Origin of the sequence: Dubosiella newyorkensis (assembly GCF_001945605.1) — a bacterium.
GTDB lineage: Bacteria > Bacillota_I > Bacilli_A > Erysipelotrichales > Erysipelotrichaceae > Dubosiella > Dubosiella newyorkensis.
Genome location: NZ_MPKA01000056.1, coordinates 1 through 57,671, shown reverse-complemented (window position 1 = coordinate 57,671; position 57,671 = coordinate 1). Strand labels below are relative to the sequence as shown.

The following is a 57,671-nucleotide window of genomic DNA, read 5'->3' as shown; positions in this document are numbered from 1 at the left end:
CGGCAGGGTTGTTGGCTACTAGCAGAATGCCGTGGAAGCCGTTGGCCTTTAATGATTCGCAAACCCCTTTTGTGATATTTGCGTTGATCTTTACAAGTTCTAGACGCGATTGACCAGGTTTTTGAGCTGCGCCCGCAGTCAATACGCAAACGTCTGTATCGGCGGCGTCTTCCTCATAAGATCCGGCTTTGATCTTCATTTTACTGTTCGCATAGACAAGTCCATCATTCAAGTCCATTGCTTCGCCTTCCGCTTTGTCGGTATTCACATCCACGAGAACCATTTCATCGATTCCGCGTTCGTTGAGCATCGTATAGGCAAATGACATCCCAACAAATCCAGTTCCTATGAGCATGATCTTTCTTTTTTTAATTTTTTCTTGCTCCATTTTAAGATTTTCCTCCTATAATTTATCTCAATTATAAACGTTTTTAACTATCGGCACAACAATTAAGGCGCTTTCAACCGGAAGAAAGGAGAGTATATCTTTATTGGCTATTGGAAGAGAGCGTGATTTCGGTCTCGATTTCTTTTCCATCGCGAACGACAGTGATCGGAACACGATCGCCGATCTTTAAAGAACGTAATTCTTTTTTAACTTCGCTTGTTGAAGAGACGTCTTTTCCGTTGAAACGGATGATTTGATCGTTGACCTTTAATCCTGCCTGGTCGGCCGCTCCTCCATCAATGATTTGAACGATATATACACCATCGTTATATTTGGAATTTCCATATAAAGAAGTGTCCGTATAATCATATAGGCTGACATTCAATGCAGGCCGATTGGTTACAGTGCCATTGCGGACAAGTTCATCCAAGATCTCGACCGCATCGCTGATCGGGATCGCAAATCCTAAGCCTTCAATGCCGGCGCTGCTTTGTTTGGCATTGACAATGCCGATCAAATTTCCTGCTTCATCGAATAAGCCACCACCAGAATTTCCTGGGTTGATTGCCGCATCCGTTTGAAGAAGAGTCATGGTTTCGTTTTCAATGGTGATTTCTCGGTTCAGCGCGGAAATGATTCCAGTTGTCACCGTTCCTCCTAGCGAACCTAATGGATTACCGATCGCGATCGCGATATCGCCGACTTTAAGCTCGTTAGAGTTTCCAAAGGTCGCAGCTGGAAGATCGTTGGCTTCGATCTTGATGACGGCAAGGTCTGTTTGCGCATCCCGTCCGATGAGCTTGGCGTCGTATTCGCTGCCATCGACTGTTTTGACTGTGATCGTGCTTGCACCTTCAATGACGTGGTTGTTTGTGATGATATATCCATCGGAAGTCATGATAACGCCGCTTCCTGCGCCTTGTTGAACATATTGTTGGAAAGGATTGCTGCCACTGGATGCGATTTCGGTGGTGATTTCTACAACGGTCGGCCGGCATTGGTCGACTACGCTGCTCACGTTGACAGCTTCAATATTGGTGCGATTCTGCGTTTTACTCGTATTTGCCTGCGATTTTGAAGAATCGGAAGATGTCGTTGTATTTTGCTTCGATGCGAGCGTATATGCGGCGTATCCTCCACCGATCCCGGCTGCTCCAGAACATAAAATCGTACATAATGCTAATGCTATCCATTTTCCGGATCCTGATTTCTTTTTTTGAAATTCAGGAGGTCTTGATGCTTGATTCATAGTGTCCTCCAATCTAAGTTTCGATATTTATAATAGTAGCACATTCTTAAATTTAGTTTAAAATGGAGCACTTTTTTTCAAAAAACGGGTCAATTTATCTTTTTCTTTCTAAGGATCATAAAAAGATGATATACTTGATTCGAAGTAAGCGTTGAATTAGGAGGTTTACATATGGCAGAAGTAAAGAAAACAGTAAGCGAAAAAGACGCTGCTGCTGTTAAAAAAACAACAAGCGTTGCGAAGAAAAAGGAACCAACGACAAATGAAACATCGTCAGGAAAGAAAGCAAAAGCGGCTCCAAAAAAAGCTGCGAAAAAAGCAGGAACGAGCGTTACAAATAAAACAACAGAGAAAAAGACGGTTAAGAAGGCAAGTGCTGCAGCTGATCAAAAACCAGTTGCTCCAAAGGCTGCTGAGCCAGCAGTCAAAGCCGCTGCCAAAGAACCAGCCGTCCAATCCAATACTCAGCCAAAAGGAAGCGATGCAGCAGTTAAGACTGTATCGGCTGCAGCAGAGCCAACTCAAGAAGCGAGCGTAAAAAAAGCGACTCCGAAAAAGCCGGCGGCTAAAAAATCTGCTCCTAAAAAGACTTCAACAAAGAAATCTGCCGTTTCTAAAAAGGAAGAAATTAAGAAAGAAGAACCAGCAAAAGCGGAAGAAAAGAAAGTAGAAGTTAAGAAAGAAGAACCGGTTAAGGCCGAAGAAAAGAAAGTAGAAGCTAAGAAAGAAGAACCAGCTAAGGCGGAAGAAAAGAAAGCCGAAGTTAAGAAGGAAGAGCCAGTTGTAGTCGAAGAACAAGCTACAGAGACGATCAGCCCAGAAGAAAAAGCGAAAGTCTATGCGGACTTCTCCTTAGATACTTTGATCGATATGGCAAGAGCGCTAGGGATCGATAAAGGATATGATGACTATAAAAACATCTTGTTGGATGAAAGCGATCTTGATAAGATCATAGCTTCTTTAAAAGAGGAAGCGAAACTTGCGGATACCTTCTTGTATGAGGATGATGGATTCGATATCGATATGATTCCTGTGCTTTTATCAAAAGTCGGCGATACGATGGAGCTGAAGGCGAGCGATTTTGATGATCTAAGCAATCGGGTAAATAAAGCGATGCAATTGGAACTGAGCGATGACGCGCTAGCGAATACTGAAGTTTACAATGAATTGTTCGATACGGTGCGTCAAGTATTGATCTTAGCGCAACGCCGCAACATCCGTTCTTTAGAAGAGATCGATCGTTATTTAAGAGCCGATGTGAAAGCTCTCGTGATCAAATTCATGGATGTCGCTTATGAAGTGCTCAAAAATTGGCAATATAAAGATGTGAAGTATTATGAAGGCTTCATCTATTCAGTATTATCTCAATTTGATGCCCTTCACGACGAACTTGGCAATCGCGCGATGATGGACGTTGCCGATCTATTGATCGTTCATGGCGATTATGGATTAGGAGACGCGAACTATCGATATATCATTCGGGAGAACGCGCTTAAAGACATGATCTATTTCCGATTCGCGAATATCTATCGAGATATCGACCGGGATAAAGCGCGCGCGATCGCGAATGAAGCTCTTCAATGGGTGGATGGGCGATATGACTATTACCCAGCGATCATCGACATTTTAGAAAATTAACAAATAAACTCCCATTTTGGGAGTTTTTTCTTGCTTTTCTTGGTTAAATATGTATAATTGCGAATATTGACTATAAACAGGAGGAATACATGAGCAATACATCAAAATTACCGGAATGGATCTTCCATTGTTTGGATCAATACGGGAACTGTGCATGTGGGAGAACGATCGTTAAAAAATTTGGGAAAGAAAAGTTTTTAGATTTATTAGAAGGGGAAGCCTATCCTTGTGAATTAGAAATCTTATCCGATCAAAAAGATAAGAGTCAATATCCTAAAGATGGAACTTACATCATCACTTTAAAAAATCGATCCATATTGTTTGAAATGGAAGAAGAGGAAGCCGAATAGAGCTTCCTCTTTTTTTACAATCTTGATTTGATTTCCGCGACAAACTCGCTCGTACTTGCCTGGCCACCCAAATCTTTTGTTAGAACTTTTCCTTCCTGGAACACTTGATCCAGCGCGTTTCGAATCTTTGAAGCGCTCTCTTCCTCGTGCAAGTCATCCAACATCATACAAGCCGAAAGAAGCAGTGCAGAAGGATTTGCTAGATTTTGTCCTGCAATATCTGGAGCGCTGCCATGAACCGCCTCATACATCGCATACGAATCCCCCCGATTGCAGCTTGGCAACAAACCTAAACCACCAATCAAACCCGAAGTAAGATCCGAAAGAATATCTCCATATAAATTTGGCATAACAAGCACATCGAATCGTTCTGGATGCATCACTAAATTCATGCAAGCAGCATCGACGATCATAGAATCCGCCTCGATTTGTGGATATGATTTGGCGATTTCTTCAAAAATCCGTAAGAACATTCCATCGCTCTTCTTTAAAATATTGGCCTTATGGATACACGTCACTTTATGCCGGCCATTTTTTAGGGCATATTCAAAAGCCTCTTTGATGATCCTCTCGCTCGCTTTCCGCGTGATTTTTTTGATTGCATGCACAGTGTCTGCATCGATTTCGATTTCTTCACCAATATATAGATCTTCCGTATTTTCGCGGAACGTTACAAGATCCACGTTTTCAAATCGCGTAGGCAATGCCGGATTTGAAAGCGCTGGACGAATATTGGCCCATAGATCATATTTTTGACGCAAAGTGACATTCAACGATTTGAATCCAGACCCGATCGGTGTCGTGATCGGCGATTTCAACAAAACTTTGTTTTTCTCAAAACTATCGAATCCTTCCTGCGGAATGAACGAACCTGTCTTTTCATAGACAGCTGCACCTACATCAAAGATCTCAAAATCCAAAGGAGCATTTGCCGCCTTTAAAATATCAAGGACCGCATCCGTAATTTCTGGTCCAATCCCATCGCCTCTAAACACTGTAATTGTTTTAGTCATTGTACGACCCCTTTCTTTCACCGACATAAATATTGGCAGGACGAATCAGCTTGCGATTTGACTGTCTATTTTCAAGATGGTGCGCGATCCAGCCAGCACACCGGGAAATAGAAAACATTGAAGTAAATAAAGAAGAATCGATCCCCAACATCCGATAAGCAAAACCAGAATAAAAATCGACGTTCGCGCAACAATCGATCCCTTTCACTCGCTTCATCGCTTTGCAAGCCGCCCTTTCAAAATGAGAAAACAATTCAAATTCATCTTCAAGACCTTTTTCGATCGCTAATTTTCGACATTCCTCTTTGATCAAGACCGCGCGCGGATCGCTCTTTGTATAGATCGCATGGCCAATACCATAAATCAATCCAGCTCGATCATAGTATTCTTTCGCAAGAAGAGAGTACGCGATCTCTTCAAGCTTTTGATCATCCCATCCGTTTTTGCACGAATGAATGAGAGCATCAAACTGCCCGCTGACTTTTTGAGCCGCGCCCCCATGACGAGGACCCTTTAAAGAACCGATCGCAGCCGAAATGCATGAATAAATATCTGTACCCGTGCTTGTGATCACAACATTGGCAAACGTTGAATTGTTTCCACCACCATGATCTGCATGAAGCATCAACAAAGTATCCATCAGACGCGCTTCCTGCAAGGTATAGTTTTCTTCATTCCGTGCAAGGACGAGAATGTTCTCCGCCAAGCCTTTATCATGAAGAGGATATTTTGTAAACAAAGTATGATGATATTGCGAAAAAACAAAGAGAGGAATACTAGCAAGGATCGAGATCCCTTTTTGCATCCGGTCCGGAAGCTCGTCATCATCAGGATTTGGATCATCGCCATACAGCTTCAAGATCTCGATCTGCAAAGCATTTAAGATGCTCTTTGTTTCATATTGCTCGTCGATCATATTCGTGTTGATCTCATCCTTGAGTATCGTTTTGAATTGAGCGAGTTCCTCTTGATCAGGAAGCCGGCCCATGATCAATAAAAAAGCGACCTGCTCATATCCATCGACCATATCACCAGACTGCATCCGGATCAAATCATCGACAGAATAGCCGCGATAAATCAACTGACCATCGATATTGTGCTTTTTGCCATGCACCATTTGGTAACCAACCACATCGCAAATCTTTGTCAAACCCACTTTGACACCCGTTCCGTTCTCGTTTCGAAGACCTTGCTTCACACGATAACGCGCATACAAAGAAGGGTCGATCTGGTTATAAGCCATGTTTTCAGTGTAGATCTGTTTCAACGTTTTCATATAATTCCTTTCATTCGTTTTCATATTATAACACATCCTCTTACATTATTTAGGAACTTTGGTATAATCAGTACGTGAGGTGAACGAATGAAAACATTAGCTCAAAAAATTTTAGACGCACACACGATCTCAGGGACATGCAAAACCGGAGAACAAATCGAAATCAAGATGGATCAAACGCTAACACAAGATGCGACAGGAACGATGGCCTACATGCAGCTAGAAGCCATGGGAGTCGATCAAGTGAAAACGGAGCTTTCCGTAAGCTATGTCGATCACAATACACTGCAAAGCGGATATATGAACGCTGATGATCATGCCTACCTTCAAAGCGTAGCCGCCAAACATGGCATCTATTTTTCGAAAGCGGGCAACGGGATCTGCCACCAGCTTCATTTAGAACGTTTCGCCAAACCAGGAAAAACATTGATCGGTTCAGATTCCCATACACCTACAGGAGGAGCGATGGCGATGATCGCGATCGGTGCCGGAGGACTCGATGTCGCCAAAGCGATGGCTGGCATTCCTTACCGGATCACGTATCCAAAAATTATAGAAGTCCGCTTAACAGGAACGCTACAGCATGGAGTATCCAGCAAAGATATCATCCTCGAATTGTTAAGAAGAGAAAGCGTGAAAGGCGGCGTTGGAAAGATCTATGAATATACAGGCGAAGGCTTAAAAAACCTAAGTGTATATCAAAGAGCGACAATCACGAATATGGGTGCGGAGCTTGGAGCGACGACTTCGATCTTTCCAAGCGATGAAAATACACGCCTCTTTTTAGCCCAGCAGCAAAGAGAAGAAGACTATCAGCCGCTAAGCGCGGATCCAGGCGCTGTGTATGATGGCTTGATCGAAATCGATCTATCGAGCTTAAAACCAGCAGCCGCTTGTCCAAATTCCCCAGACAATATTGAATCGATCGCCAATCTAGCAGGCAAAAAAGTCGACCAAGTCGCGATCGGATCATGCACGAATTCTGGCTATGAAGACTTAATGAAAGTCGCAGCGATTTTAAAAGATAAAAAAGTTGCACCGCATACTTCGTTAGTGATTTCTCCAGGATCGCGTCAAGTCATGCGCAAACTGATCAAAAATGGCGCCTTCGCGACTTTTGTCGACGCGGGAGCTCGCATTCTCGAGTGCACATGCGGACCGTGCATCGGCATGGGACAATCTCCAAAAAGCGAAGGAGTCTCCTTGCGTACATTTAACCGGAATTTCTATGGAAGAAGCGGAACTCTTTCCGCTGAAGTCTATCTCGTATCGCCCGAAACGGCAGCCGCCAGTGCGATCGCTGGCTATATCACCGATCCTACAGAAATCGAGTATGAGGATGCCTTTGAAAAAGAAGAGAGCTTTGTCGATGATTCCATGATCTATGCGCCACATCCGGATCCAGAACAAGGTGAGATCGTCATGGGACCGAATATCAAACCGCTACCAATCAATGACGCTTTGCCAAACGCATTTAAAAAACGGGTCGTGATCAAGCTGGAAGATAATATCACCACAGACCATATCGCGCCAGCTGGTGCGAAAGTGCTCCCTTATCGTTCTAATATTGAAAAGCTGTCAACATTCGTTTTTGAAAACAATAAAAAGGATTTCCATCTGGTCTGCAAGGAAAACGATGGTGGGATCATTGTCGCCGGAGAAAACTATGGGCAAGGAAGTTCACGAGAACATGCGGCGCTTGCTCCGATGTATTTAGGTGTCAAAGCGGTGATCGCGAAAAGCTTTGCCCGCATCCATCTAGCGAACTTGATCAATTTTGGCATCATTCCTTTCGTCTTCGAAAACAAAGATGACTATGATTTGATCGATGATCTCGATGATCTCGTCTTTGAAAATGTATACGATCTAGAAAAAGAGCCAAGATTTATTCTTCGCAACGCTACAAAACAAATCGAGATCCCTCTGCTCGCACAGATCAGCGAACAAGACTTCGAGCTCCTGAGGGCAGGAGGGGCCCTTAATTATGTGCGGAATCATCAATAATTATTCTTGACATTTTTTGAAAAACTAATTAATGTAAACAATATAGAAAATAAATGAAAATGCGATGAAAGGAAATAGTACAGCCCCAAAGCGAATAGAGACTTCTTGGTTGGTGGAAAAGAAGCGTGTAAAGGCTCGAACACATCCTAGAGCACTTCAGGCGAAATGAAGAGTAGTCTGAAACGGTTGCTTCCGTTACCGAGCTAGAGTATGTTAGTACTCGATAAGGTGTTTTTCGCAAGAAATGCACGAAGTAAGGTGGAACCACGCAAGTTTAGCTTTCGTCCTTTGGATGGAAGCTTTTTTTATAAAGGAGAGAAAGAAGAATGAATCAAATCCAACTTCCTGCAGGATTCAGAGATTCGATCTTAGATGAATGCCGAAAGAAGAACGAACTAAAACAAACTTTGAATGCGGTTTTCGAATCCTATGGATATGAAGAGATCCAAACGCCCGTTCTTGAGTTTTATCAAACGTATTCAAAAGCGTTCTCGAATCTTAACGACCAAGACATGTATAAGTTTTTTGATCAAGAACAAGATATCTTAACATTAAGGATCGATATGACAGTGCCGATCGCACGCGCGGTGACGACTCGATTCAAAGATGAAATGGGACCTTTCCGGCTCCGCTATTGCGCAAACGTATATAAGGTGCGTCCATCCTTGAGCGGAAAACGAAGCGAAGTCATGGATTGCGGCGTGGAATTGATCGGACTTGATCATCATGCAGACCTTGAAGTTCTCGCTTGCGCTTTAGAGGCTTTAAACGCCTTAAACTTGCCAAACTTTATGCTTGAGATCGGAACCGTGCAATTTTTCGAGTGCGCATGCCAGATCGCAGATTTAAATGAAACTGGACGCCAAACGCTAGCTGATCTTATCGACCGCAAAAGCCTTGTAGAATTGAAAGAATACTTAGATACTTTACCGATGACGAATCAGATCCGCACATTCTTTTTGAATCTGCCACTATTAGGTGGAGAAAAAGATGTTTTAGAAAAAGCTTTGTCGTTGTCGTTTGCGCCCGAACTCGAGAGCGTGGTGCTCCAAATGAAACAATTAGACGCCCAACTCACGGAATTAGGATATGGCGGTCTTTATCAATTTGATTTTGGAAAGATCCCCCATCTTGATTATTATACAGGGATCATTTTTGAAGGTTTTGTGGAAGGGGTAGGAAACAGCGTGTTGAGCGGAGGTAGATACGATAAACTGCTCCAAGTGTTTGGCAATGATCTGCCTGCTTGCGGTTTTTCATTCAAGCTCGATACGCTAGCCGAAACGATCTCTATCCCAACAAAAAAAGCCAATATCCAAGTGCTATACCCTCAAGCGCAAATCGTGGAGGCGCTCAAGATCGCTCAAAAGCTGCGTCAAAAGGGGAACGTAGAACTTCGATTAGCCAATGTAGAAACGATATATATCAAGGAGGAAGAGTAATGAGCTTATCAATGGCCTTGACCAAAGGACGCCTTGAAAAGAAAACCGTCGAAATGCTCGACGCATGCGGATATGGCACCGAAGCCCTTAAAGACAAGGGGCGGGCGCTTGTCTTCAAAGACTCAAAAAAAGATCTTGAGTACTTTCTTGTAAAAGCCAACGACTGCATCACCTATGTAGAGCATGGGGTAGCGGATGTGGGGGTCGTAGGAAAAGACACCCTCTTAGAGGGCGGTAAATATTATTATGAATTGCTCGATCTTGAAATCGGAAAATGTCGCTTCATCGTCGCTTCTTTACCAGAAAACGATCTGTTCAATAAAGTCGGACATATCAAGATCGGAACAAAATATCCCAATGTCGCCCGCAATTATTTTTTAAGTAAAGGCATGGACGTCGAAATCATCAAGATCGATGGCTCTGTCGAGCTCTCCCCGCTATTAGGATTGTGCGATGGGATCGTCGATATCATGGAAACAGGAGCCACTTTAAAAGAGAATGGCTTGATCGTTTTAGATACTGTTTGCCCGATCAGCGCGCGGCTGATCGTCAATAAAGCGAGTTTCAAGCTCAAAAGAAAAGAAGTCATGGATTTGATCCACGATCTAGAACAGGAGGTTTTAAGAAATGCTGCAGCCCTTGAATAAACAAGAACAAGCAAAACTCGTCCAATTCGTGAGTGAACGCTCTCAAGAAATCTCAGCCGATATTTTGATCAAGGCGCAAGAAATCATCGATCAAGTCAAAGAACAAAAAGACGACGCGCTTTTTGCCTTGACAAAGCGCTTCGATCAAGTTGACCTTTCTTCTTTGAAAGTCAGTGAAGAAGAACTAGATGAAGCGATCGCTCAATGCGATCCCGCCTTCAAAAAAGCGATGGAAATGGCGAAAGAGAACATCGAGTTTTATCATAAAGCCCAAAAACAGAACTCCTTTTTGCTCGAAAAAGAAGAGAAGATCTACTTGGGACAACGCGTTCTTCCTCTCGATTCAGTTGGCATCTATGTGCCAGGTGGAAGAGCCCAATATCCAAGCAGCGTCTTAATGAACACGATCCCTGCCAAAGTGGCTGGCGTAAAACGGATCGTGATGACGACCCCACCCAATGCGGAAGGGAAGATCCATCCCAATATTGCCTTTGCTGCCAAACTTGCCGGCGTGGATGAAATCTATAAATTGGGAGGCGCGCAAGCGATCGCCGCTTTAGCCTATGGAACCCAAAGTATCCTTCCTGTTGATAAGATCGTCGGCCCTGGCAACATTTTTGTGGCTGCCGCTAAAAAACTCGTATTCGGGAAAGTAGATATCGATATGATCGCAGGACCAAGCGAGATCCTTGTCATCGCGGATGGAAAGGCGGATCCAAAGTTTGTGGCCGCCGATCTTCTCTCTCAAGCAGAACATGATCCGATGGCTTGCTCAATCTTGATCACGACAAGCCCCAAGCTTGTCGATCAAGTCAATCAAGAACTAGAAAAACAAAGCGCTGTTCTTCCAAAACGTGAGATCGTAGAACAATCGCTAGCCAACCATGGACATTCGATCGTTTGCGACAGTCTTGAAGAATGCATCTCTTTATCGAATTTGATCGCTCCAGAACATCTCGAACTCATGGTCGAATCCCCGATGGAGTATTTAGGTCAAGTCAAGCATGCAGGCAGCGTATTCCTTGGCTATTATACTTGCGAGAGTGTCGGCGATTATTTTGGAGGAACGAACCATGTGCTTCCAACAAGTGGCACGGCGCGCTTCTCTTCGGCACTGGGTGTAGATAGTTTTATTAAAAAATCGAGTTATTTGCATTATTCAAAAGAGGCACTTCAAAAATATGGGGAGCAAATCGTGAAAATGGCGCAAGAAGAACAACTCGACGCCCACGCGCAAGCGATCTTAGTAAGGATGGATACATAATGGGAAGCTATTCTTATCAAAGCCATGCGCAAAAGGGTATTTTGCTCAATGCGAACGAATCCCCATACAAACCGGCGCCGGCAATTTTAAAAGAAATCCAAGAAAACATCACGACATTGGATCTGAATCGATATCCGGACAATACCTATTGGAAGCTAAGAGAAGAATACAGCAAACTGCAAGGACTGCGACCAGAACAAGTATTAGTCGGAAACGGATCCGACCAAATGCTTGGCTTGTTTATTGGAAATTTATTAGGAGAAAAGAAAATCGCTCTTAGTTTCTCGAAAGACTTCAGCATGTATGATTATTATATTTCATTATATGGAGGAGAACTCGTCAAATATCCGATCGACCCGGAAGTTCCATTCGATCTTCAAGACTGGATCCAAACGATCGAAACGATCGATCCAGACCTAATCCTCTTTTCCAATCCAAACAATCCAACGGGCTTGTTTTTAGAAAAAGAGTCGATCCAGAAAATATTGGAAGCTTTTCCAGAACGCAAGATCCTTGTCGATGAAGCGTATGTCGAATTCGCGCCAGAAAGCGCGCTTTCTTTGATCGATCGATATCCTAATTTATATGTGACCCGAACGCTTTCCAAAGCCTTTGGGCTCGCGGGCATTCGGTTAGGGTTCCTGCTTTCGGATCCAAAAAATATCGAATGGCTCCAACAAAGAAACGTACCCTATTCTGTCAATCGTCTCAGTGAATTTGTCGCGCTCAGCGCGCTAAAGCATGTTGATCAAATCGAGCCAATATTGAAAGAAATCATTGACAGGCGCGATTGCTTTTTAGAATTCGGAAAGCAGCTGCAAAAAACGACGCTCTATCCATCGCAAGCCAATTTTATTCTTTTTCGTTCAAAACAGCTTCAAGCCATCCTAAGAAAAATGAACGAAAAAGGGATCCAGATCCGCGTCTTTCCAAATGAAGATTATGCCCGGATCACGATCGGAAGCGAACAAGAAATGGAACTTGCCAAAGAAGTGTTTTTGGAAGTAGAAAGGGAAATATGAGAGAAGCGGCAATCGAAAGAAGCACAAAAGAAACAGAAGTAAGAGCGCAGATCGTCTTGGATGGAAGCTCTCAAAGCAAGATTAAGACAGGCATTGGTTTTTTTGATCATATGCTCACTTTATTCGCCTTCCATTCTGGATGCGACCTTTTCCTAGAAGCCAAAGGCGATCTCGAGGTCTGCGATCATCACACGATCGAAGATTGCGGCCTCGTTTTGGGGGATCTGATCAAAGTCGCTCTGCAGGACAAGCGAGGGATCCATCGTTATGGAAGTTTCACGATCCCTATGGATGAAACTCTCTGCTCTGTCGATCTTGACTTAAGCGGAAGACCTTATCTAGTCTATCATTGCGAAACAAAGCGGGAGATGATCGGAACATATTCCACCGAAATGACGGAAGAGTTTTTTCGGGCATTGGCGACTCGAAGTGGAATGACTTTGCATATCAATGTTCATTATGGCAATAACGACCATCATAAAATCGAAGCGATCTTCAAAGCGTTTGGACGCGCCCTAAAACAAGCGATCCAAATCGATTCCGATCAAATCGTTTCGAGCAAAGGAGTGTTAGAATGATCGGGATCATCGATTATGGAATGGGAAACTTGCACAGTGTCAAAAACGCGTGCGATCATCTGCAGATCGAAGCGCTGATTTCTAACGATAAAGACACGCTCGCCCAATGCGATCGTTTGATCTTGCCAGGCGTTGGAGCCATGAAAGATTGTATCGATACATTAAAAAAAGAAGATCTCTTCGACTGGATCAAAGAACAAGTTTTGGAGCATAAAAAACCAATATTAGGAATCTGTTTAGGGATGCAAGCTTTGTTCGAGTCCAGCGAAGAAAATGGGGGAGTCGAATGTTTTGGGTTTTTGCCCGGTAAAGTCATCTTGATGAAAGATGAACGGTTGCGGATTCCTCATATCGGCTGGAATTCGCTAGAGTGGAAACCTATGGAGGGATATACACCAATCGAACCAAGCTTTGTGTATTATGATCACTCATATTATGGCATAGGCTTTGATCCCGATGACTTAGTGGCGTACTCTCATTATGGAGATTTTATCATTCCTGGTTTCGTGAAACGGAACCATATTTATGGCACCCAATTTCATCCTGAAAAAAGCGGTGAAGTGGGATTGTCGATCTTGAAAGCATTTGGAAAGGGAGAATTATGATCATATTACCAGCAATCGACTTATTGGATGGAAAGCCTGTGCGGCTTTATCAAGGCAATTATGAAAGCCAGGTCCAGGTTTCGCCTTCAGCACAACAAAGCGCCCAATATTTTAACGATCTCGGGGCAGAATACTTACATTTAGTAGATCTGAATGGTGCGAAATATGGAGAGCGGATCCATTTTCCGTTGATCAAACGGATCGCTGACGAGACAGGAATGAAGGTAGAAGTGGGTGGTGGTATCCGCACCATGGAAGATATCGAAGCGTATTTGAATGCGGGTGTAGACCGCGTCATTTTAGGAACAGCGGCGTTAAAAGAGCCAGAAATCTTGAAGGAGGCTCTGAAACGGTATGGAGAGCGGATCGTTGTCGGGATCGATTGTAAAGATGGATTTGTCAGTGTGGCCGGATGGCTCGATGACTCGAAAGTGAATTACCTTGATTTCGCCAAACAAATGGAACAGCTTGGCGTCAAGACGATCATATTTACCGATATTTCTAAAGATGGCACGCTTTCTGGACCGAACCTGGAAATGCTCCAACAGCTCAAAGACAGTGTGAATGTGGATCTGATCGCTTCAGGAGGGATCAAAGACATCGAAGATATCAAGGCGCTCAAAAAGCTTGGCGTGCACGGAGCGATCGTCGGCAAAAGCATCTACGCCAAAACGCTCGATCTTAAGGAAGCAATCGATGTAAGCCATGGAGATAAAACATGTTGACAAAACGGATCATCCCGTGTCTTGACGTCAAAGATGGAAAAGTCGTAAAAGGAATCAATTTTGTCGGCTTGAAAGAGCTAGGTGATCCAGTTGAGCTCGCGAAAAAATATTATGAGCAGGGCGCGGATGAACTTGTGTTTTTAGATATTACCGCGACCCATGAAAAGCGGGATACGATCGTTGATCTTGTAGAACAAGTGGCTAAAACGATCTATATTCCTTTTACGGTGGGAGGCGGAATCCGTACAATCGAAGACATTCGCAAGATCCTTTTAGCTGGCGCCGATAAGGTTTCCTTGAATTCGGCAGCTGTAAAAAATCCACAGCTCATCGAAGAGGGCGCGAAAATGTTTGGAAATCAATGTATCGTCTTAGCGTTGGATGCCAAGCGACGAAAAGACGATACGGGCTGGAACGTAGTCGTGAATGGAGGAAGGATCGACACCGGCCTGGACGCGATCGAGTGGGCTAAAAAGGCAGTAGAGCTTGGGGCCGGCGAGATCTTGCTTACGAGCATGGACGCGGACGGCACGAAGCAAGGATTTGATCTTCCTTTATGTCGATCGATCCGAAACGCTGTTCCTGTTCCTGTGATCGCTTCGGGAGGCTGCGGTAAATTAGAAGACTTTTTAAAGGTCTTTGAAACGAAAAGCGCCGACGCGGCATTGGCGGCCAGCTTATTCCATTATGGAGAGCTCAAAGTGCAGGATGTAAAGGTGTATCTAGAATCGAAAGGAGTTGTCGTAAGGCCATGATCCAAGTCGATTTTAAAAAAGGAAATGGACTCGTTCCTGTCATCGTGCAAGATGTTCATACTCTTGAAGTGCTCATGCTCGCGTATATGAACGAGGCGAGCCTTCAAAAAACGCTGGAGACGAAGCTGGCGACCTATTGGTCTCGTTCAAGAAACGAATTATGGATAAAAGGAGAAACGAGTGGCCATTATCAGCATGTCAAAGAAATCTTGATCGATTGCGATCAAGATACGCTTCTTCTTAAAGTCGAGCAAGAAGGAGCGGCTTGTCATACGGGCCATAAAACTTGTTTTTATAGAAATTTAGAGGAGTAGACATGGATATTTATCAGAAGGTTTTTCAAACGATCTTAGATCGTAAAGCCAATCCGGAACAAGGAAGCTATACAGCGTATTTGTTTGAGAAAGGGAAAGAAAAAATCTTAAAGAAAGTTGGAGAAGAATGCACCGAAGTGATCATCGCTTCGTGTATGGATCAAAAAGAAGATTTGATCAACGAATATGGAGATTTGATCTATCATCTCATGGTGCTTATGGCCGAAGAAGGAATCACTTTAGAAGATATCCAGAAGGTCATGGAAAAAAGAGATCAAAAGACGCATAACCTTAAGCCGGAACGAAAACCGATCGAAAATTTATAAGCAGAGAAATCTGCTTTTTTTTGTTACGCTGTTTCGATTTTTTAAATCGAATTCTAAAGGTATAATGTAAGCGAATACAAAAGGAGGATTCGATTATGGGATTTCCAAAAAATTTTTTGTGGGGTGGAGCCGTCGCGGCCAACCAATGTGAAGGGGCTTATTTAGAGGATGGAAAAGGCTTGAGTGTTCCGGACATGCTTTTGGGAGGCGATGTCAATACACCAAGAACATTCTTGCCAAAAACGGATGAAATCGCTTTTTATCCTAGCCATGAAGCGATCGATTTCTATCATCGTTATAAGGAGGATATCGCCTTGTTCGCGGAAATGGGATTTACCGTATTCCGCCTTTCGATCAACTGGGGAAGGATTTATCCAAATGGCGATGACGAAGAACCAAATGAAGAGGGATTGGCTTTTTATGACGCCGTGTTTGACGAATGCGAAAAGCATGGTATCGAACCTCTCGTAACGCTTTGTCATTATGAGATTCCTTGGAATATCGTGACGAAATATGGAGGCTTTTCGAATCGAGAAGTGATCGATCTATTCGTCAAATACGCGAGAACGTGCTTTGAACGCTACAAGGATAAAGTAAAATATTGGCTGACATTCAATGAAATCAATATTCCTTGCATGCATGCAGGCGGGATCGGGCCTTTATATGGTCTAGGGATCATGGAAGAAGAAGATATTCAATCGGATCATCACATCCCGCTCACTGAACTTAAATACAATTTACAAAGAACGTTCGAGGGCTTGCATAATGAGTTTGTGGCGAGCGCGCTAGCGGTAAAGCTTGGTCATGAGATCAATCCTGATTTTATGATCGGAAATATGATCGCGCATGAAACGACCTATCCGCTCACTCCAAATCCAAAAGATGTATTGGCTTGCATGAACGTGGATGATCTCCACAATAATTTCTGCGGAGATGTTCAAGTTCGCGGCGAATATCCTTCGTTCATGTGGCGTTATTTTAAGGAAAATGGAATCGACACATCCTTCATTACCGAAGAAGATAAAAAGATCTTGAAAGAAGGTACGGTCGATATGTATACCTTCTCCTACTATATGACCAATTGCGTGACTGTGGATGAAAAAGCGGAAAAGATCGGCGGCAATATGTCGATGGGCGCAAAAAATCCATATTTGAAGGCGAGCGACTGGGGTTGGCAGATCGATCCAGATGGACTTCGCTATACGTTGAATGTTCTTCATGGACGCTATCCGCATACACCTTTGATGGTCGTAGAAAACGGATTTGGTGCTTTTGATGTCGTTGAAGAAGATGGATCGATCCACGACGAATACCGGATCAACTACTTCCGTCCTCACATTGAAGCGATGAGGGAAGCGATCGAAGATGGTGTACCTTTGATTGGCTATACGACATGGGGCCCGATCGATCTTGTATCGGCAGGAACAGGTCAATACGCGAAACGATATGGATTCATTTATGTGGATCGTCACGATGATGGTACAGGTGATTTCTCGAGAAGCAAGAAAGACTCCTTCGATTGGTATAAGAAAGTGATCGCTTCCAACGGAGAAGATCTGGACTAAATATTTACCAGAGTCAATTTTACCGTTTAAACGACTATGTATTCCAAAAAAGGGACACGTTCATCGGTTTTAAAGTATACTGAAAGTGCTTAAAAAGGACTAACGCTTTTTCCTGCAACTAGACTATGCTAATCCCTAGGTAGTCATAGTGCACGTTCGATCCTCTCCCAAAGGATCTCTAGCTGTAGGATCTTTGTTTTAAAGAGGGCTGAAGTGATCCAATTCAGTCCTTTTTTCGTTTTTGCTCTTTTTTTAGTGTAGAATAGAAACAAATGGAGGTTGGAAGATGGATAAAACGAGTCCGATCGGTGTGTTCGATTCAGGATTAGGCGGGATCAGTGTCCTTGCGGAAATACATAAGCAGCTTCCTCATGAAGATCTGCTCTATATTGGGGATTCGATCCACAATCCTTATGGCATAAAGAGCGAAGAAGAGCTGCTTTCTTTATGTCTTGCGATCTGTGATGAGCTCATGGAAGCAAACGTAAAGATGATCGTGATCGCATGCAATACGGCAACGAGCGCTTGTGTCAATACATTACGAAAAAAATACCCGATCGATATTGTGGGTATGGAGCCAGCCCTCAAGGTGGCTGCCGATCAAGATCCAAAGCAGTCGATCGCGGTCTGGGCGACGGACTTCACGCTGAAAGAAAAGAAATTTGCAGACTTGATGGATCGATTCAAAGATTCTCATACGATCTATAAGGTGCCTTCTCCGCAGCTTGTTCGTCTAGTGGAAGAAGATCGATTGTCGGATGAAGAAGCTGTCGATCAAGCGCTCGAGGATTCTCTAGCGCGCTCCCATCAAGCAGATTCGATCGTCCTTGGCTGCACGCATTTTGTTTTTTATAAAGAGCATCTTAAAAAGAAGCTGCCAGATACGATCAGCATTTTAGACGGAAACGAAGGAACGGCTCACCACGTCCGATATCTTCTCGAAGAAAAGGGTTTATTGAATTGTGAGGGAGGTTCGATCGAATGGCGGAACACGATGCCAGAAAAGATCGAACAGTCCAAACAGCTTTACCAAAGAATGGAGGAATCACAATGAGTAACGCTTGGAAAACATATTTACCACAACAAAAACAGGATGTTATGGATTTTAACGACATGTATATCCGTTTTATATCGAAAGGAAAGACGGAACGCCGATGTGTCGATCAAATCATTGAATTAGCCGAAGGTCTAGGCTATCGAAATATGAATGAGATCATCTACAACAAAGAATCTCTCAAGCCGCAAGATAAAGTGTATTTTAACATGATGGGAAAATCCATCGTCCTTGTTCATCTAGGAGAAGAGGATCTTGAACGAGGAATGAATATATTAGGTGCGCATATTGATTCTCCTCGATTGGATCTAAAACAGCATCCGCTCTACGAACAAGATGGACTTGCCTACTTCGATACCCATTATTATGGAGGGATCAAAAAGTATCAATGGCTTACGCTGCCTCTTGCGATGTATGGAGTGGTCGTTTTAAAAGATGGAACGAGTATCGACGTAGAAATTGGAGAACATGATTCAGACCCTGTGTTCGTGATCACCGATCTTTTGCCGCATCTTGCCTCGGATCAAATGGAGAAAAGCGCTTCAAAATTCGTAGAGGGGGATTCTCTCGATCTGATCGTCGGCTCGATCCCAGAAGATGATCAAGAAAAAGAAGCGGTAAAAAAGAATGTGTTACGCATTTTAAAAGACAGCTATGGCATTGATGAAGAAGACTTCGTATCCGCAGAGCTCGAGATCGTGCCGCAAGGGAAAGCGAGAACGTGCGGTCTGGATCGAAGCATGGTCCTAGGCTATGGACAAGACGATCGCGTATGCGCCTATACCGCTTTGATGGCTATGCTTGAACAAGAAAATCTACAACGCACGGCCGCTTTACTGTTGGTCGATAAAGAAGAGATCGGCAGTGTAGGCGCTACAGGAATGCATGGACGATTCTTTGAAAACTTTATCGCGGAGATCTTTGAAGCGATGGGGCAAGCATCCGATCTCAAGGTGCGAAGAGCTCTTCAAAATTCAGAAGCTCTCAGCAACGATGTCGTAGCCGCTCACGATCCAAATTATGCTTCTGTTTCGAGTCCGCATGAAAATATGGCTCAATTTGGACACGGGTTGTGTTTTGCGAAATATACCGGTTCAAGAGGCAAAGGAGGAAGCAATGACGCCAATCCTGAATATATTGCCAAGCTAAGAAAGATCTTTGATGAAAACGATGTGATATGGCAAACAAGCGAATTAGGAAAAGTCGATCAAGGCGGCGGGGGAACGATCGCCTACATCTTAGCCAACTACGGTATGGAAGTGATCGATTCAGGTGTTCCGCTCCAAAGCATGCATTCTCCTTTTGAATTGGCAAGCAAAGCGGATGTTTACGAAGCCAAAAAAGGCTACAGTGCTTTTTTGAAACACAATAAATAGAAAGAAGAATAGAGAAGCGATGAGTGAAACAGTAACATTAGTAGCAAGCGATCTTGATGGGACGCTGTTGAATAGTCAAAAGAAAGTGACGCCAGAAACGCGTGAAGCTCTCAAACAGTTAAAAAATCACGGAATCTTATTCGGGATCGCATCGGGAAGACCTGTCGAATCGGGGATCATTCTCGTAAAGGATTGGGGACTTGAAGACGATATTTCCTTTTTGATCGGGATGAATGGCGGAGTGATCTACGACATGCGAACGAAAGAAAAAGAACAATACCATTTGATGGATGGAGAGACGATCCTAGAAATCATGGAACACTACAAAGATATGGATGTGATCTTCCAAGTGATGGTGGGAAACGATCGTTATGTCAACAAGTCGACCGAAGAGACAAGAGCGCATGCCAAATTGTTTTGCGAAAATGAGATCTTGACCGACTTGGAAACATTCTTGAAAGGAAGAAAGGTCAATAAATTGATCTTATTTATCGATCCTTCTTATATGGACCAAGTCAAGGCGCGGGCCGCCACATTCTCTTCTGATCGATTCACAAGCTACGCGACCGCTGATAATTTATACGAATATACGGATCCGATGATCAATAAAGGGTTTGGGATCCAAAAAATTTGCGAACATTATGGAATCGATCCAGTGCATGTCGTCGCGTTTGGCGATGCACCAAACGATAAAGAGATGCTAGAGGATGTTGGATACGGTGTCGCGATGAAAAACGCGACCGAGGATGTGAAAGCGGTGGCGGATGTCGTTTCTTCGTATACGAACGATGAAGACGCTTTGGCCCATTTTGTGACGGATGAAATATTAAAAAACAATCCAGATCGATTGGAGAAGGACGCGAATGTCAAAGTGGGATGATACGTATATTCAGCTGTGCAAAGATATCCTTGCTCAAGGAGTCGAGGTAGAAAATCGAACCGGGATCAATTCGATCAAGCTGCCTTCCTATCATTTTCAAATCGATGTTTCAAAGGAATTTCCTATTTTGACGACAAAGCAGCTATTCATTCGCCAAGCGGCTTTGGAAATGTTGTGGATCTATCAGCAACAGTCCAACGATGTTCGTTGGCTGCAAGATCGCAATGTTCATATTTGGGATAAATGGGAAATCGATGAAAACGGAGATTGGATCAGTGAAGAAACGGGTGAGGTGCTCAAGCATTTTGATCCAAAATACGCTCACACGATTGGTACGGCTTATGGATATATCGTAAAAAAATATAAATTGATCGATCGTCTTTTGGATTCCTTGAAAAACGATCCGGAGGATCGTAGGCGTGTTGTTTCGTTATGGCAAGATGCGGAACTCGATAATGCGGTGCTTCCAAGCTGTGTATGGAGCACCGAATGGGATGTGACCAATGGAACATTAAACTTGCTTGTCCATCAAAGAAGCTGCGATGTTCCTTTAGGACTTCCTTTTAACGTGACTCAATATGCTCTTTTATTGAAAATGATCGCTCAAGTGTGCGGCTATCAAGCGGGCACGATTGACTGGTCGATCAAGGATGCTCATATTTATGTCAATCAAGTCGATGGGATCCGCGAACAAATCAAGAGATACGATGAGAACGGATCGCTTCCGGCGCCCATTTTATGGCTCAATCCGGATATCAAAGATTTTTACGCGTTTGATTCGAGCTTAGAATGTAAAGATTTTAAGCTGGAAAATTATTCTCATATGGGAAAGATCGCTTTTCCATTAACGCAATAGAGGGCAAATATGAAATTGGTTGAGATTGCGGCAATCGGAAAGAATCGTGAGCTTGGCAAAGAGAATCATATGATCTGGCACCTCCCGAAAGACTTGCGTTTTTTTAAAGAGACGACAAAAGGGCATCCGATCGTCATGGGACGAAAAACATTTGAATCTTTGCCAGGCAAGCTGCCAGGCCGTCATCATATCGTTTTAACGTCTCGTCTTTTCGATGATCCATCTGTAGAAACATTTTCTTCGATTTCCGCTTTTTTAGAAGCGTATCAAAAGAGAGAAGATACGATCTTTGTGATTGGTGGAGGCGAGATCTATCGTCAAATGCTTCCCTATGCCGATCAATTGATTCTGACAGAAGTCGAAGCTTCCTGCGAAGAAGCGGAAGTGTATTTTCCAAAATTCGATCCAAATGATTATGAAAGTAAAGCTTTAAGCGAACAAATCGACGAAGGTTATAAGACAAAGCACGTCTTATATACTAAAAAGAAAGGGTGATAAAGTATGGTCATGATGAATCGAGAAATGTATGAAAAGCGCATGAAAGATGAGAAAGAAAAAAGGGAGCTCGTCAAGAACGATCCGTATCGTTTGGCGTATCATATTCAACCGCCAATGGGCTGGCTGAACGATCCGAACGGTTTATGTCAGATCGATGGAACGTATCATATTTATTATCAATATTCTCCTTTTGAACCGAAAGGCGGAACGAAGCTATGGGGCCATTATACGACGAAGGATTTTATTCGTTTCCAAGAGCATGAACCGTTCTTGTTCGCGGATACGAGAGCGGATGAAAGAGGCGTCTATAGTGGATCCGCATTTGTGGAAGATGGAACGATTTATTTCTTCTACACTGGAAATGTAAAGCTTTTTGATCGCGATGATTATGACTACTGCAACAATGGAAGAGAGCAGAATACAATATTGGTGACGAGCCAAGATGGCTTCCATCATACCGAAAAGGAGTGGCTCTTAAAGAATTCGGATTATCCGCAAGATATGTCGACCCACGTACGAGATCCAAAGATCTTGAAAAGAAAAGATACGTATTATATGGTGTTAGGCGCTCGAGATCAAGATTCGCATGGACTTCTATTGATCTATTCTTCGAAGGATCTGCGTCATTGGTCTTTGTTCGACCGACTTTCGATTCCTGATTTTGGATATATGTGGGAATGTCCTGACTTGTTTGAATTGGATGGAGAGTTGTTTCTCGTCTTTTCTCCTCAAGGACTAGAAGCCCAAGGCTTAGAGTATCGAAATGTTTACCAAACGGGATATTGTAAGCTGGAACTCGATTTTGATACAATGGAATATCAATTTGGTCCGTTTATCGAGCTAGATCGCGGCTTTGATTATTATGCCCCTCAAAGCTTTTTGGATGAACAAGGAAGGCGGATCCAGTTTGGATGGATGGGGATGGGCGATGCCCCTTATACGAATGAGCCCACTCTAAAATATGAATGGCAGCATGCCTTTACAATCCCTCGGCAATTACGCGCCAAAGAGGGGCGGCTCTATCAAACACCATTGAAGGAGCTAGAAGCGTTGCGAAACGAAAAGAAAGAGTTTTCTTTTGAGAATTTCTCGTATGCGCCAGAAACGAAGCAATTTGAATTGGATATTCATTTTGATCATTCAAAGCCTTTCGTGCTTCATTTGAACGAAGATATCCAGCTTTCTTTTGATGGAAGCATTCTTTCCTTATCGATGAAGGAGAGTGGCTACGGTCGAGATATGCGCGGTATTGAGTTAGATGCAATCGAGGATCTTCAAATTTTTATAGATGCCTCTTCGATCGAGATCTTTGTGAACGATGGATACACTGTTTTTTCTTCTAGAGCTTATCCAAAAGAGGGCTGGAAGCTTTCGTTAGAGACAGAAGCGAGAGGAACGATCGTTTATTATGCGCTCAATAAGATCGAAGTGAGCGATGGCGATTGAAAAAGAGCGCGCTTGCTTTAATGCGTATGTGCAAGGATTTGATTTAGAGCAGGATCAAAATCGGCTAAAGGTCATTCATACGATGCATGTCGTAAAGATCATGCAACAAATTGGGCGTTTTCTAAATCTTTCAGATCGAGAAATGGAAGTCGCGGAAACGATTGCCTTGTTTCATGATATTGGACGTTTTGAACAATTCAAAAGATACAATACATTTGTGGATCATCTAAGCGTTGATCATGCTGATCTAGGAAAAGAGATCCTAGAACGATCGGATTTTTTAGATCGGTTTTCTGGAAAGGAACAACAGCAGATCTTGATGGCGATTCAATTTCATAATAAATATGAATTGGTTCCTATGGATGAAAAGACGATCCAATATGCGAAGATGATTCGTGACGCGGATAAATGCGATATTTTGCGTGTTTTCGCGTTCGAACCGATCGAAAGCACGACGTCAACAAGCTATGAAAGCATTCAAAATGATGTGGTTTCTGAAGAAATCGAGGCGATGATCCATAACCATCAATGCATCGATAAAACGAAACGAAAAACAGGCTTGGATATTTGGATGACCTTTCTTGGATTTTTCTTTGATGTCAACTATCCGATCACAATGCGGATCATGAAAAAGCAAGGCTACTATCGGCTTCCTTTTGATCGGATCCGGTTTCGGCGCGCGCAAAAGCAGGTCGATTCTATTTTGAGCGAGATCGAAAACTATATAGCACGGAACAGTTAGTTCCGTGCTTTTTGCATATATTTCTCAATGAAACGTTTGAACATTTCTTGATAAGTTTCCTTCGCTAAAAAATATGATTGGGCATGGCCTGCTTGATCTACAAACAATGTTGCTTGTTCACGAGGACAAGCGTTGGAAATTTCTTGAGCCATAGGAAAAGGAACAAGGGGATCTTCTTTACCATGAACAATCAATAAAGGAACTTTTGAGTGTTTAACATGACTGAGAGGATCAAATTTCTTGAGCGAGCATCCTGTATGAAGTGTGAAATCTTTTGCGAGAAAAAGGGCGGTGAGCTTAGGAAGCTTGGCGAGCTGGATCGTATCTTGAAGCTGTTGGAAGGCATTGGTATAGCCGCAGTCTTCCACGATAAAGCGGACTTGGCTAGGAACTTGATCGCATAGAGCCAACGCGCTAGCGGCTCCCATAGAGATTCCATGGATAGCGATCTCAATGTCTTTGCCGAAATGTTCGATCAGCCAATAGACCCAATCGAGAAGGTCCCTGCTTTCAAGGATCCCGAAGGTGATCGTTTTTCCCTCGCTGTGGCCATGGGCTTGATGATCGACGATAAGGACATTTAGATCTTGCTGGATATAAAAGGGAAGAAAAGGTGCAAATTCATGTATGCCTGTCGTCTTATAGCCATGGGAGCAAAGAATAAATTTTTGGCTGGGATCCTTGCTTGGAAAGAAAGTGGCGTATAATCGATCGCCATTGGGATTGATGCGATGGAAAGTTTCGAAACAATCTTGTTGGACTTTCTTTTCAGCTTCGATTTTTAGTTTTTCGATCTTGTCTACATTAGGCATAGGGGCTTGTTTTTTGTTTTTGACTTCAAATGGTTTTGCGTTTCGATCAAAGACATAGCGATAGGCTTTCTCGCTGAGGATTGCAAGCGAAACGAGAAAGGATGCAGAAAGGATCGTTTTTGTTTTTTTCTTCATACTCTTATTGTAGAATGTTGATCTTTTATTTCAATTTAGATACAAAAAAAACGCAGCTCCATGGCTGCGGTCCTGGTGTATTATGTATTCTATTCTTGCAATTAGCGAATTGGTGGCTTTCCAGCGAGAACAAATACATAAGAAGAATTGCTGTTATTGTTCATCTTGATTTCCTCCATTGACTTTTTACATCTTCAATATATATGGTCTTTTTTTAGAAATCAAGGCTTTTTATTCATTTTTTTAATTTTCTTTTTGTATACAACACTTGTACATAAATCGTATACAAAGTGATATATGTTTACATAGAGTAGACAATTAAAGAAAAATTATGTAGATTTGTGGAAAGTGTATCGTTTTCTTTTCATTGTAAGAAAAATGGGATTTACAAGGATCTTCCATGAATTTTTCATAAGAAAATTTGTTGTACATTGCAACAATTGCTCTTAGAAAAGAGGTTATTCTATAGAATTAATTATTTGGAAAATTAGTAATTTCGGTTTATAATTTAAAAAAGTTTAATATTAGAAAGAAAGTTAAGAGATATGAAAATAAAGAAAGGTAACCGAATGCTCCATGTCGCGCTGTCCTGCGGGATTTCTTTAAATCTTGTCCCAAGCTTAGCGGTGGCCGCCAACACGGAAATGGAAGATCCAACGCCAATCGTGGAAGAAGATATGAAAAAAGAAACAGGCGATCTAGGAGCAGACACGACAACAAGCACAGAAACAACGACGCCTCCTTCAACGAAAGGAGATGTTCAGGAGCCAAGCGTTCCTATATCCCCAGAAACGCCATCCACGCCTGAAAAGCCAGAAACGCCTGAAGAAGAGCCAGGACAAGAAGAGGGCGAGGAAAAGCCAGATAGGCCAGAAGAAGAAATAAAGCCGGAAGAAACGATCAAACCGGAAGAAACGGTCAAACCGGAGGAAACGATCAAGCCAGAGGAAATGAAGCCGGTCGTGGATTCGAATAAACAAACGAGTGTTTTGCCTTCTGAGAAAGTAGATGTCAACAAACCGCAAGAGACGAAGCCTACGATCTCGTATGAAAAGAATACATGGTATCATCCTACCGATCTGCTTGCGAAAGGGTATGCCGGAAATTTGAAGAAGGCGATGAAGCTCGACGATTTTATGACGAGCAATCTCAATGATTTTTTAGGCAATGGGAATCCGTTCATGGTCGGTCAATGCACGTGGTTCGCTTGGGCACGCTTCCATCAAGTGTATGGTTTTGATAGTGGCGCGCGTGGAAATGGAAAGACGAATGCGATCGAGATCGTGCGAGCCCATTCGGACAAGTTTGAATTAAGCAGCACGCCAGCGGCTGGCGCGACATTCAGTATGGAACGGAATACGCTCATGCCACAATATGGACATGTAGGCTTCGTGGAAGCCTTTGATGGAGAATATTTATGGATCTCCGAAGGAAACGTCATGTTCAATGGAAAAGGCGGAAATATTTGGGTCCATAAAGTGCGCTGGGAAGATTATAAAAACGCTTATCCGGATATCGTGTTCGCGATCCCGAAAAAAGGAGTTTGCGATCTTGAAGAAACATCTTCAAAGGACGAGCCGGTAAAAGCAAAACCCGTCGAAATGAAAAGAGTCACCAGAAAGAAAAAAATGAGCCGGGCTATGGCCCATCGCACGGAAAAAATGGAAAAATAGAGAAAGAGCGAATTTTTCGCTCTTTTTATCTTGTTTCTGATCCTTATCTATGTTATTATTTCTAAGCAAATCAAGGACCCTTAGCTCAGTTGGCAGAGCAACTGACTCTTAATCAGTGGGTCTAGGGTTCGAATCCCTAAGGGTCCACCATTTTTGAAATCGAAGAACCAGGCATGGTTCTTTTTTTTGTTTTCCTATTGCATCCTCTTTGGGATTGTGGTATAGTCGTAAAGTAAAGAAATGGAAAGATAGAAGCACCCCTTCTCACCCGATATATGATAGATATATGGGTCAATGGCCAATTCGTTTTCGATTTGAACGTAAATCAATGGGTGCCTTTGTGTACCCATTTTCTTTTTATGAAAGGTAGGTATCGTATATCAATAACAGAAAAGTTGCCCCAAACAATGTCAATGATGATCTTTTTAACGAAAAAATCCCGTTTAGAGAACTTCTTGTCATTGATTCGGATGGAAAACAGTTAGGAGTTTTATCAAAGAGAGAAGCATTGGACATCGCGTATCGTCAAAATCTCGATTTATTGTGTGTAGCTCCTAAGGCTCGTCCGGCTGTATGTAAGATCTTAGATTATGGCCGTTACCATTTTGAACAGCAGAAAAAAGCGAAGGAAGCGAAACGTAAACAACATACCGTTGAAATCAAAGCTCTACGTTTATCGCCGATCATCGATACGCATGATTTTGAAACGAAAGTTCGTCAAACGAAAAAATGGATCGAGTCGGGCATGAAAGTAAAGATTGATATGAGATTCCGCGGACGCATGATGACTCGCCAAGAAGTTGGAAAACAAATCATGAATCAATTCTTGGATGAAGTGAAAGACATCGCAGCGATCGAAAAAAGACCATCGCTTGAAGGAAACACCATGTCCACGGTGTTGGCGCCAAAAAAGAAATAAGAAGGGTAGGAGGAATTAAGTATGCCTAAACAAAAAAGTCATAGAGGATTAGCTAAGCGCGTTAAGATCACAGGATCGGGAAAAGTTAAGAGATCCCATGCTTACACGTCTCATCGTTTCCACGGTAAAACGAAGAAACAACGTCGTCATTTGGCGAAACCAGGATTGCTGAGCAGCACTGACTACAAACGTATCAAGGAAATGTTGAAGTAATATAAAGGGAGGAACACACAATGGCAAGAGTTAAAGGTGGTACTGTAAGCCGCAGAAGAAGAAAAAAGATATTAAAGCTAGCAAAAGGGTATTTTGGTTCGAAACATACTCTTTATAAAACTGCCAATGAGCAAGTCATGCATTCATTCAAGTATGCGTACAATGACCGTCGCAAATTGAAAGGAAATATGCGCAAGATCTGGATCACTCGTATCAACGCAGCTGCGCATATGCATGATCTTTCTTATTCGCGTCTTATGCATGGATTAAAGCTTGCGAACGTGGAAATCAACAGAAAGATGCTTTCTGAAATGGCGATCCACGATGCTGAATCGTTCGCAAAAATTTGCGAAGAAGCAAAAAACGCGATCGCAAACGCGTAATCGAAACCAATCAAACACCGTAATTGAGCGGTGTTTTTTTTTGTTTTATGCGATTTTTCATCAAGTAGAAAAGTTTTTCTTTTGCTTGTTTTTATTTTTCTGATAGACTAACGGTATGATTGGAATTTTAACAGAGAAAGCAAGCGCAGCGAACAACTTCGCCAAAGCGCTTGGTGGAAAAGAAGGAACATATAACGGAGAACACTATAGGATCACTCATGCCCGCGGACATCTCTATGAACTTTATGATCCATATGAACAAGTCCAAGACGATCTGAAAAAGAAATATAGATCCTGGAAGACAGAGCATCTTCCTTGGAAACGCGAAGATTTCGAATGGAAGAAGAAACAAACGAAAGAAGCGTCTGACATCCTCAAACAAATAAAAAAGGATCTAAGTGATTGTGAAGAATTGATCATTGCGACCGACGATGACCCTTCTGGAGAAGGAGAGCTTCTCGCGTGGGAAATCATCGATGGCTTGAATCTCAAGCCAAAAAAAATTTCGAGAATGTATTTTGTCGACGAAAGCAAATCTTCGATCCAAAAGGCGTTTAAAGAGCGTAAACCGCTTGAAAATAAAGAAACCGACTTAGATTATGTCAAAGCAGATTTCCGCTCAAAATGGGACTATTTATCCATGCAGTTCACTAGGATTGCCACAGCCAATGGTGACGGAAAGTCCGTTCTTAGGCAAGGCAGGCTCAAATCCGCGATGGTCAAAATGGTCGGCGACCAGCTGAAGAAAGTGGAAAGCTACAAAAAAGAACCCTTTTATGAACTTCGCTTCAAAGACGAAAACGGAAATGTATTCTCTAATTCAAAAGCCGAGAAATTCAAGACACCTGAAGAAGTTGATATCGATTTGGAAAATAGCGCTGTCATCGTTGATTCGACGACGATGAAAAAGACAAAACCCCCTCAGCTGCTCGACTTAGCTGGCCTTTCAGCACAGCTCTCTTCTCAAGGCTTGAAAGCGAGAACTGTCTTATCGACCTACCAAAAGATGTATGAAGATCAAATCGTTTCTTATCCAAGAACGGAAGATAAGAATATTACCCCAGAGCAATTCCAAGAACTCCTTCCTTTAGCGGATGCGATCGCGGACCTAGTTGGCGTAAAAAAAGAACTCTTGACCTATCGAAAATCAAGAGCGAGCCACGTTAAACCGAAAGGAGCCCATGGGGCCAATCGACCAGGCCCGAATGTACCTGCTTCCTTAGAGAGTTTGCGAAAATATGGACCAGGCGCCGAGAAGATCTATAAGCTGCTTGCGAAGAACTTTTTAGCGATGCTCGCCGAAGACTATGAATACGAGCAGCAAAAAGGACATCTCGAAAAGTATCCGAACTATAAAGCGATAGCGAACATCCCGAAGAAAAAAGGCTGGAAAGCTGTGTATGATTCGGATGCCGAAGAACAAGACGAAAATACGAAAAAGCTTGGAAAGGAAGCAGCGCCATTCACTTATGAAGGCTTCCCTCCAAAACCGGTGGCTCCAACGATGAAATGGCTCATGAAGCAGCTCGCGAAACGGGAAGTAGGTACAGGTGCTACTCGTACAAGCATTTATGCGGACGTGACCAACGCGAATACGCGCTTTCCGCTTCTCGTTGAGAATCGCGGGAAATTATCGATGAGCGATTATGGTCAAATGTCGTATCAGCTTTTAGCTGGAACCAATATTGGCGATTTAAAAATGACCGAACAGCTCGTCAAACAAATGCATGAAGTCGGTCAAGGGAAATCCGATCCAAACGCGTTTTTAGACCAAATGGAGCAGCTTGTTTTGGAAGACCTCGATCAAATGAATAAAAATGGGAAAAAGATCGTCCATAAAACATACGAACGAAATCCAGATGATTATGAAAAAGCGGTGATCGATGGAAAAGAAGTCGAATTCAAAAAAGAATTCTCTGGAACGAGCTTTACGCCTGAACAGATCGAAGCGCTCAAGAATGGCGAAGAGATCGAGATCCAATTCACGAACAAAGCGGGCAAAGAAGTCAAGGCCCGAGGAAAGCTCGAAGCGCAAACGTATAAAAAACGGAAGTTTTATGGCTTCAAGCCAGAACAATATTTCAATTTAGATGGAACCCCGATCGTAGATGACACGGAATATGCGACCGGTGTCTGGAATGGAAAGAACGTCAAATTCAAACGCGTATTCTCGCAACATCGTTTCAGCGATGAAGAAGTGGAACGCCTTTTGAATGGCGAAGAGATCGAGTGTGAATTCATTTCTAAAAAAGGAAAACCGTTCAAAGCAAAAGGCCGTCTTCAAGATCAAGTGTTTTTAGGCCATTTCTTTTTTGGCTTCAAGATCCTCGAATTCGAAAAGAAACCACGAGCCACAAAAACTAAAAAACAAGAAAAAAAAGAAAAGTCTGCTTAGGCAGGCTTTTCGTTGTTTTTAAGCAAAAATAATAAGGATCGCAAGGATCTGGACAATAGAAACGAAGATAGAAAGGGAGCTAGCCATTCCAACAAGATCGCCTTTATACCCACATTGCAACGCATAAATCGGCGAGATCGAACCAACAGGACTTGCGATACATAGCGCTGTGACGATCCGAGCTGTTGCAGGGATCGGCATAAAAAACAAGATCAAAACGATCAAAGCAGTATTCAGCAGTGTACGGGCCCATACGGTTTTATAGATGGCCTTCAGCTTTTCTTTCGGCAGATCCAAACGAATCAGAAGGCCGATCATGAACATCGACAAAAACGAGTTCGCTCCACCAGCCACATTCGCTATATCCATGATATATGAGGGAACAGAAAGGTTCAAAAAAGCGAAAACGAACAAGAGCACATAAGTGACAAAAGGAGCGCTCTTTAACAAAGTCTTTAGGATAGATCGCAATGAAACTCGCATCGTTTTCATCGATACTGATTGAGCGGCCACTAAATTTAGTCCAAGACCCATTAAAGCGTTTCCGCAATCAAACATACACAAATAACCAACGCCCACACCCCCAAAAAACATTTCAACAAAAGGCAATACGAAATTACCAATATTATAGGAAGCAGTCGAAAGCATGATGGCCGCTGTTTTAGCGCTCCGTTCGCGATGATTCAAGAAAAAACCTGTGAGAAGTCCGAACATATTCGTCACGATCCCAAGAGAAGCAAGAAGGAGCGTTTCTTTTTGGATCACGATCGAATCCGCGTTCTTGATCAGCGCGGCTGGTAAAGTCACCAAAACGATGATTTTGCCTAGCTTGTTGGCATCGTCTTTATCTAAGATATTAAAATATTTAAATGCATATCCAAACATGATAAAAAGAAGATAGGTGCTTGTTTTTTCAATCACTGAAATCATAGAAGCGACAGCTGCACCCTTTCTTTTATTGGATCGATCCCGATCACTGTACAACTGACGATATCACCGACATGGACGATCTCATTGGGATCCGATACGAAACGATCAGCCAGTTTTGATATATGGACTAAGCCATCCTCATGGAGGCCAATATCGACAAAAGCGCCAAAGCTGACAACGTTGCGGACAGTTCCTTCGAGCTTCATACCGATCGTAAGATCTTTAAGCTCTAGGATTCCCGACTTAAGGAGAGGAGCTTCCAATGTCTCTCGAACATCCCGTCCAGGGTGGCTGAGTTCCTTGATGATATCTTGGATCGTATACGGATCGCTTTTTAGGTCGAGGGCTAGCTGATCGATATTGGCGATCGCTAGCTTTCTTAAAAAGTGCCGTTCTTGGCGGTCTTTTAAATCAAGACCTAAGCGGTCCAATAGCTCTTGGGTAAGAGCGTAGCTTTCCGGATGGATTCCTGTACGGTCCAATATATTCTCGCTTTCTGGGATCCGCAAAAAGCCAACACACTGTTCATAGGTGGTATCGCTGATCCCTCGGATCTCTCGGATCTGTTTTCTAGATGTAATTGGCGTCTTCTCTTTATATGCGTACAAGGCGTTGATGGCGCGCTTGTTCAATCCAGAAACATAAGAAAGAATGCTTTTCGAGGCGGTATTGATCGGAACCCCCACTTGATTGACGATCTTTTGGGTCGTAAAGTCTAGCATCTCTTGAAGCTTTTTTTGATTCACATCGTGCTGGTACTCGCCCACACCAATCGATTTAGGCTCGATCTTGACAAGCTCGCTCAAAGGATCTTGGATCCTTCTTCCAATCGAGATGGCGCTACGCTTTTCGACACTCAGATCGGGAAATTCTTCTTGCGCAAGCTTCGAGGCGGAATATACGCTGGCGCCCGCTTCAGAGACGATCACATATTTGACCGAAGGGAATTCCTTCAATACCGTTGAAACGAAGCGTTCTGATTCTCTTGAGGCAGTCCCATTGCCAATGGCGATCAAGTCAACATTATATTTTTTCAATAAAGAGACGATCTTCTTTTTTGAGCCTTCAAAATCGTTATGCGGCGCGGTTGGATAGATCACATCGATCGCCAAGACATTTCCATTCTCATCGAGCACCGCAAGCTTGCACCCAGTACGAAAAGCGGGATCAAATCCGAGCACTCTTGCTTTTTTGAAAGGACGGGTCAACAGCAGATGTTCCAAGTTGATCGAGAACGTTTGGATCGCTTTATCATCCGCTTCTTCTGAAAGCATAGAGCGGATCTCGCGCTGGATGCTTCGCAAGATCAATCGTTTGAGCGCATCTTTGATCGCGTCCTGCAAAAACGGTTGGGCAGTGGAAGAAGAACGGATCCAGCGTTGGCTGGCATAGCGTTGGATCGAATCAAGATCATATTCAAGGTGCACATTCAAGATCTTTTCTTTTTCTCCTCGATTCAAGGCGAGCGTTTGGAAGTGTTTTAGCCGCTTAAGACGGCAAGAAAAATCGTAGTAGATCTCATAGGTATGCTTTGGATCTTCGGCGTCTTTTTTGATCTTAGAGGCGATCGAGCCATATTTTAAGATCTGATCTCGGATCCAAGCTCTAAGATCGGCGTCTTCGCTGATTTTTTCCGCGATGATGTAGCCGGCACCTTCCAACGCTTCTTCTGCTGGCAGTTTTGAATAAGCAAAAACCAGATCTTTTAAAGATGTTTGTTTTTGAGAAAGGATCGCTTCAGCAAGAGGCAACAATCCTTTCGCGATCGCTTCGGAAGCTTTTGTTTTCTTCTTTTCTTTATAGGGACGATAAAGATCTTCCACTTCGACGAGTTTTCTTGCGTTCAGGATCTTCGATCTAAGCTCTTCGTTGAGCAGGCCTTTTTCTTCGATCAATCGGATCACGTCTTCTTTTCGTTGCATGAGATTATTTTGATATGAGAATTGAGACTCGATCTCTTTGATTTGATCTTCATTCATATTGCCTGTTTTTTCTTTTCGATACCGGGCGATAAAGGGAATCGTTGCTCCTTCTTGAAGAAGATCGAGCACGGCTTGAATGTTTTTGGATGGAAGACCTAGATCGTTTGTAAGTATTTTTAAAATTTCTTGCATAGGTTCTCTCTTTCTTTCATTATGCCAAAAGAAAAGGCTGATCATAAATCAGCCACCAAGATCCGGAGAATGTAACGTAGGAGGAGGGAAATAGCCGGATCGTTGCTTGGACTACAAGTGCCTTTTTTGACGGCGTTTCTCATTCCATAAAGTGAATGAGCAAAATAGAACCATCGAAAGACAAATGGATAAAATCAAGGAAGTGATCTTCATCACTTCTTCAGGCAGAGGTGTGTATAGGCGGTGGACCAGAATGATCATCATTCCAATAAGGCCCAGCATCGCGCATCCATTGCGTATCGTTTTCATAATCTATCTCTTGGCTTCATCCTATCATATCTTGTTTAAAAAAGAATTGCGAGTGCTTGGCGAAAAGTTAGTTGAATATAACTTTATGTTAGAGTATACTAACTTTGAAGTTAGTATACTCTAACATAAAGGAGGAATCGGGATAAATGCCTTTATCATTTTGCAAAGTGGATGTAGTATATCCGATCGAGAAGATCACAGGAAAAGATTCGATGCGAACCCATTTAAGAAATCTTGGCATCGTAGAAGGAGAATCGATCGTGATCAAAAATGCGATTCAGAAAAATTTGATCGTTGAAATCAAAGGGATCCGAATCGCTTTAGATGCAACGCTTGCGCAAAGAATCATGGTCGGAAAGGAGATTCAATGAAAACACTGGATACATGTAAACCAAACGATACGATCATCGTCAAAAAGCTCCACGGAACAGGCGCCATAAAACGCCGCATCATGGACATGGGCGTTACTAAAGGCACAGAAGTGTTCGTTCGTAAGATCGCGCCTCTAGGAGATCCGATGGAACTCAATATTCGCGGATATGAGCTTTCGATTCGAAAAGAAGACGCGTCCAAGATCGAAGTAGAGTAAAAAAACGAGGAGAGAATATGGAAATCAAAGCAGCTTTAACAGGAAATCCAAATTGCGGAAAAACAACTCTATTCAACGCCTTGACCGGCTCTAAACAAAGAGTAGGGAACTGGCCAGGGGTAACTGTCGAAAAAAAAGAAGGAACTTACAAAAACGATCCTTCGATCTTGATCCAAGATCTTCCGGGCATCTATTCGCTCTCGCCTTATTCTTTAGAAGAAGTCGTAGCTCGAAGCTATCTAGTCCAAGAACATCCTGATGTGATTTTAGATGTAGTGGATACGAGCAATCTTGAGCGAAATCTCTATTTAACGACGCAGCTTCTTGAGCTGGACATTCCAGTCGTCGTGGGCTTGAACATGATGGATATCGTGGAAGATAAAATCGATCTCAAAAAGCTGGCGCGCTGGCTTAACGCACCAGTCGTAGAAGTTTCTGCTTTAAAAAAACAAGGTTTGGAATCCTTGATGAAGCAAGTGAAAAACGAGAGCGCTAAAAAAGAGCAGAAGCCATTTTTGTTTTCGAGATCGATCGAAGATGCGATTGGTTCCATTCAACGTCTGCTGCCTGAAACTAAGCAAACAAGATGGTATGCGTTAAAAGTGCTCGAAAACGATTCTCGCATTCTTGAAGAGCTTTCTTTATCCAAGACTGATCAACAAAAAATAACCAAGCTTCGCGAAGCGATCGAAAATGAGTTTGACGACGATATTGAAAGCATCTTGACTGCTCAACGCTATGATTTTATCGAAAAACTGATTCAAGATTGCGTAAAAAGGAAAAGGACGAAGCATGCGATGAGCGTTTCCGACCGCATCGACTCGATCGTAACAAATCGATTCTTGGCCCTTCCGATCTTCGTGCTGATCATGTATGGGATCTATACGATCGCGATGGGTTCAACCCCATTTTCGATTGGTACGATCGGCACGGATTGGGCCAACGATGTTTTATTTGGAGAAACGATACCGGGAATGATGGGTTCTGTGATCCAATATTTTCATATCAATCCGATTTTAGCTTCTTTGTTGAAAGATGGTATCGTTGCTGGTGTAGGCGCGACATTGGGCTTTGTCCCTCAGATCTTAGTCTTGTTCGTATTCTTATCGATTTTAGAAGATTGCGGTTATATGGCCAGAGTCGCCTTTATTATGGATAGACTTTTTAGAAAGTTTGGTTTATCGGGGAAAAGCTTCATTCCTCTTTTGGTGGCAACAGGATGTGGTGTTCCAGGAATCATGGCGAGCCGAACGATCGAACAAGATCGAGATCGCAAGCTGACGATCATGACCACAGGCTTTATTCCATGCGGAGCAAAAATGCCAATCATTGGTTTATTTGCGGGGGCAATCTTTGGAAACAGCTCGCTCGTCGCTACTTCCGCATTCGTGATCGGGATCGCGGCTGTGGTGGTATCTGGCATCATGCTTAAAAAATTCAAAGCATTTGCGGGCGAACCAGCACCTTTCGTGATGGAACTTCCAGCTTATCATTTTCCTTCTCTTTCCAATGTGCTTCATTCCACTTGGGAAAGAGGATTCTCTTTTATTAAACGCGCTGGAACTTTGATCTTATTATCTTCGATCGTTTTATGGTTCCTGCAGTCCTTTGGATTTGTGAACGGGGCTTTTGCGTTCGTGGACGACAACAACAACTCTTTACTTGCGCTTCTTGGACGATCTCTTGCATGGATCTTCTATCCGCTTGGATGGGTTGGCGATATGGCCTGGAAGGCGACTGTTGCCACGTTTACAGGATTGATCGCCAAAGAAGAAGTCGTGAATACATTTGGCGTACTTTATAATTTTGGAGGCGAACTTTCAGAAGCGGGCAATGAGATTTGGACTTTGGTCGCTGCTGATTTTTCTGCAATCACAGCCTATAGTTTCATGTTGTTCAATTTATTGTGCGCGCCATGCTTCGCGGCGATGGGAGCGATCAAAAGAGAGATGAACAACGCGAAATGGACATGGATCTCAATCGGTTATATGTGTGTGTTTGCGTATTCGATCTCTTTGATCGTCTATCAACTTGGAGGTCTTTTACTTCATGAAGTTCCGTTCAACTTCTTTACGGTTGTCGCGCTTGTTTTGTTGGTAGGTATTCTATATCTTCTGTTTAGAAAAGGATATTCAGAAGACAAGTCCAACATTTCTGTGAAAGACTTTTCATTGAATAAAGTACGCTCTTGAGCGTGAAGGGAGGATATCGAAAATGAATATTGCCGATGTGATTGTTATGATCATTTTAAGTATAGTCGTGATCTTGATCATCCGCGTATTAAAAAAGCCTAGATCATCTTGTCATGGAGATTGTTCAAGCTGTGGATCGAGTTGTTCCCACATTGATTGGGATGCGATCAGAGACGATATCCACCAAGAAAAAAAGTCGAGATGAATGTCTCGGCTTTTTTGCGTTATACTAAAAAGAAGAAAAAAGAGGAATAAAAATGAACGAAAAAAAATTGAAACAGTATGCGAAATTGATCATAGAAAAAGGGCTGAATGTACACAATGGACAGCTTGTGGTCGTACGCGCCAATCTAGAAGCGTATCCGCTTGTCCGTCTTATTTCGAAAGAAGCGTATAAAAAAGGAGCGAAGGATGTGATCGTAAAGTATCAAGACGAGCAGATCGAGCACGATCATTTATTATATGCCGATCCTTCATGTTTCGAAAACGTTCTTTTGAGCGAGAGTTTATTTTATGACGAAACCGCGCAAGCGGGAGCCTGTTATTTAACGCTTACAGGCAATGATCCAGATTTGATGCGTGATGCCGATCCAAAGCGTATCACGATGTATCGGAAAAGCTTCAATAGGGCAAGCAAGGAGTATCGTAAACAAATAGACCAAATGAAGGTGTCTTGGTGTATCGCGGCCGCCCCAACAGCTTCTTGGGCACAAAAAGTCTTTCCCACTCTTTCTAAAGAAGAAGCAATCGACGCGTTATGGGATTCGATCTTTCAAGCGTGCAGGGTCGATGAAGAATATACGCTGGAAAATTGGCAAAACCATCTAGATGCTTTTCAAGACCATCTCAATTGGCTGAATGGACTTTCTATCCAATCTTTGTGGTATAAAAATAAAGCCGGAACTGATTTAGAAGTCCGGCTTCCTGAAAACTATCGGTTCGTTGGTGGAGATTCTAAATTACAAGTCGAGGGGACCCCTTCCTATTCGCCCAATATTCCTACGGAAGAAATATTTTCGGCACCGTTCAAGTATGGAGTGAATGGAAGACTTGTGGCGACTTTGCCTCTTGTCTATCAAGGAAATCGAATCGAAGATTTTTGGTTTGAGTTCAAAGACGGAAAAGTCGTAGACTATGACGCGAAAGTGGGCAAAGATGTTTTGGAGAGTATTCTAGAAACGGATGAAGGAGCCAAATATTTAGGGGAAGTGGCTTTGGTTCCTGCCGATTCACCGATCGCGAAGATGCGAAGGCTCTTTTATAATACGCTCTTCGATGAGAACGCTTCCTGTCATTTTGCGCTGGGAAAAGCGTACTTGGAGTGTGTTGAGAACGGCTTGGAAATGGATGAAGAAGCCCAAGAGCAAGCTGGTTTGAATGTCTCTAGCACACATGTTGATTTTATGATTGGCAGCGATGATCTATCGATCATTGCACGATGCCTAGACGGGAAGGAAGTACCGATCTTTCAAGATGGCTGCTGGGTTTCTCGGATTGACTAACCTTAGGAATGCACGTAAAATAGGTTAGAAAGAAATGGAGTGATCTAAATGGCAGATGAAAAAAAACCTTTAAAAAGAAGTCGTGCCTTAGACGAACTGGAAGAACTGAACCAGCAAGATAGAATTTCATCCATTCAATTTAGCGAACCTGAATTGCGTGATTTTGATGCAGCAAGCATCTTTGAGATCGATGAAGAACACCGTACGTCAGCTCCAAAACGGAAGATCTTTGGAAAGCGCGCGAGCCGCAAAGCCAACGTAAAGGTGAAGACGAATACATATGAAACAAAAGATGTGATCCAAGAAGAGATCCGGATCAAGCCAGTGGAAAAAAAAGTGGAATCTACCCGTATGCAAGACATAGAATGGGTGCCGCAAGAAGAAGTGCTTGAAGCGGAGCTCATCACGCCAAGTGATGAAAACGAAGCGGATGTTGAAAAGAAGCAAGCAGTGGAAGAGCAAATCGAAGAAGCTCGCAATGAGCCTGAAGAAGATCCTGTTTTTGAAAAAGAAGTCGAAGAGATCGATGAAAGCGAACAAGAAGATCAAGAGCAGGCGGAATATGAAACAGATGAGAATGATACGATCCGTATCGATCAAGTTGAACGGGAATATCTCGAGTCTGATGATCTAGAGGATGAAGAGGACGAAGACGACGAAGAAGATGATGAGGAAGATGAATATGAGAATGAGTTCTATGATGAAGAAGAACAAGATCTCTATGAAGATCGAAAACGATTTTTGCTTTCTCAATATCCTTTGATCGAAGAGTATTTGAACGAACAATCCGAGGAAGGCTACCATTTTGTGCGCCATGTCGGAAAAAAGTATTATTTTGTCCATGGAGAGCCAAAGCCATATTATTATTCGATCAACTACTTCAAAGAAGAACCTTCTGCCGATGAATGGCGAAAATGGGAAAATGAAGGCTGGAAATTGATCGCGAAAGCGCCAGCAAAGAAAAAAAATGAAGCGGGCTGGTTCATTTTTAGAAATCTACAAAATGAAGGAGAGTATAAAAAAGAAATCGATAATGAAGAAGAAAAGTATCGGTTTTTCCGCAAATACGCGAACTCTTGCCGCTCTACGATGTTCTTGATCTTTATCTGCATGGCTTGCTGTATCGTGACAGCTTTTTTGCAATATGAATTTCAAGGCTATCTTTGGGGACTGATCGTATGTGGTGTCTTGTTTTTGATCGCTTTTATCGCTTTTTGCGAATATGGCAGAATGTTGAGAAGCGCAAAAAAACGAGCGCGGCTATTACAGGCGCGGCTGCGCATCAAAGAAAAACAACTCAACGCTTTGCAGGGCTCTTATTTTGATACAAGCGAAAGCGAATCCCAATTAGAATCGGATTGGGACACGCTCGAAAAGCAAGATCAAAAAAAGCCGATGAAGCGTCGTAAAAAAGAAGAAGAGGACGACTAAAAAGATCGCTGTTCAAAACAGCGATCTTTTATATTTTTAAGTCGAATCATTGGTTGATGGAATATGCATCAAAATAATCTTGATAGATCGAAAGGTTCGTTTCTGGATGGATCGTGGCCCCAAACAAAGCCTTTGGATGGGAACGCAAAGCTTCTTCGCTAAGCGGTTCGATCGGTTCTTGAAATTGATATTCGCCATTTTTTCCAACGACCCAAACGGATTCGTTATGATGCTTGACATCGGAAAACTTACGCAGCATCGTCGCGATCGCCAATTCTTCCGGATAGAGGCACATTTTAAACGTATTCGAACAATACGGGAATGCATCCCCTAAAGCTCGAGCGCTCTTTTCTGTCAAGATGAACCATGGATATGAAAGGACGAGCGTATCTTCGATTTCCCTTTTCTTAAAATTATGAACGAGCTTTGAGGTAATCGTATTCATGCCTTTGACCATTTTGCTTTTTTGAAAGCTTAGCGTATTGGTGAAAAAGGCATAGTTTTCAAAGCGCTTTTTTAAGGAAGGATCTTCTTGCGATGTCGCCTTGATATAGTAAATATCTTGATCTGGATATTGGTCTAGGTAGCGTACGATTTCTTCTTTAGATTTAAGAGGAAGCATACCATCGGTCAGAAGAATAAAACGGTCATACGATTTTTTTTCATTGATCTGAGCATCCAAAGCATTTCTTAGCTGCACGATCTGCCCTCTTGGCAGCGAGAGGTCGCCATGAAGTGCTTGTTGCTGGATCTGGGAGACATGTAAGGCTGGTTCATCCGCGTACGTGATCACCATTTGATCTCTTAAATCGTCGTCGTTGATCATTACAAATACATCGTCTCCTTGGTCGATGAGCTGATCAACATTTTCCGAAAGCTCATCGAAGGATTTTCCTAAATAATGGATACAATATGCGATTTTCATTTTTTTACCTCGTTAAACGTCAGTATAGCACAGCCCGTTTTTTCTGCAAACAAAAAGCGGAAAGATTCCGCTTAGAGTTCTTGGGAAAGAACCTCTTCCAAAGATTGAGCCGCTAGACGCACTGTTTCTTTGCATTTATGTTCTTTCGTATAATGTTTTGGCTTGATTTGGGCGCATTGGGTATGGCCTAATTTTTTGTTGAAGCTGGCCACGACTTTCTGTGACAAAGGACGGATCTCATCCAATTGATCATGCGCTTTTGTTTCGATGATCTTCTTAGAAAGAGCGGCGATGCTCGCGCTCAAAGCACCACACGTCAGTCCTGTATACATCCCGCTACCAAAACCAGCCATCATTTTCATGTCTTCTTCATGGAGATTTAAATCATAATAGTCGTTGGAAGCGCGGATGATCGATTCGGAACAGTTGAAACCGTTTGTATATTCTTGTACGGCTAATTCGCTTAAGGTCATTTTTTTCTCCAATTAAAATCAGTGAGGATCTGCAACACATCTTCTTCAAATGTGCCGAACACGATACCGTATTGGCTCAATTTATCCGCATTCAATCGATAGTCGCGGAACCGATCGGCATAACGATCATAATTTGGCACGATATAGGATTCGATTTCATCTGCGCTTGCGCCGATCGTTTCAGCAATAAAACGAGCACTCTCGTAGGTTGAACGATCGTTTTGGCTTGCTACGTGATAGATGCCGCCAGGCAGTTCGCAAATCAAAGCGAACTGCTCCGCCAAATGACGAGCGTAGGTGAGGCATCGTTTTTCGTTGACAGTAAACAAGGTTGGTGTTTGGCGCAAAATCGCGTTCATCACATTGGCGACAAGGTTTGGCGAAGCCTTGATTCCAGGAAAGGAGAGGCCCATCATCCATGAATAGCGCAAGATCACCGCGTCATCCAGCGTGTTTAAAATATAGTTTTCACACTCGATCTTGTTTTTTCCATATACAGTCACACTTTTTGGTTGTTCCTCTTCGGAAAAAGGACCGTGGTTTTCTTTGCCGTTAAAAACTTGTTCTGTTGAGCAGAAGATCAATTTCGCGTTTTTTTCTTTACATACATCTACGATCGCTTTTGTCGATTCAACATTGATCTTTTGGGCGAGTTCAGGATTTTCTTCACACACAGCTGTTGTCGCATTAGCTGCCGTATGGAAGCAAATATCAAAATCTTGGGATTCAACAAATTTTTTTACGCTTTCAGGATCGCTTAGATCAGCGTCCTTTCGGGTCATACGGATCCAATGAAATTTGTCTTTGTTCAAAAGATAAATATAAGAAGCGAGATATCCATTGGCTCCTGTGATTAAAATTGTTTTCATTTTTTGTTACCTTTCGTGCGGCTCACAAGAACGTGAGCATTTTTATTTATTGTAACACAAGAAAGGGCGGCAGGAATAAATGCGGATTCCCATTTTCCAAGTCTTGTCTCATTTCCGTCTGTATAGAGGATCGTCTCTTCCCCCAGATTAGAAATCAAGAAATAGCGGCCGTTGGTTTCTAGCTTCAATGGTGTTTCCTTCACGAAAACTTCATCCACTGTATAGTTTGTCGTGTCTCCAATTCTTCTAGTTTCCTTCTTTGCTGGAACAAATGTTGGCTTTTTTGAGAAATCCGCGACATCAAACGATTCCTTGAGATGAAGTGGTCTTTCTTTTCCTTGACTATCTTTTCGATGATAGTCATAAAAACGATACGTTGTATTTGAATTTGTTCCGACTTCCAAGGCGACGATACCACTGCCAAGTGCGTGGAGCATTCCGCAAGGAATATCGATGTAATCGCCTTGTTTGACTTCTACATAATTGAGAAGGTCTTCGATCGTTTGTTCTTCGAGAGCCTTTTTGATCTGATCAGGATCCTTTGTTTTTGTGCCAGCGACAAGTTTGGCGCCGGGTTTTGCTTGAATGATATACCAGCTTTCGTCTTTTCCATAATCATGGTTGTGCTCTTGTGCGTAGGTATCGTATGGATGGACTTGAATGCTAAGCTGGTCTTTAGCGTCTAAAAAAGCGACGCGGAGCATTTCGTGGAGATCAAGACCTTTTCCAAGCATTTTTTCAGGATCTTCATCGATATATTGCTGAAGTGTTTTTTCTTCTCCTTTGATCTTGTTCGTGCAATATGGATGGGCGCTCACTTCCCACCATGTACCATAGTTTTTGTCCGCGTTTCTGAAGGTGGAAATCGTATCGCCGCCCCAAATCGTATAATCTGGGATCGGCTCTAACACTAGAGGTTTCATTCTTATGCCTCCTTTTTGAATTCTTCTAAGATCTTTAATGACGAACTTGTTCCGATCCGGCTTGCGCCAGCAAGGATCATTTGTTTGCAAGTTTCCCAATCGCGGATCCCTCCGGCTGCCTTGACTTTGACATCGTCTCCCACTGTTTCTTTCATGAGCTTGACGTCTTCTACTTTCGCTCCGCTTTCTCCAAATCCAGTGCTTGTTTTAATGAAGTCAGGGCGTACTTGTTTGGCAATCTCAGATAGTTTCTTGATTTCTTCTTTATCTAAATAGCAGTTTTCGAAAATCACTTTACATGGGACGTTGTATTTATGACAGAGTTCGACCATTTGACGCATTTCATTTTCGATATATTCCCAATCATGCATCTTCGCTTTTCCAATATGGATCACGTAGTCGATTTCGTCGCTGCCATCTTTGATGGCTTGCTCGCATTCATAAAGCTTGCTTTCTAAGCCGGATTGGCCTAAAGGAAAGGAAATCGCAGCGCCTACATGGACATCGGTGTCTTTCAGCCATTCTTTGCATGGTTTGGTCCATACGGTATTGATGGCGACCATCGCACAGTCGATCGTTTTGGCTTGTTCACACAGTTTTTCTAAGTCTTTGTTTGTCGCATAGGCTTTCAAACAAGTGTGGTCAAAATATTTTGCAAGTTCTTTTTCAGTTTTAGGTAATTGAATCAGATTCATTGTTCTTCCCTCCGGTAGTAGTATATCATATACAAAATCATATTGATATAACAAATTGAAAAAATATTTACTTAATTATGTTATACTAATATCCAAGGAGGAGTCACTATGAGTGTGTTAGATCGTGATATACCGTATCGAAATGTATTGATGGTTATCCCAAAAAGAAGAGTAGAAAAAGAAATCCCTCTTAAAAAGGGGTATTCTTATATTCCCTATGAGGATGCCTTGTTTGAGCCTTGGTGCCAATTACAAACCGCATGCAATTTGTTTGATTCGCTAGAGGAGGCAAAATGGTGTCTTTCTCGGTTTTTGGAAGAGGACCGCGCATTTTTTGAAGATAACTTTTTATTTGTAGTCGATGAAGAAAGAACGTTGGTCGCATCCGCAGGCTTATGGCCAGGACATCATTTTGAGGAAGAACGACTACGTGTCCACTATGTCGCTGTTTTGGAACAAGCCCAGCATCAAGGAATCGCGCGGGCCATGCTTTCAAAGCTTTGCGTGCATTATGATTCGATCCCAAGCCGCTATCCATTGTACTTGGCAACGCAATCTCAATCTTATGCAGCGATCTTTATGTATTCTCGTCTTGGTTTTACGCCATATCTTGGCGCGTATAAAGAGCATACAAAAGAGGAAAGCGAGGCGGATTGGGAATTTGTCACCGAGATCTTAAAAGAAAAAAGCTATTCAGCATAATTTTTGACAGTGTACGCGTTCGGGTGTACCATATTAGCATACTTACTAAAAGAGTGCTAAAAGGAGTGAAAGTATGGCTGAAAAAAAGGAATTCAAGGCAGAGTCGAAACGTCTGCTCGATCTTATGATCAATTCGATCTATACGCATAAAGAGATCTTCTTGCGAGAACTGATTTCAAACGCGTCCGACGCTATCGATAAATATTATTATTATGCGTTGCAAAATCATCAAGATCCAGGAGATCTTGCGATCAATATTCAATTGGATGTTGAAAATCGGCTGCTGACGATCCAAGACGATGGGATCGGTATGGATAAAGAAGAGCTAGAAGAAAATTTAGGAACGATCGCAAAAAGTGGTTCTTTAGCTTTTAAAGAGGAATTGGCGAAAAAAGAAAAAGGCGAGAGCGATGTCGATATCATTGGCCAATTTGGTGTTGGTTTCTATGCGGCATTCATGGTTGCGAAAGAAGTCAAAGTGATTTCGAAAAAAGCAGGAAGCGATGAAGCTTATGAATGGGTAAGCGATGGCGCGAATGGATATACGATCGAGCCAGCGATCAAAGAAGGGCATGGTACGACAGTTATCTTGAGCTTGAAAGAAGATGACGATACGGAGCGCTATTCGCAATATCTAGACTCGAATCAAATTAGCGATCTCGTCAAAAAGTATTCAGATTTTATCCGCTATCCGATCAAGATGGATGTGGAAGTGGAACGGATGATCGAGAGCACAAAGGATCAAGAAGTTCCTGAATATGAAACGGTTAAAGAAAACAAGACGCTCAATTCTATGGTTCCATTATGGAAGCGTCCAAAATCGGAGATTACGAAAGAAGAGTTCGATCAATTCTATAAAGAACACTTTTACGATTATTCAGATCCAATGAAGACGATCTTCTTCAATGTTGAGGGAAATGTCAGTTTTACAGCGCTTCTTTATATTCCTAGTCATGTTCCAACGGGATTTTACTCGCAAGATTATAAACCAGGTCTACAATTGTATTCTCGGGGCGTGTTCATTATGGATCATTGCGAAGAGCTTTTGCCCGATTATTTGCGATTCGTCAAGGGCTTGGTAGATTCGCAAGATCTATCTTTGAATATTTCGCGTGAAATGCTTCAGCAAAATCATCAATTAAGGATCATTCGAAATCGGATCGAAAAGAAAGTGCTCAACGAATTATCGAGCATGCTTGTCAAAGATCGTAAAGAATATGAGACGTTCTGGAAGAACTTTGGTCTTGATCTGAAATTTGGTGTTTATAACAATTTTGGGCAAGATAAGGATAAATTAGAGAATTTGCTTTTGTTCAACAGCACGAAAGATGGACAGCTGACTACACTTTCTGAATATGTGGATCGAATGAAGGAAGATCAAAAGCCGATCTATTATGTCACGGGTTCTTCTCTAGAGTTGATGGAGAAACTTCCAATCGTTAAAAAGTTGGAGTCAAAAGGCTTTGAAGTGCTTCTTTTCAATGCGGAAGTGGATGAATTTGTCGTACAGACATTAATGGAGTATCGTGAACATTCATTCCAAAACGCTTCTCAAGGCGATCTAGATCTTGATAGCGAAGAAGAGAAGAAGGAGCTTGAAGAAAAGACGCAATCCAATCAATCTTTGCTTGATTTTATGAAAGAGACACTGAAGGGCGAGGTTGAAGACGTGCGTTTATCTTCTCGTCTTGTGGATGATCCAGTGACATTGGTCGCAGGCAATGGCATGTCTTTTGAAATGGAAAAAGTCTATGCTGCCTTGTCGGCTCAAAATGGAAATGCAGGAATGCCACCGATGAAAGCGACACGGATATTAGAGATCAATCCGAACAACGGGATTTTTGCGAAGCTGCAAAATTCTTATGAATCGGATCCAGAAAAAGCAAAGGAGATCACGAAAGTTTTATATGATCAAGCTTTATTGATCGAAGGCTTCCCGATCCAAGATCCGATCGAGTATTCTCGTTTGGTTTGTACGTTATTAAGCGATTGATCTGACAAAGAACGATTCGGGTTGAATCGTTCTTTTTTCGTTGTACGTGTAGTCATTCGGATTAAATGCTACACTAGAAGAAAGATCGAGGAGTATAAAATGAAATGTAAAGTAGAAAAGCTTTGTGGTGGCTGCAGCAACTTGAAGTGCTCGAAAGCGTTGCAAGCCAAACAAAAGCAAGAATATGTTGAAAACATCATGGAAAGGGCTGGCTTGCAAGTAAAAGTGGCGCCAGTGCTTATGGCAAAAAACGATTTGTATTATCGAAATAAAGTGATTGTAGGCTTTGCCAAGAACAAAGAAAAAAAAGTGTATTCGGGTCTGTATGCCGCTCATTCACATCGAGTCATCAATACAAGCGGCTGTCTTATGCAGCCAAAGCTTGTGAATGAGATCATCGATGAGATCACGCATTTGGTGGATTCGATGAAGATCGAGTTGTATAACGAAAAGACGGGGACAGGTCTTTTAAGACATGTGATGATTCGTTATGCTCATTCGACCAATCAAGTCATGGTTGTTTTTGTGACTTCGAAAGTTCAATTTCCTTCTCGCAGAAATCTGGTGAATGCGCTTGTTGAAAAATTTCCTCAAATCGTGACGATCGTTCAAAATATCAATACGCGGAACACGAGTGTCGTGATCCAAAATGAATCGATCGTGCTCTATGGAAAAGGAATGATCACGGATATTTTATGTGGGTTGAAGATTTCCTTTACGGCGAACTCTTTTTATCAGATTCATTCAGAGCAATGCGAGGAATTATATGAACTAGGAAAGAAGCTGCTGAATTTAAGGGCGCAAGATAAAGTGCTCGATACGTATTGCGGAGTAGGAACGATCGGGCTCACGCTAGCTAGCTCGTGTCGAGAAGTAACAGGCGTGGAACTGAATGAGGAAGCGATTCAAAATGCTCGTTTGAACGCGAAGCAAAATGGGATCAAGAACATTCGGTTTGTAGCGATGGATTCTACGATGTTTATGAGAGAAGCCCGTAAATTTCATCAAAAGTATGAGGCGATCATTTTAGATCCACCTCGCGCGGGAACGACGAAGGCGTTTATCGAGTCGGCTTGCTTCTTACAGCCGAATCGGATCTTGTACATTTCTTGCGATCCGAAGACCCAAGCTCGTGATTTGATCGTCTTCAAGCGTTTTGGATACTATACCGATGAGATCCATCCTGTTGATATGTTCCCTTATACAGAGCATATCGAAACGGTGGCTCTATTGACGAAAAGAAAGATGCGCAGCAATCAAACGCCGTTCAAGAACAAACATACCGTTCCTAAGACGCGTTCCAATTTCAAATCATCGAAATTTTCGAAAAAAACTAAATTTAAGAAGCGCTAAAAAACGGACTAGGTTTTATCTAATCCGTTTTTTTAATAGAGGACATTGACTTGTTCTTCTTTGAATTGTTTTTTCCGTTCTTGGGAGATCGAGCCTTCGAGAATACAACCTGTAAAATCGCTGACTTTTGCGAATTTATAGTTTCCTTGTTGGTTAAGTTTCGCGTTTTCGCACAACATATAGGTTTGTTTGGAATTTTCGAGAACGAGTGTTTTTAACATTCCTTCGTTTGCCATATAGGTGGTGACTTCGTTTTCGTCAAGGTCAACTCCAACGACGCCGATAAAAGATTGATCGAAACGAAAGTTTTTGACCATATTGTAGGCCATTGTTCCGATAAAGCCATCGCGCCCGTAGTCGAATTCTCCGCCAATCATGATCACATTGATCTCGCTATGGGAAAGAATCTGCACGACTTCGATCATATTGGAAACGACGGTGACAGGTAAATTGTTTTGTGCGAGGATCTTCGCTAGTTCAATATTGGTGGTTGAGATATCTAAAAATATGATCGTGCCTGGTTGGATCAAAGAATAGGCGATATTGGCGATTTTTCGTTTTGCTTCGGTGTTTACGTTTTTACGCTGGGCGGCAACTTCTCGGTGGACGTTTTGTTTGATCAAGATAGCCCCCCCGTATTTGCGTTTTAATTTACCTGCTTCTTCTAACGTATGGAGATCTTTTCGGATCAAATCTTCCGTGACGGAAAATTTTTCGCTTAAGTCTTTGACTCTAACTTTACCGTTTCGATTGAGCTCATCTAAGATGAGTGCATGTCTTTCTTCAACAAACATAAATATACCCCTCAAGATTCTGTGACCATCATAACATAGATTGATCAAAAAAAAGAAGACGACTCATCGTAGAGATGGATCGTCTTGTATTGCAAATTGGATCATTCGCTTAGATCTTCGCCGTTGGATGCGATTACCTTTTTATACCAGTAGAAAGAATCTTTGCGGAAACGGTCGAGTGTTTTAAGGTCGAATTCATCGCGGTCGACATAAATAAATCCATAGCGTTTTACCATTCCTTCGTGGGTAGAGATCAAATCGATCGCGCTCCATGGATTATATCCTAAAAATTCTGTACCATCGCTAATACTTTCTTGGATCTGGCGGATGTGATCTTGATAGTAGTGGATACGATAGGCGTCATGCACTTTTCCATCTTCTGTCAATGTATCGTAAGCGCCTAAGCCATTTTCAGTGACAAGAAGAGGCAAGTGGTAGCGAGAATACATTTCGCGCGTTGTGGCGCGGAAGCCAACTGGATCGATTTCCCAGCCAAATTCAGTTTTTGGTAAGTTTGGATTGTCGACTTGTTTAAAGATTCCAGCCATTTCTCTTCCAGATTGTTGGTCGCCCATTAGAGCTGTTTCTTCAGCCGCGTCTAAGTCGCTGGCCGCTACAGTAGCGGTGTTGTAGTAATTGAATCCGATAAAATCTGGATGCGCGTTTTTCATGGCTTCTTTATCGCCTGGCACAAATGTTGGTGTCGCGTCGTTTTCTTCAAGCCAAGACCAAACGATCGCATTGTAAATTCCATATACGGCCATGTCCAAGTAGAGCCAGTTTCGGATCGCGTTGAAGTTTTGGGCGGCTATGACATCTTCTGGCTTACAAGTGGCTGGGTAAACGAGGGAAATGTTTGGCGCTGGACCGATTTTAGCGTTTGGAAGCATTTCATGGCATAGTACCATGGCTTTGGCTTGAGCAACGAGCATATGGTGGTTTTGTTGGTAGATCTCTTTTAAAACGTTCGTGCAGTTTTCAGGCAGATGGAGGGTTCCGATCACTGGACCAGAAAGTGTCAATACGTTTTGTTCGTTGATCGTTAACCAATATTTAACTCGATCACCGTAATTTTCATAGAGAATACGTGCAAAATCTACGAACCATTGCACAGAGTCAGGATTACCCCAGCTTCCGCGTTCATCAAGGGTGGCTGGCATATCAAAGTGGAACATCGTGATGATCGGTTCGATTCCATATTTTAAGCATTCATTGATCAAATTATTATAGTACTCAATTCCTTTTGGATTGACTTCGCCAGTTCCTTTCGGCAAGATGCGTGTCCATGCGATCGAGAAGCGGTATGATTTGAAGCCCATTTCGGCCATGAGGGCAATATCTTCTTTATAACGATGATATTGGTCTGCGCACACTTTTAAATCGGAAGTTCCTTCTGGAATTTCTTTAACGTCTTGGCAGGATGGGCCTTTACCGTCTTCTAGGCTAGCTCCTTCGACTTGATAGGCTGAAGAGCTTGCGCCCCAAAGAAAGTCTTTTGGGAAAGGTTTTAAGCGTTTGTGTTTCATAGTATTCTCCTTTTCTTGTATCTGTTTTCAGTATAGCAAATGTGTTTTTAAAAAAGTATAGAGTTTCGTTCGATAAAAACGATGTTTCAAGATTTGTTTTAGATTTGTGAAAGAACTTAAAACAGAGTTTCATTTCGTTCTATTCTATGTAATTTCATAATTATCATATAAATCAGAGGGAATAATTCTATGTAATTTAAGGATTTATTTGCGAATTACATAGAATAGCGCTTTTGATAAGTTCTATAAGATTTAATACTATACGTCTCGGAAAGAACGAGTAGTTCTTTCAGAAAAGGAGCAATGTTTTATGAATTTATTTTGTGTTGTTGGTCAAGTAGCAGAAATACCGACCTTGAAAGAAACGGTGAGCGGGATCAAAGTGGCAAATGTCCTTTTAAAAGTGCAGCGTCCATTCGCGAACTCTGAAGGTGTTTATGAGTTTGATTTAATTCCTGTTGAGCTTTGGCGTGGGATTGCTGAAACTTTATGCAATGTCGCTTCCGAAGGGACATGGATCAGTGCAAAAGGTAGAATTTCGACAAGACCCTATGAAAAAGATGGGCGGACTTTCCATAACCCAACCTTTATCGCCGAATCGATCAAATACCTAAAATAAGTGAATGTTTTTCCATCCAAACAACTTCATCTTTTCTTAAATACATATCTTCTTATGTAAAAAAAGCACCTTCTCGGTGCTTTTTCCTGTTTATGCGGTCCAGTTTTTAAATTCTTCGTCAGTCGCCAGGACAAAATGGGAACCGCCAACATGGTGGTTGGATCCTTTAGTGTAGTCGATTCCGCTTGTTTCATAATCATATGAAAAAGAGCGGCGCTCTTTTTCAATGATTGGATTAGGTTCTGGGATCGCCGATAAAAGGGATCGCGTATATGGATGGATCGGATTTTTAAAAATCTCTTCGGTCGTTCCAGTTTCTACAAGATGTCCAAGATGCATGACGCCGATGCGATCTGAAATATATTTCACCATGCTTAGATCATGGGCGATAAATAAGAAAGCTGTATTCGTTTGTTTTTGGATCTTTTTCATCAAGTTCACGACTTGTGCCTGGATCGATACGTCAAGTGCGGAGATCGCTTCGTCAGCAATGATCAATTTTGGATCCATAACAAGGGCACGTGCGATTCCGATCCTTTGTCTTTGCCCTCCTGAAAACTGATGTGGATAACGATTGGCATGTTCTTTAGAAAGTCCTACAAGTTCTAGCATATCGTAAACTTTCTTTGCTCTCTCTTCCTGGCTTGAATAGAGGTGGTGAATATCAAGGCCTTCCGCCACGATATCCATGACTTTTTCGCGTGGATTTAGGCAAGCCATCGGATCTTGAAAGATCATTTGCATATTGGTGTGAAGAAATTTCCGGTCTTCTTTACTAAGTTTTCCAGAAATTGTTCGTCCGCAAAAAGTGATCGTTCCATCTGTTGGATCGTATAAACGGATGATCGAACGACCCGTTGTGCTTTTTCCAGAACCGGATTCTCCAACGAGTCCATATGTTTCTCCTGGAGCTATATAGAAATCGATGCCATCAACAGCTTTGACTGTAAAATTACGATTGACTTTAAAATGCTGTTTTAGGTTTTTAACATCTAAGATCGGTTCCATTACCAATTCGCCTCTTTTCTATTTTTTTCTATACGTGCTTTCAAGTCTTGCGGCATTTCTACTTTTGGAGCATTCGGAGCGGCAAGCCAAGATGCGACATGATGTGTTGGCGTGATTTCAAACATTGGAGGTGCGATCTTTTCATCGATCTTCAAAGCGAATGGATTTCTTGGCGCGAAAGCATCCCCTTTGATTTCTTTTAATAGATTTGGAGGAGTGCCTGGAATTGTGTAGAGTTCATCGCCGGCTGTGTCGACATCGGGCAGCGAAGCAAGAAGGCCCCACGTATATGGGTGTCTAGGACCATAGAAGATTTCGTTCACACTTCCTTTTTCGATGATCCTTCCTGCATACATGACATTGACAAAATCAGCGACTTTAGCAACGACGCCAAGATCATGCGTGATATAGATCACGGATAGGTTTTTCTTTTTTTGAATATCTTTGATCAGTTCCAAGATCTTGGCTTGGATCGTCACGTCAAGGGCGGTCGTTGGCTCGTCGCAGATTAAGATTTCTGGATCGCAAGAAAGCGCGATCGCGATAACGATTCTTTGTCGCATTCCTCCAGAAAGTTGATGCGGATAATTTTTCATTCGTTTTTCTGCATCTGTGATGCCGACGAGTTCAAGAAGCTGTACAGCACGGGCGTACGCTTCTTTTTTGGGGATCTTATAGTGGAAAAGCATCGCTTCCATCACTTGTTTTCCGATTGTCATCGTCGGATCCAAGGAAGTCATAGGATCTTGAAAGACCATGGCGATCCTCCGTCCTCGAATTTCGGATTGGATAAACTTTTTGGATTGTTGCGTGATATCGACAGTTTTGATTTCTTCTTCTTTCGCGTATCCTTCAGGGATCACGCCATCGTATTTTTGGGTTACCTCAGCAATCCGTTCTTTGGAAAGATCGGTGTAGGTAAATTCAATGGAGCCTTTGTTAATGACACCATTGGAGGCTAGAATTCCCATAACAGCTTTTGTGGTCACGGACTTTCCGGAGCCAGATTCACCAACGATAGCGATCGTTTCGCCTTCGTGTAAATCGAGATCAACGCCTCGAACGGCTTTGACTTCACCGTTGTCAGTTTTGAATGATATATCTAAATCGCGGATCTTCAAGATCTTTTTCTTTTTCGTCATCTCGAGCTCCTTTCTACATTTCTTTCATTTTTGGATCGAATGCATCACGCAATCCATCCGCGAGCAAGTTAAAGGAAAGCATCAAGATTCCAAGGATCACAACTGGGATAACGACCTGGTATGGAGTGACAAGGATCGTTTTAAAGCCGTCGTTGATCAAGGAACCTAGAGAAGCTTGTGGGGCGGGGATACCTAGGCCCACCATGGCTAAGAAAGCTTCATAGAAGATCGCATTGGGGATCGAAAACATTGCCATGATTATGATTTGTCCAAATATATTAGGAAGCACGTTTTTAAAGATGATGAAAAATCCGCTTGCGCCTAAAGTTTTTGAGGCGAGGATGAACTCTAATTCTTTGATCTTTAGCACTTGAGCGCGAGTGATCCGAGCCATCCCGATCCATTCTGTCAAGATCAAGGCAACGATGATCGTATAAAGCCCTGGTTTCATGATCAATAAAAGCAAGGTCAAAATTACGAGGGTCGGAATCGAGTTCACGATTTCTTGGAAACGTTGCATGATTGAATCGACCCAGCCGCCAAAATAACCGCTGATCATTCCATATAAGATTCCGATAAACACATTGACTAGAACGGCTGTTCCCGCTACGAACAACGAGATGCGGCATCCTTCCCAGCATCGAACCCAAAGGTCGCGTCCAAGCACATCGGTTCCAAAGTAATGGTAGACATTGGCTAGATCGCCAGTATATTGACGGATCCCACCTTCGCCATTGAACCAGCTCATCCATGTCAAACCAGGAATGCGTGGAGCCATACTTTGCTGGGCTGTGTCAACCGCATCAAAAGAGTAATGGGAAGTCATCGGTGCAACAAAAGAGATCACGATGAAGATCAGAATGATAATACCACCCACGATCGCTCCTTTATTTGACTTGAATTGGGTCCATACATCATGAAGGAAGGAGGAGGCAGGAACGTCTTCGTCGAATTCAAAACGAGTCGGTATGTCAATTAGTTCATAATCTTGCGGCATATAATGATAATCTTGAAGGAATTCATCAAGATCTTTTTGATTTTTGATCAATTTAGCCATTAGGATCGATCCCCCTTTCCAAGTCGAATTCTCGGATCAATGATTCCGTATAGAATGTCGATCACTAACATAACGACGATATACATGACAGAGTATAAGAATGAGACTGCCAATATGACGTTGTAGTCTCTGACTTCGATCGCTTTTACGAGTAAAGAACCTAATCCTGGGATCCCACAGATCTTTTCGATGACCATACTTCCGGTCATCAAACCTACGATGATCGGACCTAAGACAGTGATCATAGGAATAAGACAGTTGCGGATCGCATGGTGAAGGATCAAATGTTTATAGCTGATTCCTTTTGCTTCTGCAAGCTGGATGTATTCGCTTCCTAAAACCTCGATCATTTCAGATCGTGTGAAACGGGCAACATTGGCGATCACACCCATAGATAAGGCGACCATGGGAATGATGCTTGAGCGAATCGGGTCGGAGGCGTTGTATAAAACAGGAAGTACGGGCCATTTTACGCCAAAAGCGATCAAAAGCAGCAAACAAAATACGAAGGAGGGAATCGAGACACCTATTACAGCGAAGATGGTGGCGATCGAATCCCATATCGTATTTCGATTTAGAGCGGCAGCGATTCCTAGTAGGATTCCTATGATCGTTCCGATAAGCGTGGCTCCAATTCCTAGAGAAAAAGAAATGCCGATTCTTGGGGCCACTAATCCAGCAACACTCATATTTCTTTGGATCGCATACGAAATTCCAAAATCGCCTTTGAGCATATTGGTGATATAGATATAGAATTGTTCAAGTTCTGGCTTATCGAGTCCGTAGGCGGCGTAGATGGCTGCCTTTTGAGCTTCTGTCAACTTTTCATCGTTGAATGGAGTTCCTGGCATTAGTTTTAAGATCATGAAAAGAACGAATACGATTACAAACAAGGTGGCGGCTGCAATCAATAATCGCTTTAAAATATATTTTATGGTGGATTTATCCATGTTTGACTCCTTTCGTTTTTGATTTAAAAATGAGCTGCAAGAAGATTGGTAATCTTACAGCTCAAATACAGGTTATTCTTTCTTTTCTAGATTTTTGTAGATATAAGGAACACCTACGGCATGGTTTTCGATACCTGTAACATTTTTGTTGATAAGGCTTGCTCCACCTACTTGGAATACGCCGACTACAGGAACGTCGTTCATCAAGATCGCTTCAGCTTCTTGAAGTTTTTGCCAACGTTCTTCATCGGATTTCGCATTCGCTGCTTCCGCCATTTTCGCGTCGTATTCTTTGCTGGAATATTTTCCATAGTTATACGAATTTCCAGTCAACATTAGGTTCAAATATGTTGTAGGATCGGCGTAGTCTGGACCCCAGCGTGTCAATACCATATCAAAATCGCCGGCTTTTTGTTTTTCGATACGATTTTCTTTTTCTTGGCTGACCATCTCTACTGTGATTCCGTCTAATTGCTGAATCTGAGACTGAATAAACTCAGCGGCTGGTTTCGAAGGATCTGATGGCTCATAAAGAAGAGAAAGCGTGATTTCGTTAACACCGAGTTCTTGTTTTGCTTTATCCCAATATTCTTGTGCGGCTTTCAATCCGTCTTCAGCAAGCATATTGAAATACTCTGGAGCAGACTCACGATAATCTTTTCCATCAGGGCCTGTCGCAAGAGCTTCAGGGACAAAACCTCCACACACGATCGAACCGTCTTTCAATACGTTTTCTACGAGGTCTTCACGGTCGATCACTGTAGAAATCGCTTTTCTTAAGTTTTCGTTTTGAAGGTATTTGTTGTCATAATTGTACTGTAGATACCATAAATATCCTTCAAGCACAGTTGTATAAGCTTCGTTATCTTTGTATTTGTCAACAAGTGTAGAGTTTAATTTTGTGAAATCGGTATTTCCGCTTTCGAAATCAAGAGCCGATGTACTTGCTTCTGGAACGATATTGACGTTGATGCCGTCGACTTTCACGTTTTCTGCATCCCAATACGAATCGTTCTTTTCTAATACAAGTTTATTTCCTTTGCTCCAGCTCACTAATTTATACGGACCGTTCGCGATCAAGTTGTCGGCTGTCAATCCATATTGGTCACCTTGCTCTGTGGCATAGGCTTCATTTACAGGATAGAAAACTGGGAAGGACATCAAGCTAACGAAGTATGGACATTGTTTTGCGAGTGTCACTTCGAATGTTTTTTCGTCTTTGGCTGCGATCGCAAGATCTAAATCTGTATCGCCCGCTAAGATCTCATCCGCGTTTTTGATACATGCTCCATCCGATCCGAATAAGTAGGCATATTCAGCGGCTGGATTTTTGATCGTCGCATTCCATGCGTAAGTGAAATCTGCAGCTGTTACTGGCGTTCCATTAGACCATTCCGCGTCTCTTAAATGGAACGTATAGATCAAGCCATCATCGCTCACATCATAAGATTCTGCAAGTGCAGGAACAATATTTCCATCCTTGTCCATAGTTTCTAAACCTTCAACAGTAGCAGCGATCATTTCAAAAGACATACCATCTGTCGCGTATCTAGAGTCCATGGAGATTACATCATTTTCTTTTGCGAGCGTGACATAGTTTCCGTCAGATTTTTTAGTATCTGTTCCGGATCCACAGCCCACAAGAGAAATCAGCATCATTGAACTGCATGCCAATGATAAGAATTTCTTCATAAAATCTCCTCCTTGTGCTCATGTGATGAACACGTATAAAAATATTATCAACATTCATTGGACGAATGCAACAGTTTTCAAAGCTATAATTGAAAATATTTTCAATTGTAAAGAGGTTGTTTTATAGATTTTCATTTGTATCATTTAGATCCATTTTATAAAATTAAATAATATAGAGGTGAATAGGATGAAGGAAATCAAAATCCAGGAAATTGAAGGATTCAAGATCGGAAATGCTCAAAATATAGAAGGGGCGACGGGATGTACGGTGATCATAGCGCCCAAGGGAGCGAGTGCTGGTGTCGATGTTAGAGGCGGTGGTCCAGCCACAAGAGAAACGGATCTGCTTAGGCCAGAAAATATGGTTCAGAAGATCCATGCCGTTCTCTTATCTGGGGGGTCAGCCTTTGGCTTAGAAGCATCTAGCGGCGTAATGGAGTATTTGAAAGAACTTGGTGTTGGCTTTCAGCTTGGAGAATTGATCGTTCCGATCGTATGTCAAGCTTCGCTATTTGATTTAGGAGTCGGGGATCCGAACGCTTATCCAACAAAAGCGATGGGAAGAGAGGCATGCATAGCCGCGCAAGATTTTAATTTCGAACATGGAAATTTTGGAGCAGGAACAGGAGCGAGTGTCGGGAAATTACTTGGTTTTGATCATTCGATGAAGTCGGGTATAGGTTCTTGTGCTTTCCAGACCGGTAAACTACAAGTAGGTGCTGTGGTTGCCGTCAATGCTTGTGGGGATGTGTATGAACCAAATTCTTCGAAGCATGTTAGCGGCTTATATGATCCTGAAACGCTAAGCTTTTTGGATTCAGAACAACTCCTTGTTCAAATGAGCGAAACTCGAGCGCATGAAAACACTACGATTGGTTGTATTCTCACAAATGCTGATCTCACGAAAGCCCAAATGAAAAAAGTGGCTATGTTGGCTCAAGATGCCTTGGCGCGAACGATCCGACCAGTTCATACTTCGAATGACGGGGATACGGTGTTTGCGATGGCTTCAAATCTTGTTGAAGCAGATCTAAATGCGGTTGGTGTTTTAGCGGTCAAAGCATTGGAGCAGGCGATCGTAATTGCATGCAAGAGCGCAAGAGCCGCTTATGGTTTACGAGGTTATCAAGATCTTCGCAAGTAAATAGAGAAAAGGAAGTAAATTTGTGTGTTTTTTAGTTGACTTTATAGGGAGATGGAGGTATTCTAAACGAGCTGTTGAGGTTTCTCCTCAATCTGTCCTCTAAAAATATTCAAAAAATATTGAAAAAAGTGTTGACAGAACAGTTCATTCATGGTAATATGAGTGAGCGTTGAGGCAGAGAGCTTCAAGGCAGGGA

At 42.5% G+C, this 57,671-nt stretch carries 57 protein-coding genes, 1 tRNA gene and 1 other annotated feature (1 of these 59 running past the window's edge); of the genes, 38 read left to right on the top strand and 20 right to left on the bottom strand.

All coding sequences use genetic code 11. The features are described from left to right. A protein-coding gene (locus tag BO225_RS04285; RefSeq protein ID WP_076341036.1) for an L-lactate dehydrogenase crosses the window boundary here: on the bottom strand, positions 1-388 show its beginning. Its footprint begins 587 nt before the window's first position; 388 of the gene's 975 nt are visible here — the first part of the coding sequence; the start codon lies at positions 386-388; the stop codon falls past the left edge of the window. A gap of 100 nt (positions 389-488) precedes the next feature. Further along, the gene (locus tag BO225_RS04280) at positions 489-1,637 is read right to left on the bottom strand and encodes a S1C family serine protease (protein WP_076341035.1); all 1,149 of its coding nucleotides are present in this window, start codon (positions 1,635-1,637) and stop codon (positions 489-491) included. Positions 1,638-1,808: 171 nt separating this feature from the next. Here BO225_RS04280 and BO225_RS11990 point away from each other — a divergent pair, with 171 nt between their 5' ends. After that, complete coding sequence (locus BO225_RS11990) at positions 1,809-3,275, top strand: hypothetical protein (protein ID WP_083632079.1); 1,467 nt, start codon at positions 1,809-1,811, stop codon at positions 3,273-3,275. An 89-nt stretch (positions 3,276-3,364) separates the two neighbouring features. Beyond that, complete coding sequence (locus BO225_RS04260) at positions 3,365-3,625, top strand: hypothetical protein (protein ID WP_076341031.1); 261 nt, start codon at positions 3,365-3,367, stop codon at positions 3,623-3,625. 14 nt (positions 3,626-3,639) lie between these two features. On the opposite strand, the gene BO225_RS04255 is transcribed toward BO225_RS04260, so the two are convergent. Together BO225_RS04255 and BO225_RS04250 are read right to left on the bottom strand one after the other, a co-directional pair. After that, on the bottom strand, positions 3,640-4,638 hold the full coding sequence (locus BO225_RS04255; RefSeq protein WP_076341030.1) for an isocitrate/isopropylmalate dehydrogenase family protein: 999 nt from the start codon (positions 4,636-4,638) through the stop codon (positions 3,640-3,642). Then, positions 4,631-5,938, bottom strand: a complete 1,308-nt coding sequence (locus BO225_RS04250) for a citrate synthase (RefSeq protein ID WP_233120286.1) — start codon at positions 5,936-5,938, stop codon at positions 4,631-4,633. The genes BO225_RS04255 and BO225_RS04250 overlap by 8 nt, the downstream gene beginning before the upstream one ends. A gap of 63 nt (positions 5,939-6,001) precedes the next feature. Between BO225_RS04250 and BO225_RS04245 the strand changes: the two genes are divergently transcribed. From BO225_RS04245 to BO225_RS04155, 19 genes are all read left to right on the top strand, one after another. Further along, positions 6,002-7,918, top strand: a complete 1,917-nt coding sequence (locus tag BO225_RS04245; RefSeq protein WP_076341029.1) for an aconitate hydratase — start codon at positions 6,002-6,004, stop codon at positions 7,916-7,918. A gap of 55 nt (positions 7,919-7,973) precedes the next feature. After that, positions 7,974-8,210, top strand: a binding site (T-box leader). 34 nt (positions 8,211-8,244) lie between these two features. After that, positions 8,245-9,360, top strand: coding sequence for an ATP phosphoribosyltransferase regulatory subunit (hisZ, locus tag BO225_RS04240; RefSeq protein WP_076341028.1), 1,116 nt, complete (start codon positions 8,245-8,247; stop codon positions 9,358-9,360). After that, positions 9,360-10,007, top strand: a complete 648-nt coding sequence (gene hisG, locus BO225_RS04235; RefSeq protein ID WP_076341027.1) for an ATP phosphoribosyltransferase — start codon at positions 9,360-9,362, stop codon at positions 10,005-10,007. Before hisZ ends, hisG begins: the two co-directional genes overlap by 1 nt. Next, positions 9,988-11,271, top strand: coding sequence for a histidinol dehydrogenase (hisD, locus tag BO225_RS04230; protein WP_076341026.1), 1,284 nt, complete (start codon positions 9,988-9,990; stop codon positions 11,269-11,271). Before hisG ends, hisD begins: the two co-directional genes overlap by 20 nt. Beyond that, complete coding sequence (locus BO225_RS04225) at positions 11,271-12,293, top strand: pyridoxal phosphate-dependent aminotransferase (RefSeq protein WP_076341025.1); 1,023 nt, start codon at positions 11,271-11,273, stop codon at positions 12,291-12,293. The genes hisD and BO225_RS04225 overlap by 1 nt, the downstream gene beginning before the upstream one ends. Then, positions 12,290-12,871, top strand: a complete 582-nt coding sequence (gene hisB / locus BO225_RS04220; protein ID WP_076341024.1) for an imidazoleglycerol-phosphate dehydratase HisB — start codon at positions 12,290-12,292, stop codon at positions 12,869-12,871. Before BO225_RS04225 ends, hisB begins: the two co-directional genes overlap by 4 nt. Continuing rightward, a complete protein-coding gene (hisH, locus tag BO225_RS04215) occupies positions 12,868-13,476 on the top strand; it encodes an imidazole glycerol phosphate synthase subunit HisH (protein WP_076341023.1) in 609 nt (202 codons plus the stop codon). Before hisB ends, hisH begins: the two co-directional genes overlap by 4 nt. After that, complete coding sequence (hisA, locus tag BO225_RS04210) at positions 13,473-14,201, top strand: 1-(5-phosphoribosyl)-5-[(5-phosphoribosylamino)methylideneamino]imidazole-4-carboxamide isomerase (RefSeq protein WP_076341022.1); 729 nt, start codon at positions 13,473-13,475, stop codon at positions 14,199-14,201. Before hisH ends, hisA begins: the two co-directional genes overlap by 4 nt. Then, entirely contained in the window at positions 14,195-14,956 is a 762-nt protein-coding gene (gene hisF, locus BO225_RS04205; protein WP_076341021.1) for an imidazole glycerol phosphate synthase subunit HisF, read from the top strand. The genes hisA and hisF overlap by 7 nt, the downstream gene beginning before the upstream one ends. Beyond that, positions 14,953-15,270, top strand: a complete 318-nt coding sequence (gene hisI / locus BO225_RS04200; protein ID WP_076341020.1) for a phosphoribosyl-AMP cyclohydrolase — start codon at positions 14,953-14,955, stop codon at positions 15,268-15,270. Before hisF ends, hisI begins: the two co-directional genes overlap by 4 nt. A gap of 2 nt (positions 15,271-15,272) precedes the next feature. Next, positions 15,273-15,596 carry a phosphoribosyl-ATP diphosphatase gene (gene hisE / locus BO225_RS04195; RefSeq protein ID WP_076341019.1) on the top strand — a complete coding sequence of 108 codons (324 nt, stop codon included), beginning with the start codon at positions 15,273-15,275 and terminating at the stop codon, positions 15,594-15,596. A 95-nt stretch (positions 15,597-15,691) separates the two neighbouring features. Next, complete coding sequence (locus BO225_RS04190; RefSeq protein WP_076341018.1) at positions 15,692-17,161, top strand: glycoside hydrolase family 1 protein; 1,470 nt, start codon at positions 15,692-15,694, stop codon at positions 17,159-17,161. 286 nt (positions 17,162-17,447) lie between these two features. Next, positions 17,448-18,215, top strand: a complete 768-nt coding sequence (gene murI / locus BO225_RS04185; RefSeq protein ID WP_076341017.1) for a glutamate racemase — start codon at positions 17,448-17,450, stop codon at positions 18,213-18,215. Then, complete coding sequence (locus BO225_RS04180) at positions 18,212-19,591, top strand: aminopeptidase (protein ID WP_076341016.1); 1,380 nt, start codon at positions 18,212-18,214, stop codon at positions 19,589-19,591. The genes murI and BO225_RS04180 overlap by 4 nt, the downstream gene beginning before the upstream one ends. Positions 19,592-19,610: 19 nt before the next feature. Continuing rightward, positions 19,611-20,471, top strand: coding sequence for a Cof-type HAD-IIB family hydrolase (locus BO225_RS04175; RefSeq protein WP_076341015.1), 861 nt, complete (start codon positions 19,611-19,613; stop codon positions 20,469-20,471). Beyond that, positions 20,455-21,327 (top strand): thymidylate synthase, encoded by an 873-nt coding sequence (gene thyA, locus BO225_RS04170; protein ID WP_076341014.1) that lies wholly within the window; start codon positions 20,455-20,457, stop codon positions 21,325-21,327. The genes BO225_RS04175 and thyA overlap by 17 nt, the downstream gene beginning before the upstream one ends. Positions 21,328-21,336: 9 nt before the next feature. Next, the gene (locus BO225_RS04165; RefSeq protein ID WP_076341013.1) at positions 21,337-21,822 is read left to right on the top strand and encodes a dihydrofolate reductase; all 486 of its coding nucleotides are present in this window, start codon (positions 21,337-21,339) and stop codon (positions 21,820-21,822) included. A 6-nt stretch (positions 21,823-21,828) separates the two neighbouring features. After that, positions 21,829-23,271 (top strand): glycoside hydrolase family 32 protein, encoded by a 1,443-nt coding sequence (locus BO225_RS04160; RefSeq protein WP_198936097.1) that lies wholly within the window; start codon positions 21,829-21,831, stop codon positions 23,269-23,271. Beyond that, positions 23,261-24,013, top strand: a complete 753-nt coding sequence (locus BO225_RS04155; protein ID WP_076341012.1) for an HD domain-containing protein — start codon at positions 23,261-23,263, stop codon at positions 24,011-24,013. The genes BO225_RS04160 and BO225_RS04155 overlap by 11 nt, the downstream gene beginning before the upstream one ends. Here BO225_RS04155 and BO225_RS04150 read toward each other — a convergent pair. Next, on the bottom strand, positions 24,010-24,960 hold the full coding sequence (locus tag BO225_RS04150; protein WP_076341011.1) for an alpha/beta hydrolase: 951 nt from the start codon (positions 24,958-24,960) through the stop codon (positions 24,010-24,012). The genes BO225_RS04155 and BO225_RS04150 overlap by 4 nt on opposite strands. Before the next feature lie 545 nt (positions 24,961-25,505). Here BO225_RS04150 and BO225_RS04145 point away from each other — a divergent pair. From BO225_RS04145 to BO225_RS04120, 6 genes are all read left to right on the top strand, one after another. Beyond that, entirely contained in the window at positions 25,506-26,633 is a 1,128-nt protein-coding gene (locus BO225_RS04145; protein ID WP_083632078.1) for a CHAP domain-containing protein, read from the top strand. A gap of 74 nt (positions 26,634-26,707) precedes the next feature. Beyond that, positions 26,708-26,783, top strand: a tRNA-Lys gene (locus BO225_RS04140). A 229-nt stretch (positions 26,784-27,012) separates the two neighbouring features. Further along, on the top strand, positions 27,013-27,552 hold the full coding sequence (gene infC, locus BO225_RS04135; RefSeq protein ID WP_076341009.1) for a translation initiation factor IF-3: 540 nt from the start codon (positions 27,013-27,015) through the stop codon (positions 27,550-27,552). A 21-nt stretch (positions 27,553-27,573) separates the two neighbouring features. After that, positions 27,574-27,765 carry a 50S ribosomal protein L35 gene (rpmI, locus tag BO225_RS04130; protein WP_076341008.1) on the top strand — a complete coding sequence of 64 codons (192 nt, stop codon included), beginning with the start codon at positions 27,574-27,576 and terminating at the stop codon, positions 27,763-27,765. A 20-nt stretch (positions 27,766-27,785) separates the two neighbouring features. Then, positions 27,786-28,148, top strand: coding sequence for a 50S ribosomal protein L20 (gene rplT / locus BO225_RS04125; protein WP_076341007.1), 363 nt, complete (start codon positions 27,786-27,788; stop codon positions 28,146-28,148). A gap of 115 nt (positions 28,149-28,263) precedes the next feature. After that, positions 28,264-30,543 (top strand): DNA topoisomerase, encoded by a 2,280-nt coding sequence (locus BO225_RS04120; RefSeq protein WP_076341006.1) that lies wholly within the window; start codon positions 28,264-28,266, stop codon positions 30,541-30,543. A gap of 18 nt (positions 30,544-30,561) precedes the next feature. On the opposite strand, the gene BO225_RS04115 is transcribed toward BO225_RS04120, so the two are convergent. From BO225_RS04115 to BO225_RS04105, 3 genes are all read right to left on the bottom strand, one after another. Beyond that, a complete protein-coding gene (locus tag BO225_RS04115) occupies positions 30,562-31,473 on the bottom strand; it encodes an AEC family transporter (RefSeq protein ID WP_076341005.1) in 912 nt (303 codons plus the stop codon). Next, on the bottom strand, positions 31,470-33,587 hold the full coding sequence (locus tag BO225_RS04110; protein ID WP_076341041.1) for a Tex family protein: 2,118 nt from the start codon (positions 33,585-33,587) through the stop codon (positions 31,470-31,472). The genes BO225_RS04115 and BO225_RS04110 overlap by 4 nt, the downstream gene beginning before the upstream one ends. Positions 33,588-33,698: 111 nt before the next feature. Next, the gene (locus tag BO225_RS04105) at positions 33,699-33,896 is read right to left on the bottom strand and encodes a hypothetical protein (RefSeq protein ID WP_076341004.1); all 198 of its coding nucleotides are present in this window, start codon (positions 33,894-33,896) and stop codon (positions 33,699-33,701) included. Positions 33,897-34,042: 146 nt separating this feature from the next. Between BO225_RS04105 and BO225_RS04100 the strand changes: the two genes are divergently transcribed. From BO225_RS04100 to BO225_RS04075, 6 genes are read left to right on the top strand one after another with little or no spacing between them, the layout of a single operon-like run. Then, positions 34,043-34,267, top strand: a complete 225-nt coding sequence (locus BO225_RS04100) for a FeoA family protein (protein ID WP_076341003.1) — start codon at positions 34,043-34,045, stop codon at positions 34,265-34,267. After that, complete coding sequence (locus BO225_RS04095) at positions 34,264-34,485, top strand: FeoA family protein (protein ID WP_076341002.1); 222 nt, start codon at positions 34,264-34,266, stop codon at positions 34,483-34,485. Before BO225_RS04100 ends, BO225_RS04095 begins: the two co-directional genes overlap by 4 nt. A 17-nt stretch (positions 34,486-34,502) precedes the next feature. Beyond that, positions 34,503-36,677 (top strand): ferrous iron transport protein B, encoded by a 2,175-nt coding sequence (gene feoB, locus BO225_RS04090; protein WP_076341001.1) that lies wholly within the window; start codon positions 34,503-34,505, stop codon positions 36,675-36,677. Between the two features lie 22 nt (positions 36,678-36,699). Continuing rightward, entirely contained in the window at positions 36,700-36,882 is a 183-nt protein-coding gene (locus BO225_RS04085) for a FeoB-associated Cys-rich membrane protein (protein ID WP_076341000.1), read from the top strand. 52 nt (positions 36,883-36,934) lie between these two features. After that, complete coding sequence (locus BO225_RS04080; RefSeq protein ID WP_076340999.1) at positions 36,935-38,179, top strand: aminopeptidase; 1,245 nt, start codon at positions 36,935-36,937, stop codon at positions 38,177-38,179. A gap of 48 nt (positions 38,180-38,227) precedes the next feature. Then, positions 38,228-39,610: a DUF2812 domain-containing protein gene (locus BO225_RS04075; RefSeq protein ID WP_076340998.1), complete on the top strand. Its 1,383-nt coding sequence runs from the start codon at positions 38,228-38,230 to the stop codon at positions 39,608-39,610. 46 nt (positions 39,611-39,656) lie between these two features. On the opposite strand, the gene BO225_RS04070 is transcribed toward BO225_RS04075, so the two are convergent. From BO225_RS04070 to deoC, 5 genes are all read right to left on the bottom strand, one after another. Then, a complete protein-coding gene (locus tag BO225_RS04070) occupies positions 39,657-40,535 on the bottom strand; it encodes a hypothetical protein (protein WP_076340997.1) in 879 nt (292 codons plus the stop codon). A 71-nt stretch (positions 40,536-40,606) separates the two neighbouring features. After that, complete coding sequence (locus tag BO225_RS04065; protein WP_076340996.1) at positions 40,607-41,008, bottom strand: C-GCAxxG-C-C family (seleno)protein; 402 nt, start codon at positions 41,006-41,008, stop codon at positions 40,607-40,609. Beyond that, positions 41,005-41,877 carry an SDR family oxidoreductase gene (locus BO225_RS04060; protein ID WP_076340995.1) on the bottom strand — a complete coding sequence of 291 codons (873 nt, stop codon included), beginning with the start codon at positions 41,875-41,877 and terminating at the stop codon, positions 41,005-41,007. The genes BO225_RS04065 and BO225_RS04060 overlap by 4 nt, the downstream gene beginning before the upstream one ends. Beyond that, positions 41,874-42,800, bottom strand: coding sequence for a type I phosphomannose isomerase catalytic subunit (locus BO225_RS04055; protein ID WP_076340994.1), 927 nt, complete (start codon positions 42,798-42,800; stop codon positions 41,874-41,876). The genes BO225_RS04060 and BO225_RS04055 overlap by 4 nt, the downstream gene beginning before the upstream one ends. A 2-nt stretch (positions 42,801-42,802) precedes the next feature. Beyond that, the gene (gene deoC / locus BO225_RS04050; protein WP_076340993.1) at positions 42,803-43,495 is read right to left on the bottom strand and encodes a deoxyribose-phosphate aldolase; all 693 of its coding nucleotides are present in this window, start codon (positions 43,493-43,495) and stop codon (positions 42,803-42,805) included. A 108-nt stretch (positions 43,496-43,603) separates the two neighbouring features. Here deoC and BO225_RS04045 point away from each other — a divergent pair, with 108 nt between their 5' ends. The 3 genes from BO225_RS04045 to rlmD all read left to right on the top strand — a co-directional run bounded on the left by BO225_RS04045 (position 43,604) and on the right by rlmD (position 47,543). Next, positions 43,604-44,197 carry a GNAT family N-acetyltransferase gene (locus BO225_RS04045; protein WP_076340992.1) on the top strand — a complete coding sequence of 198 codons (594 nt, stop codon included), beginning with the start codon at positions 43,604-43,606 and terminating at the stop codon, positions 44,195-44,197. A gap of 73 nt (positions 44,198-44,270) precedes the next feature. Then, positions 44,271-46,190, top strand: coding sequence for a molecular chaperone HtpG (htpG, locus tag BO225_RS04040; RefSeq protein WP_076340991.1), 1,920 nt, complete (start codon positions 44,271-44,273; stop codon positions 46,188-46,190). Between the two features lie 21 nt (positions 46,191-46,211). Continuing rightward, on the top strand, positions 46,212-47,543 hold the full coding sequence (gene rlmD / locus BO225_RS04035; protein ID WP_269843892.1) for a 23S rRNA (uracil(1939)-C(5))-methyltransferase RlmD: 1,332 nt from the start codon (positions 46,212-46,214) through the stop codon (positions 47,541-47,543). A gap of 32 nt (positions 47,544-47,575) precedes the next feature. Here rlmD and BO225_RS04030 read toward each other — a convergent pair whose 3' ends face one another. Together BO225_RS04030 and BO225_RS04025 are read right to left on the bottom strand one after the other, a co-directional pair. Further along, complete coding sequence (locus BO225_RS04030; protein ID WP_076340989.1) at positions 47,576-48,337, bottom strand: DeoR/GlpR family DNA-binding transcription regulator; 762 nt, start codon at positions 48,335-48,337, stop codon at positions 47,576-47,578. A gap of 101 nt (positions 48,338-48,438) precedes the next feature. Beyond that, positions 48,439-49,863 (bottom strand): glycoside hydrolase family 1 protein, encoded by a 1,425-nt coding sequence (locus tag BO225_RS04025; RefSeq protein WP_076340988.1) that lies wholly within the window; start codon positions 49,861-49,863, stop codon positions 48,439-48,441. A 310-nt stretch (positions 49,864-50,173) separates the two neighbouring features. On the opposite strand from BO225_RS04025, the gene BO225_RS04020 reads away from it, so the two are divergent. Beyond that, positions 50,174-50,482 carry a single-stranded DNA-binding protein gene (locus BO225_RS04020; RefSeq protein WP_076340987.1) on the top strand — a complete coding sequence of 103 codons (309 nt, stop codon included), beginning with the start codon at positions 50,174-50,176 and terminating at the stop codon, positions 50,480-50,482. Positions 50,483-50,572: 90 nt separating this feature from the next. On the opposite strand, the gene BO225_RS04015 is transcribed toward BO225_RS04020, so the two are convergent. The 5 genes from BO225_RS04015 to BO225_RS03995 all read right to left on the bottom strand — a co-directional run bounded on the left by BO225_RS04015 (position 50,573) and on the right by BO225_RS03995 (position 56,331). Further along, a complete protein-coding gene (locus tag BO225_RS04015) occupies positions 50,573-51,490 on the bottom strand; it encodes an ABC transporter ATP-binding protein (protein WP_076340986.1) in 918 nt (305 codons plus the stop codon). Beyond that, on the bottom strand, positions 51,490-52,632 hold the full coding sequence (locus BO225_RS04010; protein ID WP_076340985.1) for an ABC transporter ATP-binding protein: 1,143 nt from the start codon (positions 52,630-52,632) through the stop codon (positions 51,490-51,492). Before BO225_RS04010 ends, BO225_RS04015 begins: the two co-directional genes overlap by 1 nt. 13 nt (positions 52,633-52,645) lie before the next feature. Then, on the bottom strand, positions 52,646-53,689 hold the full coding sequence (locus tag BO225_RS04005) for an ABC transporter permease (protein WP_233120285.1): 1,044 nt from the start codon (positions 53,687-53,689) through the stop codon (positions 52,646-52,648). Continuing rightward, positions 53,689-54,639 (bottom strand): ABC transporter permease, encoded by a 951-nt coding sequence (locus BO225_RS04000; RefSeq protein ID WP_076340984.1) that lies wholly within the window; start codon positions 54,637-54,639, stop codon positions 53,689-53,691. The genes BO225_RS04005 and BO225_RS04000 overlap by 1 nt, the downstream gene beginning before the upstream one ends. A 72-nt stretch (positions 54,640-54,711) precedes the next feature. Further along, complete coding sequence (locus tag BO225_RS03995) at positions 54,712-56,331, bottom strand: peptide ABC transporter substrate-binding protein (RefSeq protein WP_076340983.1); 1,620 nt, start codon at positions 56,329-56,331, stop codon at positions 54,712-54,714. A 187-nt stretch (positions 56,332-56,518) separates the two neighbouring features. Between BO225_RS03995 and BO225_RS03990 the strand changes: the two genes are divergently transcribed. Next, positions 56,519-57,475 carry a P1 family peptidase gene (locus tag BO225_RS03990; RefSeq protein WP_076340982.1) on the top strand — a complete coding sequence of 319 codons (957 nt, stop codon included), beginning with the start codon at positions 56,519-56,521 and terminating at the stop codon, positions 57,473-57,475. The last annotated feature ends 196 nt before the right edge of the window (positions 57,476-57,671 follow it).

Bases quoted from the DNA above. Each gene is read 5' to 3' on its own strand.
- BO225_RS04075 (WP_076340998.1), top strand. From the start codon at position 38,228: ATGGCAGATGAAAAAAAACCTTTAAAAAGAAGTCGTGCCTTAGACGAA.
- BO225_RS04260 (WP_076341031.1), top strand. From the start codon at position 3,365: ATGAGCAATACATCAAAATTACCGGAATGGATCTTCCATTGTTTGGAT.
- BO225_RS03990 (WP_076340982.1), top strand. From the start codon at position 56,519: ATGAAGGAAATCAAAATCCAGGAAATTGAAGGATTCAAGATCGGAAAT.
- htpG (WP_076340991.1), top strand. From the start codon at position 44,271: ATGGCTGAAAAAAAGGAATTCAAGGCAGAGTCGAAACGTCTGCTCGAT.
- BO225_RS04255 (WP_076341030.1), bottom strand. From the start codon at position 4,638: ATGACTAAAACAATTACAGTGTTTAGAGGCGATGGGATTGGACCAGAA.
- BO225_RS04065 (WP_076340996.1), bottom strand. From the start codon at position 41,008: ATGACCTTAAGCGAATTAGCCGTACAAGAATATACAAACGGTTTCAAC.
- hisE (WP_076341019.1), top strand. From the start codon at position 15,273: ATGGATATTTATCAGAAGGTTTTTCAAACGATCTTAGATCGTAAAGCC.
- BO225_RS04095 (WP_076341002.1), top strand. From the start codon at position 34,264: ATGAAAACACTGGATACATGTAAACCAAACGATACGATCATCGTCAAA.
- BO225_RS04180 (WP_076341016.1), top strand. From the start codon at position 18,212: ATGAGTAACGCTTGGAAAACATATTTACCACAACAAAAACAGGATGTT.
- hisA (WP_076341022.1), top strand. From the start codon at position 13,473: ATGATCATATTACCAGCAATCGACTTATTGGATGGAAAGCCTGTGCGG.
- BO225_RS04120 (WP_076341006.1), top strand. From the start codon at position 28,264: ATGATTGGAATTTTAACAGAGAAAGCAAGCGCAGCGAACAACTTCGCC.
- BO225_RS04245 (WP_076341029.1), top strand. From the start codon at position 6,002: ATGAAAACATTAGCTCAAAAAATTTTAGACGCACACACGATCTCAGGG.
- BO225_RS04155 (WP_076341012.1), top strand. From the start codon at position 23,261: ATGGCGATTGAAAAAGAGCGCGCTTGCTTTAATGCGTATGTGCAAGGA.
- thyA (WP_076341014.1), top strand. From the start codon at position 20,455: ATGTCAAAGTGGGATGATACGTATATTCAGCTGTGCAAAGATATCCTT.
- rpmI (WP_076341008.1), top strand. From the start codon at position 27,574: ATGCCTAAACAAAAAAGTCATAGAGGATTAGCTAAGCGCGTTAAGATC.
- BO225_RS04165 (WP_076341013.1), top strand. From the start codon at position 21,337: ATGAAATTGGTTGAGATTGCGGCAATCGGAAAGAATCGTGAGCTTGGC.
- BO225_RS04250 (WP_233120286.1), bottom strand. From the start codon at position 5,938: ATGAAAACGAATGAAAGGAATTATATGAAAACGTTGAAACAGATCTAC.
- BO225_RS11990 (WP_083632079.1), top strand. From the start codon at position 1,809: ATGGCAGAAGTAAAGAAAACAGTAAGCGAAAAAGACGCTGCTGCTGTT.
- BO225_RS04010 (WP_076340985.1), bottom strand. From the start codon at position 52,632: ATGACGAAAAAGAAAAAGATCTTGAAGATCCGCGATTTAGATATATCA.
- BO225_RS03995 (WP_076340983.1), bottom strand. From the start codon at position 56,331: ATGAAGAAATTCTTATCATTGGCATGCAGTTCAATGATGCTGATTTCT.
- murI (WP_076341017.1), top strand. From the start codon at position 17,448: ATGGATAAAACGAGTCCGATCGGTGTGTTCGATTCAGGATTAGGCGGG.
- hisD (WP_076341026.1), top strand. From the start codon at position 9,988: ATGCTGCAGCCCTTGAATAAACAAGAACAAGCAAAACTCGTCCAATTC.
- deoC (WP_076340993.1), bottom strand. From the start codon at position 43,495: ATGAATCTGATTCAATTACCTAAAACTGAAAAAGAACTTGCAAAATAT.
- BO225_RS04100 (WP_076341003.1), top strand. From the start codon at position 34,043: ATGCCTTTATCATTTTGCAAAGTGGATGTAGTATATCCGATCGAGAAG.
- BO225_RS04150 (WP_076341011.1), bottom strand. From the start codon at position 24,960: ATGAAGAAAAAAACAAAAACGATCCTTTCTGCATCCTTTCTCGTTTCG.
- BO225_RS04105 (WP_076341004.1), bottom strand. From the start codon at position 33,896: ATGAAAACGATACGCAATGGATGCGCGATGCTGGGCCTTATTGGAATG.
- BO225_RS04225 (WP_076341025.1), top strand. From the start codon at position 11,271: ATGGGAAGCTATTCTTATCAAAGCCATGCGCAAAAGGGTATTTTGCTC.
- BO225_RS04045 (WP_076340992.1), top strand. From the start codon at position 43,604: ATGAGTGTGTTAGATCGTGATATACCGTATCGAAATGTATTGATGGTT.
- BO225_RS04070 (WP_076340997.1), bottom strand. From the start codon at position 40,535: ATGAAAATCGCATATTGTATCCATTATTTAGGAAAATCCTTCGATGAG.
- BO225_RS04175 (WP_076341015.1), top strand. From the start codon at position 19,611: ATGAGTGAAACAGTAACATTAGTAGCAAGCGATCTTGATGGGACGCTG.
- BO225_RS04190 (WP_076341018.1), top strand. From the start codon at position 15,692: ATGGGATTTCCAAAAAATTTTTTGTGGGGTGGAGCCGTCGCGGCCAAC.
- BO225_RS04000 (WP_076340984.1), bottom strand. From the start codon at position 54,639: ATGGATAAATCCACCATAAAATATATTTTAAAGCGATTATTGATTGCA.
- BO225_RS04005 (WP_233120285.1), bottom strand. From the start codon at position 53,689: ATGGCTAAATTGATCAAAAATCAAAAAGATCTTGATGAATTCCTTCAA.
- BO225_RS04060 (WP_076340995.1), bottom strand. From the start codon at position 41,877: ATGAAAACAATTTTAATCACAGGAGCCAATGGATATCTCGCTTCTTAT.
- BO225_RS04115 (WP_076341005.1), bottom strand. From the start codon at position 31,473: ATGATTTCAGTGATTGAAAAAACAAGCACCTATCTTCTTTTTATCATG.
- BO225_RS04160 (WP_198936097.1), top strand. From the start codon at position 21,829: ATGGTCATGATGAATCGAGAAATGTATGAAAAGCGCATGAAAGATGAG.
- BO225_RS04020 (WP_076340987.1), top strand. From the start codon at position 50,174: ATGAATTTATTTTGTGTTGTTGGTCAAGTAGCAGAAATACCGACCTTG.
- BO225_RS04030 (WP_076340989.1), bottom strand. From the start codon at position 48,337: ATGTTTGTTGAAGAAAGACATGCACTCATCTTAGATGAGCTCAATCGA.
- hisI (WP_076341020.1), top strand. From the start codon at position 14,953: ATGATCCAAGTCGATTTTAAAAAAGGAAATGGACTCGTTCCTGTCATC.
- feoB (WP_076341001.1), top strand. From the start codon at position 34,503: ATGGAAATCAAAGCAGCTTTAACAGGAAATCCAAATTGCGGAAAAACA.
- BO225_RS04025 (WP_076340988.1), bottom strand. From the start codon at position 49,863: ATGAAACACAAACGCTTAAAACCTTTCCCAAAAGACTTTCTTTGGGGC.
- rplT (WP_076341007.1), top strand. From the start codon at position 27,786: ATGGCAAGAGTTAAAGGTGGTACTGTAAGCCGCAGAAGAAGAAAAAAG.
- BO225_RS04280 (WP_076341035.1), bottom strand. From the start codon at position 1,637: ATGAATCAAGCATCAAGACCTCCTGAATTTCAAAAAAAGAAATCAGGA.
- hisG (WP_076341027.1), top strand. From the start codon at position 9,360: ATGAGCTTATCAATGGCCTTGACCAAAGGACGCCTTGAAAAGAAAACC.
- BO225_RS04085 (WP_076341000.1), top strand. From the start codon at position 36,700: ATGAATATTGCCGATGTGATTGTTATGATCATTTTAAGTATAGTCGTG.
- hisZ (WP_076341028.1), top strand. From the start codon at position 8,245: ATGAATCAAATCCAACTTCCTGCAGGATTCAGAGATTCGATCTTAGAT.
- BO225_RS04055 (WP_076340994.1), bottom strand. From the start codon at position 42,800: ATGAAACCTCTAGTGTTAGAGCCGATCCCAGATTATACGATTTGGGGC.
- hisF (WP_076341021.1), top strand. From the start codon at position 14,195: ATGTTGACAAAACGGATCATCCCGTGTCTTGACGTCAAAGATGGAAAA.
- BO225_RS04110 (WP_076341041.1), bottom strand. From the start codon at position 33,587: ATGCAAGAAATTTTAAAAATACTTACAAACGATCTAGGTCTTCCATCC.
- BO225_RS04015 (WP_076340986.1), bottom strand. From the start codon at position 51,490: ATGGAACCGATCTTAGATGTTAAAAACCTAAAACAGCATTTTAAAGTC.
- BO225_RS04080 (WP_076340999.1), top strand. From the start codon at position 36,935: ATGAACGAAAAAAAATTGAAACAGTATGCGAAATTGATCATAGAAAAA.
- hisB (WP_076341024.1), top strand. From the start codon at position 12,290: ATGAGAGAAGCGGCAATCGAAAGAAGCACAAAAGAAACAGAAGTAAGA.
- BO225_RS04145 (WP_083632078.1), top strand. From the start codon at position 25,506: ATGAAAATAAAGAAAGGTAACCGAATGCTCCATGTCGCGCTGTCCTGC.
- hisH (WP_076341023.1), top strand. From the start codon at position 12,868: ATGATCGGGATCATCGATTATGGAATGGGAAACTTGCACAGTGTCAAA.